The organism is Streptomyces smyrnaeus (assembly GCF_017676345.1).
Taxonomy (GTDB): Bacteria; Actinomycetota; Actinomycetes; order Streptomycetales; family Streptomycetaceae; genus Streptomyces; species Streptomyces smyrnaeus.
Map to the genome: position 1 here is coordinate 285,823 of NZ_JAFFZM010000008.1, position 56,837 is coordinate 342,659.

At 72.3% G+C, this 56,837-nt stretch carries 51 protein-coding genes (2 of these 51 only partly in view); 26 read left to right on the plus strand and 25 right to left on the minus strand.

The annotated features are described in order from the left end of the window. Positions 1-471 carry the 5' portion of an SDR family NAD(P)-dependent oxidoreductase gene (locus tag JW613_RS15775; RefSeq protein WP_209211440.1) on the minus strand. 381 nt of this gene lie to the left of the window's left edge, so 471 of the gene's 852 nt are visible here — the first part of the coding sequence; the start codon lies at positions 469-471; its stop codon lies beyond the left edge, outside the window. Positions 472-486: 15 nt separating this feature from the next. After that, positions 487-1,449, minus strand: a complete 963-nt coding sequence (locus JW613_RS15780; RefSeq protein ID WP_209211441.1) for a TIGR03619 family F420-dependent LLM class oxidoreductase — start codon at positions 1,447-1,449, stop codon at positions 487-489. Between the two features lie 365 nt (positions 1,450-1,814). On the opposite strand from JW613_RS15780, the gene JW613_RS15785 reads away from it, so the two are divergent. Genes JW613_RS15785 through JW613_RS15810 form a run of 6 tightly spaced genes read left to right on the plus strand, consistent with a single transcriptional unit; the run spans position 1,815 to position 7,367 of the window. Continuing rightward, entirely contained in the window at positions 1,815-3,413 is a 1,599-nt protein-coding gene (locus tag JW613_RS15785; RefSeq protein ID WP_209211442.1) for an ATP-binding protein, read from the plus strand. Then, positions 3,410-3,835, plus strand: coding sequence for a roadblock/LC7 domain-containing protein (locus JW613_RS15790; RefSeq protein ID WP_099881995.1), 426 nt, complete (start codon positions 3,410-3,412; stop codon positions 3,833-3,835). Before JW613_RS15785 ends, JW613_RS15790 begins: the two co-directional genes overlap by 4 nt. Beyond that, positions 3,832-4,200, plus strand: a complete 369-nt coding sequence (locus JW613_RS15795; protein WP_099881997.1) for a DUF742 domain-containing protein — start codon at positions 3,832-3,834, stop codon at positions 4,198-4,200. Before JW613_RS15790 ends, JW613_RS15795 begins: the two co-directional genes overlap by 4 nt. 40 nt (positions 4,201-4,240) lie before the next feature. Further along, positions 4,241-4,849, plus strand: a complete 609-nt coding sequence (locus JW613_RS15800; RefSeq protein WP_209211443.1) for a GTP-binding protein — start codon at positions 4,241-4,243, stop codon at positions 4,847-4,849. Next, entirely contained in the window at positions 4,846-6,153 is a 1,308-nt protein-coding gene (locus JW613_RS15805; RefSeq protein ID WP_245225713.1) for a cytochrome P450 family protein, read from the plus strand. The genes JW613_RS15800 and JW613_RS15805 overlap by 4 nt, the downstream gene beginning before the upstream one ends. Continuing rightward, entirely contained in the window at positions 6,126-7,367 is a 1,242-nt protein-coding gene (locus JW613_RS15810; RefSeq protein WP_307865913.1) for a cytochrome P450 family protein, read from the plus strand. The genes JW613_RS15805 and JW613_RS15810 overlap by 28 nt, the downstream gene beginning before the upstream one ends. A 117-nt stretch (positions 7,368-7,484) precedes the next feature. Here JW613_RS15810 and JW613_RS15815 read toward each other — a convergent pair whose 3' ends face one another. After that, positions 7,485-8,705: an amidohydrolase family protein gene (locus JW613_RS15815; RefSeq protein WP_209211445.1), complete on the minus strand. Its 1,221-nt coding sequence runs from the start codon at positions 8,703-8,705 to the stop codon at positions 7,485-7,487. 211 nt (positions 8,706-8,916) lie between these two features. Between JW613_RS15815 and afsR the strand changes: the two genes are divergently transcribed. The 3 genes from afsR (at position 8,917) to JW613_RS15830 (ending at position 12,791) form a co-directional block, all read left to right on the plus strand. After that, on the plus strand, positions 8,917-11,862 hold the full coding sequence (gene afsR / locus JW613_RS15820; protein WP_209211446.1) for an SARP-family global regulator AfsR: 2,946 nt from the start codon (positions 8,917-8,919) through the stop codon (positions 11,860-11,862). 256 nt (positions 11,863-12,118) lie between these two features. Then, positions 12,119-12,364 (plus strand): hypothetical protein, encoded by a 246-nt coding sequence (locus JW613_RS15825; protein ID WP_209211447.1) that lies wholly within the window; start codon positions 12,119-12,121, stop codon positions 12,362-12,364. 271 nt (positions 12,365-12,635) lie between these two features. Further along, positions 12,636-12,791, plus strand: coding sequence for a hypothetical protein (locus tag JW613_RS15830; protein WP_180289670.1), 156 nt, complete (start codon positions 12,636-12,638; stop codon positions 12,789-12,791). A 106-nt stretch (positions 12,792-12,897) separates the two neighbouring features. Here JW613_RS15830 and JW613_RS15835 read toward each other — a convergent pair whose 3' ends face one another. After that, positions 12,898-14,565: a FadD3 family acyl-CoA ligase gene (locus JW613_RS15835; RefSeq protein ID WP_209211448.1), complete on the minus strand. Its 1,668-nt coding sequence runs from the start codon at positions 14,563-14,565 to the stop codon at positions 12,898-12,900. A gap of 118 nt (positions 14,566-14,683) precedes the next feature. Between JW613_RS15835 and JW613_RS15840 the strand changes: the two genes are divergently transcribed. The 3 genes from JW613_RS15840 to JW613_RS15850 are packed head-to-tail and all read left to right on the plus strand — an operon-like array spanning position 14,684 to position 17,099. Next, the gene (locus tag JW613_RS15840) at positions 14,684-15,823 is read left to right on the plus strand and encodes a lipid-transfer protein (protein WP_209211449.1); all 1,140 of its coding nucleotides are present in this window, start codon (positions 14,684-14,686) and stop codon (positions 15,821-15,823) included. Between the two features lie 5 nt (positions 15,824-15,828). Beyond that, positions 15,829-16,302, plus strand: coding sequence for a Zn-ribbon domain-containing OB-fold protein (locus JW613_RS15845; RefSeq protein WP_209211450.1), 474 nt, complete (start codon positions 15,829-15,831; stop codon positions 16,300-16,302). Beyond that, a complete protein-coding gene (locus JW613_RS15850; protein ID WP_209211451.1) occupies positions 16,299-17,099 on the plus strand; it encodes an enoyl-CoA hydratase/isomerase family protein in 801 nt (266 codons plus the stop codon). The genes JW613_RS15845 and JW613_RS15850 overlap by 4 nt, the downstream gene beginning before the upstream one ends. A gap of 43 nt (positions 17,100-17,142) precedes the next feature. On the opposite strand, the gene JW613_RS15855 is transcribed toward JW613_RS15850, so the two are convergent. Continuing rightward, entirely contained in the window at positions 17,143-17,727 is a 585-nt protein-coding gene (locus JW613_RS15855; RefSeq protein WP_209211452.1) for an RICIN domain-containing protein, read from the minus strand. A gap of 176 nt (positions 17,728-17,903) precedes the next feature. Further along, on the minus strand, positions 17,904-18,461 hold the full coding sequence (locus JW613_RS15860; protein WP_209211453.1) for a hypothetical protein: 558 nt from the start codon (positions 18,459-18,461) through the stop codon (positions 17,904-17,906). 190 nt (positions 18,462-18,651) lie between these two features. Here JW613_RS15860 and JW613_RS15865 point away from each other — a divergent pair, with 190 nt between their 5' ends. Continuing rightward, complete coding sequence (locus JW613_RS15865) at positions 18,652-19,623, plus strand: hypothetical protein (RefSeq protein ID WP_209211454.1); 972 nt, start codon at positions 18,652-18,654, stop codon at positions 19,621-19,623. A 90-nt stretch (positions 19,624-19,713) separates the two neighbouring features. On the opposite strand, the gene JW613_RS15870 is transcribed toward JW613_RS15865, so the two are convergent. After that, positions 19,714-22,725 (minus strand): serine/threonine-protein kinase, encoded by a 3,012-nt coding sequence (locus tag JW613_RS15870; protein WP_209211455.1) that lies wholly within the window; start codon positions 22,723-22,725, stop codon positions 19,714-19,716. Between the two features lie 306 nt (positions 22,726-23,031). Here JW613_RS15870 and JW613_RS15875 point away from each other — a divergent pair, with 306 nt between their 5' ends. Beyond that, positions 23,032-23,679, plus strand: coding sequence for a TetR family transcriptional regulator (locus JW613_RS15875; RefSeq protein WP_099882025.1), 648 nt, complete (start codon positions 23,032-23,034; stop codon positions 23,677-23,679). 49 nt (positions 23,680-23,728) lie between these two features. Here the strand turns inward: JW613_RS15875 and JW613_RS15880 are convergent, their stop codons facing one another. Together JW613_RS15880 and JW613_RS15885 are read right to left on the minus strand one after the other, a co-directional pair. Further along, positions 23,729-24,244 (minus strand): nitroreductase/quinone reductase family protein, encoded by a 516-nt coding sequence (locus JW613_RS15880; protein ID WP_209211456.1) that lies wholly within the window; start codon positions 24,242-24,244, stop codon positions 23,729-23,731. Then, complete coding sequence (locus JW613_RS15885; RefSeq protein WP_209211457.1) at positions 24,223-25,605, minus strand: acyl-CoA dehydrogenase family protein; 1,383 nt, start codon at positions 25,603-25,605, stop codon at positions 24,223-24,225. The genes JW613_RS15880 and JW613_RS15885 overlap by 22 nt, the downstream gene beginning before the upstream one ends. Positions 25,606-25,740: 135 nt before the next feature. Here JW613_RS15885 and JW613_RS15890 point away from each other — a divergent pair, with 135 nt between their 5' ends. Next, positions 25,741-26,985: a thiolase C-terminal domain-containing protein gene (locus JW613_RS15890; protein ID WP_209211458.1), complete on the plus strand. Its 1,245-nt coding sequence runs from the start codon at positions 25,741-25,743 to the stop codon at positions 26,983-26,985. Between the two features lie 38 nt (positions 26,986-27,023). On the opposite strand, the gene JW613_RS15895 is transcribed toward JW613_RS15890, so the two are convergent. Together JW613_RS15895 and JW613_RS15900 are read right to left on the minus strand one after the other, a co-directional pair. Next, on the minus strand, positions 27,024-27,512 hold the full coding sequence (locus tag JW613_RS15895) for a GNAT family N-acetyltransferase (protein ID WP_209211459.1): 489 nt from the start codon (positions 27,510-27,512) through the stop codon (positions 27,024-27,026). A 40-nt stretch (positions 27,513-27,552) separates the two neighbouring features. After that, entirely contained in the window at positions 27,553-27,996 is a 444-nt protein-coding gene (locus JW613_RS15900; RefSeq protein ID WP_209211460.1) for a Zn-ribbon domain-containing OB-fold protein, read from the minus strand. Positions 27,997-28,112: 116 nt separating this feature from the next. Between JW613_RS15900 and JW613_RS15905 the strand changes: the two genes are divergently transcribed. The 4 genes from JW613_RS15905 (at position 28,113) to JW613_RS15920 (ending at position 33,469) form a co-directional block, all read left to right on the plus strand. Then, a complete protein-coding gene (locus JW613_RS15905) occupies positions 28,113-29,342 on the plus strand; it encodes a flavin-containing monooxygenase (RefSeq protein ID WP_209211509.1) in 1,230 nt (409 codons plus the stop codon). Between the two features lie 162 nt (positions 29,343-29,504). Beyond that, a complete protein-coding gene (locus tag JW613_RS15910) occupies positions 29,505-31,757 on the plus strand; it encodes an acetate--CoA ligase family protein (RefSeq protein WP_209211461.1) in 2,253 nt (750 codons plus the stop codon). Between the two features lie 142 nt (positions 31,758-31,899). After that, positions 31,900-32,685 carry an enoyl-CoA hydratase/isomerase family protein gene (locus JW613_RS15915; RefSeq protein WP_245225783.1) on the plus strand — a complete coding sequence of 262 codons (786 nt, stop codon included), beginning with the start codon at positions 31,900-31,902 and terminating at the stop codon, positions 32,683-32,685. Positions 32,686-32,803: 118 nt separating this feature from the next. Next, entirely contained in the window at positions 32,804-33,469 is a 666-nt protein-coding gene (locus JW613_RS15920; protein ID WP_209211463.1) for a flavin reductase family protein, read from the plus strand. Positions 33,470-33,502: 33 nt separating this feature from the next. Here the strand turns inward: JW613_RS15920 and JW613_RS15925 are convergent, their stop codons facing one another. Both JW613_RS15925 and JW613_RS15930 read right to left on the minus strand, forming a co-directional pair. After that, complete coding sequence (locus JW613_RS15925) at positions 33,503-34,273, minus strand: NAD(P)H-dependent oxidoreductase (protein ID WP_209211464.1); 771 nt, start codon at positions 34,271-34,273, stop codon at positions 33,503-33,505. 73 nt (positions 34,274-34,346) lie between these two features. Then, complete coding sequence (locus JW613_RS15930) at positions 34,347-35,705, minus strand: MFS transporter (protein WP_209211465.1); 1,359 nt, start codon at positions 35,703-35,705, stop codon at positions 34,347-34,349. Between the two features lie 65 nt (positions 35,706-35,770). Here JW613_RS15930 and JW613_RS15935 point away from each other — a divergent pair, with 65 nt between their 5' ends. From JW613_RS15935 to JW613_RS15945, 3 genes are all read left to right on the plus strand, one after another. Beyond that, the gene (locus JW613_RS15935; RefSeq protein WP_209211466.1) at positions 35,771-36,796 is read left to right on the plus strand and encodes a GlxA family transcriptional regulator; all 1,026 of its coding nucleotides are present in this window, start codon (positions 35,771-35,773) and stop codon (positions 36,794-36,796) included. A gap of 44 nt (positions 36,797-36,840) precedes the next feature. Next, positions 36,841-37,854, plus strand: a complete 1,014-nt coding sequence (locus JW613_RS15940; protein ID WP_209211510.1) for a GlxA family transcriptional regulator — start codon at positions 36,841-36,843, stop codon at positions 37,852-37,854. 131 nt (positions 37,855-37,985) lie between these two features. Next, a complete protein-coding gene (locus JW613_RS15945) occupies positions 37,986-38,462 on the plus strand; it encodes a nuclear transport factor 2 family protein (protein ID WP_372447948.1) in 477 nt (158 codons plus the stop codon). 14 nt (positions 38,463-38,476) lie between these two features. Here the strand turns inward: JW613_RS15945 and JW613_RS15950 are convergent, their stop codons facing one another. The 4 genes from JW613_RS15950 to JW613_RS15965 all read right to left on the minus strand — a co-directional run bounded on the left by JW613_RS15950 (position 38,477) and on the right by JW613_RS15965 (position 43,347). Further along, positions 38,477-39,553: an alcohol dehydrogenase catalytic domain-containing protein gene (locus tag JW613_RS15950; protein ID WP_209211467.1), complete on the minus strand. Its 1,077-nt coding sequence runs from the start codon at positions 39,551-39,553 to the stop codon at positions 38,477-38,479. A gap of 28 nt (positions 39,554-39,581) precedes the next feature. Further along, a complete protein-coding gene (locus JW613_RS15955) occupies positions 39,582-41,027 on the minus strand; it encodes an aldehyde dehydrogenase family protein (protein WP_307865919.1) in 1,446 nt (481 codons plus the stop codon). An 83-nt stretch (positions 41,028-41,110) separates the two neighbouring features. Continuing rightward, a complete protein-coding gene (locus JW613_RS15960) occupies positions 41,111-42,376 on the minus strand; it encodes an acyl-CoA dehydrogenase family protein (RefSeq protein ID WP_209211469.1) in 1,266 nt (421 codons plus the stop codon). A 59-nt stretch (positions 42,377-42,435) separates the two neighbouring features. Continuing rightward, complete coding sequence (locus tag JW613_RS15965; RefSeq protein WP_209211470.1) at positions 42,436-43,347, minus strand: SDR family NAD(P)-dependent oxidoreductase; 912 nt, start codon at positions 43,345-43,347, stop codon at positions 42,436-42,438. Positions 43,348-43,470: 123 nt separating this feature from the next. Between JW613_RS15965 and JW613_RS15970 the strand changes: the two genes are divergently transcribed. Then, entirely contained in the window at positions 43,471-44,406 is a 936-nt protein-coding gene (locus JW613_RS15970; RefSeq protein WP_209211471.1) for a cyclase family protein, read from the plus strand. 267 nt (positions 44,407-44,673) lie between these two features. On the opposite strand, the gene JW613_RS15975 is transcribed toward JW613_RS15970, so the two are convergent. The 4 genes from JW613_RS15975 to JW613_RS15990 all read right to left on the minus strand — a co-directional run bounded on the left by JW613_RS15975 (position 44,674) and on the right by JW613_RS15990 (position 49,175). Further along, a complete protein-coding gene (locus tag JW613_RS15975; protein WP_209211472.1) occupies positions 44,674-45,240 on the minus strand; it encodes an ATP-binding protein in 567 nt (188 codons plus the stop codon). 421 nt (positions 45,241-45,661) lie between these two features. Beyond that, complete coding sequence (locus tag JW613_RS15980) at positions 45,662-46,717, minus strand: acyl-CoA dehydrogenase family protein (RefSeq protein ID WP_209211473.1); 1,056 nt, start codon at positions 46,715-46,717, stop codon at positions 45,662-45,664. 7 nt (positions 46,718-46,724) lie between these two features. Further along, complete coding sequence (locus tag JW613_RS15985; protein WP_209211474.1) at positions 46,725-47,894, minus strand: acyl-CoA dehydrogenase family protein; 1,170 nt, start codon at positions 47,892-47,894, stop codon at positions 46,725-46,727. A 90-nt stretch (positions 47,895-47,984) separates the two neighbouring features. After that, on the minus strand, positions 47,985-49,175 hold the full coding sequence (locus tag JW613_RS15990) for an amidohydrolase family protein (RefSeq protein ID WP_209211475.1): 1,191 nt from the start codon (positions 49,173-49,175) through the stop codon (positions 47,985-47,987). Positions 49,176-49,348: 173 nt separating this feature from the next. Here JW613_RS15990 and JW613_RS15995 point away from each other — a divergent pair, with 173 nt between their 5' ends. After that, a complete protein-coding gene (locus JW613_RS15995) occupies positions 49,349-50,968 on the plus strand; it encodes a class I adenylate-forming enzyme family protein (RefSeq protein ID WP_209211476.1) in 1,620 nt (539 codons plus the stop codon). A 95-nt stretch (positions 50,969-51,063) separates the two neighbouring features. Here the strand turns inward: JW613_RS15995 and JW613_RS16000 are convergent, their stop codons facing one another. Next, positions 51,064-51,444: an STAS domain-containing protein gene (locus tag JW613_RS16000; RefSeq protein WP_180289671.1), complete on the minus strand. Its 381-nt coding sequence runs from the start codon at positions 51,442-51,444 to the stop codon at positions 51,064-51,066. 390 nt (positions 51,445-51,834) lie between these two features. Between JW613_RS16000 and JW613_RS16005 the strand changes: the two genes are divergently transcribed. Beyond that, complete coding sequence (locus JW613_RS16005) at positions 51,835-52,407, plus strand: sigma-70 family RNA polymerase sigma factor (protein WP_209211477.1); 573 nt, start codon at positions 51,835-51,837, stop codon at positions 52,405-52,407. Continuing rightward, positions 52,404-53,735: a zf-HC2 domain-containing protein gene (locus JW613_RS16010; RefSeq protein WP_209211478.1), complete on the plus strand. Its 1,332-nt coding sequence runs from the start codon at positions 52,404-52,406 to the stop codon at positions 53,733-53,735. The genes JW613_RS16005 and JW613_RS16010 overlap by 4 nt, the downstream gene beginning before the upstream one ends. 67 nt (positions 53,736-53,802) lie before the next feature. On the opposite strand, the gene purU is transcribed toward JW613_RS16010, so the two are convergent. The 3 genes from purU to JW613_RS16025 all read right to left on the minus strand — a co-directional run. Then, positions 53,803-54,702 carry a formyltetrahydrofolate deformylase gene (gene purU, locus JW613_RS16015; protein ID WP_209211479.1) on the minus strand — a complete coding sequence of 300 codons (900 nt, stop codon included), beginning with the start codon at positions 54,700-54,702 and terminating at the stop codon, positions 53,803-53,805. A 111-nt stretch (positions 54,703-54,813) separates the two neighbouring features. Then, the gene (locus JW613_RS16020; protein WP_209211480.1) at positions 54,814-55,314 is read right to left on the minus strand and encodes an SCO4402 family protein; all 501 of its coding nucleotides are present in this window, start codon (positions 55,312-55,314) and stop codon (positions 54,814-54,816) included. Positions 55,315-55,381: 67 nt separating this feature from the next. Beyond that, a protein-coding gene (locus tag JW613_RS16025; RefSeq protein WP_307865914.1) for a hypothetical protein crosses the window boundary here: on the minus strand, positions 55,382-56,837 show its 3' portion. Its footprint extends 473 nt past the window's final position; the window shows 1,456 of its 1,929 coding nt (coding positions 474-1,929); its start codon lies off the right edge, out of view — the gene reads right to left on this strand; the stop codon is at positions 55,382-55,384.

A 56,837-nucleotide genomic window follows, 5' to 3' on the forward strand; every position in this document is an offset into this window, starting at 1 on the left:
CTTGGTCGCCGCGTACGCGGTCAGACAGGCCATCCCCGCCATCGCCGCGTACGAGGCCGTGTTGACGACGGTGCCGCCGCCTGCCGCCTCGATGCGCGGGGCGAGGGTCTTCATACCCAGGAAGCAGCCGGTCTGGTTGACGTCGACCACCTCGCGGAACTCGGCGACCGGCGTGGTGGTCAGCGCGTTGAAGCGAAGGATGCCGGCGTTGTTGATCAGGCCGTCCACCGCGCCGAAAGCCTCTTCGGCGAGGTCGGCGGCGGACTGCCAGTCGGCCTCTTCACGTACGTCGAGATGGACGTAGCGGGCGCGGTGGGCGCCGAGTTCGGCCGCGACCTGTTCGCCCTCGTCGTCGAGCACGTCGCCGAGCACCACCTTGCCGCCCTCGGCGGCGAACAGCCGTGCCTCTTCCGCGCCCTGACCGCGTGCGGCGCCGCTGATCACGACGACCCTGCCGTCGAGCTTCCCCATGTCTGCCTCCTCGGGCTACGGCGCTCCCAGCCGGGGTGCGGCCTCCGCCGCGAACAGCGCCATCTGGTCCAGCAGTTCGTCCAGCGACCGGGAGCGGAAGCGCAGCTGGAGCTGGGTGACGCCCATGTCCCGGTAGGGGCGCAGCGCGGCGGCCACCGACTCGGCGGAACCGCGCAGGGTGCGGCGGCCCACGTCCCAGGTGGGCCGCCCCAGATAGAGGGGCTCGGCGATGGCGCCGACGGTGAAGGGGGTCTCGGCGAGTCCCGCCTCCTCCCGGAGGCGGCGGATGCGGTCGATCTTGGACGGCAGCGCCTCGCGGGGGTCGCCCTGCGGCAGCCAGCCGTCGCCGCGCAGGGCGGCGCGGCGCACCGCGCGGGGCGAGGAGCCGCCGACCCACAGGGGTGGTCGTGGGCGCTGCGCGGGGCGCGGCCGCTGCCCCAGGTCGGCGAAGGTGTAGCGGTCCCCCGAGAAGGCGGGGAACTCCTCTTCGCCGAGCGCGGCCTTCAGCGCGTCGACGGTCTCGTCCAGTACGGCGCCCCGGGCGGGGAAGTCGGCGCCGAGCGCTTCGAACTCCTCGCGTACATGTCCGGCGCCCACGCCCAGGACGAGTCGGCCGCCGGAGAGGTGGTCGAGTGTGGCGTACTGCTTGGCGGTGGCCAGGGGGTGCCGCAGGCCGACGACGGCGACATGGCTGAGCAGGGCGACGCGCTCGGTGGCGGCTGCCAGGAAGGACAGGGTGGCCACGGGGTCGTACCACACGGTGCTCATGGCACCGGCCAGTCTCCGCGGCACGGCCACGTGCTCGCAGCAGCCGATGTAGGCGAATCCGTGCCGGTCGGCGGCGCGGGCCACGGCGAGGAGCGCGGCGGGCCCGGCTGCCGCCTCCCAGGGCTCGGCGTAGAGGGTGCTCTGCGACTGGACCGGCAGCTGGATCCCGTAGGCCTGCTGTCCGGTAGGGAAGGTCAGCACGCGACCCATACTCATATCTGACGGGCCGTCAGGCAAGAGGGCGGCAGCGGTCGACTCCCCGCCGGGCCCGGCCGCCGCTCCCCTGTGTGGCATCACACACTCCGGTACGGCAGCAGGCGGTCCTGCCAGGGCCTTCCGCCCGTTCGGCGGGCCACCCCGCCCCGGTAGGGGTGGCCTGACCCTTACTCAGAGGTGTTAGCCTCAGCGCCGCGCGCGGCGCGTTTGCTCTCGGCAACCAGGAGCACGGATTCCACATCCGGCTGCGCGCGCAGCGCCACTGAGGGAACATGGCGGCACTGCTGTTTCCTGATCAGTTCGTGATCCTTCGCGGACTGGGCCAGACCGCACGACAATCCAATCGCTCAAGGACGCCGATGACCGAGATACCGGTGGCGCTGACCGTCATCCTGTCCGTGGGGACGGCGGCCGCCGTGGCACTCGCCCTCCTGCTGGCGCGTTCGACGCGGGAGACGAGGCGGTTGCGACAGCGCTCCGCCGCGGCCGACAAGGACCTGCAGGAAGCGCTGCGCCAGCAGGCGGCCCTCGCCGGGCGCGCGCAGGCGACGGAGGCAGAGGTGCGGCACCTGGCGGGCGCCCGCATCCCGGACCTGACCGCGGCGCTCGCCCACCCGAACGTCCCCGTGCGCGGCCTGCTCGACCCCTCCTTCCGGGGCACGGAGGTCGACCGCGCGCTCACCACGGTGCTGGAGCAGGTCAGCGACGCCGTCACCAAGGAGCGGCTGCGCGTGGACGGCGCCGCACAGGCCGCCATGCGCGGTGCGACGACCACCATCCAGGCGCTGCTCTACCAGCTGCAGACGCGGTTGCAGACGATGCAGGAACGCTACGACGACCCGTTCGTGGCCGAGGACCTGCTGGCCGCCGACTTCCTCAACGAGCAGGCGCTGCGCCGTATCCAGTCCACCGCGATCGTCTGCGGCGCCTGGCCCGGACTGACCCGGCAGAACTCGCACCTGGGTGACATCGTCGTCGGCGCGATGTCGCGGCTGAGCGGCTACGAGCGCGTCCAGGTCACCAACCAGCTGCGCGACCCGGTGGGCGTGGTGGCGCGGGCCGTGGAGCCGGCGGCCGTGGTGCTCACCGAGCTGCTCGCCAACGCGCTCCACTACTCCCACCCCGAACTCCCCGTTGCCGTAACGATCCAGCAGGGCAACCGCGGCGCCTCGGTGATCATCGACGACGCCGGTGTCGGTATGCATGCCGAGGAGATGGACCGCGCCCAGCGGATGATGGCGGGCCAGGACAGCGTGCTGCTGACCGAACTCGGCGACCCGCCCAAGACGGGCTTCGCCACCGTGGGCCAGCTCGCCAAGCAGTACGGCTTCACCGCGTCCGTCGAGCCGTCCCCCTACGGCGGTGTCCGGGCCATCGTCCACATCCCCGGCGAACCGCTGTTGACGCTGCTCGACGAGGAGGAGCAGCCGATGTCCCCCATGGCCCCGGTGCCGCGGGCCAGCGCGAGCTCCGCCGCGCCGGTCGCCTCGGCGCTGCCCGGTCACACCGCCACACAGCGCCCGGCCCAGCCCGAGCCCGCGCAGGCCGACACCACCCAGCTGGGCGTCGGCGCCGGCCGTACGAGCGAGCCCACGCGGCCCGGGCCGGCCGACGACCCGCACGACCAGCTGTCCGAGGACGGGCTGCCGCGCCGCCGACGCCGGCGCCCGGTGCCGTACGTGGCGCTGGGCACCCCGGACGAGGCGTCGGCTCCCGCGTCGGGCGGCGACAGCGCGGCGCCCGCCCGGCCCGCCGAGGCCCCGCAGGCGTCGCCGGAGGAGAGCGCACAGCGCTGGGCGGCCTTCCAGCGCGGCACCAACTCGGGCCGCGAGGCCGCAGAGACGGGTACGCATCCCCAGGTGCCGCCGGCACCGAGCCCGGCCCCCGATCACGGCAGCGCGGTCCACCACGACCACTACGCCGATCCCCGTTCCGCTGAAGGGAATCCGCAGGAATGACAATCCCCGCACGCAGGTCACTCCGGGACGACACCTCATGGGTGCTGGGTCCGCTCCTGGAGTTGCCGCACGTCATCCACGCGGCCGTCATCTCCGGCGACGGCCTCATCGAGGGACGCTCGCCCAACCTGGAGCGGGACGCGGCCGAGGGTGTGGCCGCGATGCTCTCCGCGCTCCAGGGGGCCGCGCGTACGACCACGGCGGCGTTCGCCGGTTCGTTCGAGGCGCGGCTGCGGCAGACGGTGGTGGAGTCCGACCACGGCTGGGTCTTCGCGATCCCCGCGGGTGAGAACACCACGCTGGCCGTCTTCGCGGGGCCCGAGGTGAACATGGGTGTGGTCACGCACCAGATGCAGGTACAGGTCGCGTCGCTGGGGGCGAAGACCATGAGCACCCCGGCGAGGAACGACACGACCACATGACCCCGCCGCCCCGTGACGGCAGGCGCCTGGTGCCTGCGTATCTGGCGACGACCGGACGAGCCCGGCCCAGCCGCAACACCCTCGACCGCCTCACCGTGCTGCACGGCGCGGCGGACCCCTCGACGGTCTCCGGGCTCCGCCCGGAGGAGATCCGGCTGTTGGAGCTGCTGCGCGGTGGCGCGCTGTCGCTCGCCGAGGCCGCCGCGCATCTGCGGCTTCCGGTCAGTGTGGTCAAGGTCCTGGTGGCCGACCTGGTGGACACGGGCCGACTGATGGCCCGCGCCCCGATCCCCGACGCCGAACTGCCGGAGCGGCAGATTCTGGAGAAAGTTCTCAATGGACTCCGCACTCTCAAGTCCTCCTAGTCCGGAAACCCCGTCCGGCTCCGGGGAGCCGGCAGGTTCCATGTATCTGGACGACAAGCCGCAGACGCTGGTCAAGCTGCTGGTCGCGGGGCCGTTCGGGGTGGGCAAGACCACCTTCATCCGCTCCCTGTCGGAGACCCAGCCGCTGCACACCGAGGAGGTGATGACGCGTACCGGCGCGCTGGTGGACGATCTGGCCGGGGTCCGCGACAAGACCACCACCACGGTCGCCATCGACTTCGGCCGGCTGACCCTGCCGGGGGACCTGGTGCTGTACATGTTCGGCACACCGGGGCAGCGCCGGTTCCGCCCGCTGTGGCAGGACATCGCGCGGGGTGCGCTGGGCGCCCTGGTACTGGCCGACACCCGTCGCCTCGCCGACTCCTTCGAGGTGATGGACATGATCGAGGAGGCGGGACTGCGGTACGCGGTGGCCGTCAACTCCTTCCCCGACTCGCCTCAGCACCACCCCGACACCCTGCGCGACCACCTCGATCTCGCGCCGGAGACGCCGCTGGTGGTGTGTGACGCGCGCAGTCGCGACCAGTCGGCGGACGCCTTGATCGCACTCGTCGGCCATGTCCTAGAGGCCCTCGACAAGCAGCAACAGCAGAGCCAGTCGCAGCAGCAGCCCCAGGAGTCCCTTTGAGCACCACCCCAGGCCCGGGTCAGCACACCGGTCAGATGCCGCCGCCGCTGTCCCGGCCGAACCACGAGGTCACCCCGCTGTACGGGGAGGAGTTCGCCGCGGACCCGTACGCCGTCTACGAGCGGCTGCGCAAGTACGGTGCCGTCGCCCCCGTGGAGATCGCCCCCGGGGTGGGCGCGATGCTGGTGATCGACTACCGCGCGGCGCTGGACCTGCTGCACGATCCGGCCACCTGGTCGAAGGACTCCAGCGTGTGGCTGGACAGCGTGCCGGAGGACTCGGCGGTGATGCCGATGCTGCGCGGGCGGCCCAACGCACTGTTCACCGACGGTGAGGTACACGCCCGCTACCGCCGGGTCATCCACGACAGCTTCGAGCGGCTGGAGCCGCACCACCTCCGCCAGCTGGTGCGGGAGGTCGCCGACTCGCTGATATCGAGCTTCGCCCAGGACGGCCAGGCCGACCTGGTCGGCCAGTTCGCCCGGGTGCTGCCGCTGCTCGTCTTCAACCGGGTCTTCGGCCTGCCCGACGAGAGCAGTGAGCTGCTGATCGAGGGCATCGCCGGCATGTTCGACAGCGAGACGCCCGAGCAGGCGGCCGCCGCCGACGCGGCCTACACCCGCTACATCACCGAGCTGACCCAGCTCAAGCAGCGGGAGCGGGGCCAGGACCTGACCTCCTGGTTCATCGACCACCCGGCGGAGCTGAGCGCCGAGGAGGTCGTCCACCAGATCGTGGTGACGCTGGGCGCCAGCTACGAGCCGCTGTCCAACCTCATCGGCAACGCGCTCAGCCGGATGCTCGTCGACGACCGCTACTACGGCAACCTCTCCGGAGGTGCGCTGACGGCCCGCGACGCGCTGTACGACGTGCTCAGCAACGAGCCGCCGATGGCCAACTACTCGGCGCACTACCCGCGCCGGGACGTCTACTTCCACGGTGTCTGGATGCGCGCCGGACAGCTGGTGCTGGTCTCCTACGCGGCGGCCACCACGCAGAACGGCCGCTCGGCGCCCGGCGAGAGCGTCGGGGCCGCCGGCTCCGGCGGCGGCTCGCACCTGGCCTGGGCGGCGGGACCGCACGCCTGCCCCGCGCAGCAGCCCGCCCTGCTCATCGCCACCACCGCGATCGAACGTCTCACAGCCTGGCTCTCGGACATCGAACTGACGGTGTCCTACGACCAGCTGAAATGGCGGCCCGGCCCGTTCCAGCGCGGACTGGTCTCGCTGCCCGCACGGTTCAGCCCCGTCAGCCCCGACTCCGCAGGAGGCACCCCGTGGAAGCGCAGCAGACAGTCCGCTTAGATCCGCTCGGCCGTGACATCCACGGCGAGGCGGAGCTCATCCGTGGCACGGGCTCCGCCGCCACCCTGGTCGAGCTGCCCGCCGGCGTCCATGCCTGGTACGTCAACGAGTTCGACGTGCTCAAACAGCTGCTGCGCGACCCGCGGGTCTCCAAGGACCCGCGCAAGCACTGGCCCGCCTGGCAGCGCGGCGAGTTCCACGACACCTGGCTGCTCACCTGGCTCGACCGGGAGAACATGCTGTGCTCCTACGGCGAGGACCACAAACGGCTGCGCAAACTGGTGGCTCCGGCGTTCACCGCGCGGCGGACGGCCGCCATGCTGCCGCAGGTCGAGAAGATCACCACGGAGCTGCTGGACGCCGTCGAACAGCAGGCGCTCCAGGCCGGACCCGACGGCGAGCCGGTGGATCTGCGCTCCTGTTTCGCCCATCCGCTGCCGATGAACGTCATCTGCGAGCTGTTCGGTGTGCCCGAGGATCAGCGGCCCGAGATGAAGCGGCTGATGGACCTGATCATGGACACCACGCTGACGGCCGAGCAGGCCGGGCAGACCGCGGTGGACATGCATGCGGCCTTCACCGCGCTGGCCGGGGCCAAGCGCACGCAGCCGGGCGAGGATCTGACCAGCGTGCTGGTCTCTGCGCGGGACGAGGAGGGCGACGCGCTCTCCGAGAAGGAGCTGCTGGACACCCTGCTGCTGATGATCGGCGCGGGGCACGAGACGACCGTCAACCTCATCGGCAACGCGGTGCACGCCCTGCTCAGCCATCCCGACCAACTGCAACTGGTGCGGGACGGAGAGGCCTCCTGGGACGATGTGATCGAGGAGACCCTGCGCTGGGCGCCCAGCATCGCCAACCTGCCCCTGCGGTTCGCCGTCGAGCGGATCGAACTGCCGGACGGCACCACGATCCAGCAGGGTGACGCGATCCTGTCCACCATCGCCTCCGCCAACCGCGACCCGGGCAAGTACGGCGACCGGGCCGCCGAGTTCGACATCCGGCGGCCGGGCGGCGAGCACCTGGCCTTCGGCCACGGGGTGCACTTCTGCATGGGTGCGCCGCTGGCGCGGATGGAGGCGCGCACCGCGCTGCCCGCGCTCTTCGACCGCTTCCCGAAGCTGTCCTTGGCGGTGCCCGCAGCCGAGCTGGCGCAGGTTCCCTCCGCCATCGCCTTCGGCTACGCGAAGCTGCCGGTACGGCTGCTGGGCTGAGGGGCCCGGCACCTCGATCCGGAGGTGGCGGGGGGCGGGCGGCCCGGAGGACAGGGCCGGGCAGCCGCTCCCCGCCGCTTCCCCGCTGGAACGGTGCACCGCTGCGCCGCACGGTGGTCAGGGGCCGGCCCACAGCCCCTCGGGGGTCAGCCCCAGCAGGTCGATGGCGTTGCCGCGGACGATCCGCTCCACCAGTTCGGCGGGCAGATGACCCATCTGGGCCTCGCCGACCTCCTTGGACCTGGGCCAGGTGGAGTCCGAGTGCGGGTAGTCGGTCTCGTACAGGACATTGGGCACACCGACGGACTCCACGTTCCTGAGCCCGAAGGCGTCGTCGAAGAAGCAGCCGTAGATGTGCTCGGCGAACAGCTCGGAGGGCGGGCGCAGCACCTTGTCCGCCACTCCTCCCCAGCCCCGGTTCTCCTCCCACACCACATCGGCTCGCTCCAGGATGTACGGAATCCAGCCGATCTGGCCCTCCGCGTACATGATCTTGAGGTGGGGGAAGCGGTCGAAGACCCCGCTCATCAGCCAGTCGACCATCGAGAAGCAGCAGTTGGCGAAGGTGATGGTAGAGCCGACGGCGGGTGGCGCGTCCGCCGAGGTGGAGGGCATCTTGCTGGAGGAGCCGATGTGCATGGCGATCACGGTGCCGGTCTCGTCGCAGGCCCGCAGGAAGGGGTCCCAGGCGTCGGTGTGGATGGACGGCAGCCCCAGGCGCGGCGGGATCTCCGAGAAGCAGACGGCGCGTACGCCGCGCGCCGCGTTGCGGCGTACCTCCTCGGCGGCCAGTTCCGCGTCCCACAGCGGTACGAGGGTGAGCGGTATGAGGCGGCCTCGCGCCTGGGGGCCGCACCACTCCTCCACCATCCAGTCGTTGTAGGCCCGCACTCCGAGCAGGCCCAGTTCGCGGTCCCGGGCCTCGGTGAAGGTCTGCCCGCAGAAGCGGGGGAAGGTGGGGAAGCACAGCGCCGACTGGACGTGGTTGACGTCCATGTCCGCCAGCCGCTCGGCCACGTCGTAGGAGCCCGGGCGCATCTGCTCGTAGGTGATCGCCTCCAGCCTCACCTCGTCCCTGTCGTAGCCGACCGCGGTGTCCAGCCTGGTCAGCGGGCGGCGCAGGTCCTCGTACACCCACCAGTCGGCGATCGGGCCGTCGTCGCCGGGCTCGCCCATCTTCGGCGCGAACTTCCCGCCGACGAAGGTCATCTCCTTCAGCGGCGCTCTCACGATGCGGGGGCCGACCTCGCGGTAGCGGGACGGGAGCCGGTCGCGCCACACATGCGGGGGTTCGACCGTGTGGTCGTCCACCGAGATGATCTTCGGGAAGGTCTCCATGCGGCCACCGTAGCGCCGACCTGACGACCCGTCAGCTCTCGTGCGGCGTCTTCTTCCGCACCGGTTCCGCATTCGCCCGTCCACCGCCCGCACCCGGATTCGCGAAGGCTTCGTAGAGAGGCCGGTACCTGAGCTGACGTAATTGCCATGAACAAGGCAGACTGACCCCTGCGGGGAACGGAGGAGTGCGGATCTGCAGGGGAGCACACCAATGGGCGCCGGGGACCATACGCGAGTGGGGACGGAGCACCAGGAGCACAAGTTTCGCTTCGCTGTGCTCGGTCCCGTCCGTGCCTGGCGCGGCGAGGAGCCGCTCGCCCTGGGCTCGCCCCAGCAGAAGGCCCTGCTCGCGGCGCTGCTGCTGCGCGGCGGCCGGACCGCGACCGCCGAGGAACTCATCGACGCCATCTGGGGCGAGGAGCCGCCCGAGCAGGCCAAGGCGGCGCTGCGCACCTACGCCTCCCGCATCCGCAAGGCCCTCGGCGCCGACGCCGAACTGCTGGTCAGTGAGTCCGGCGGCTACGCCATTCGCACCGGCCCGGAAGCGACACTCGACGTAGAGACAGCACACGAGCTCGCCGTCCGCGCCGACAAGGCCGCCTCGGGCGGGGACCGCGCCCAGGCACGCGAACTGTACGGCGCGGCTCTCGAACAATGGGAGGGCGAACCGCTCGCCCACATCCCCGGCCCGTACGCCGAACACCAGCGCGTCCGGCTGGAGGAGTGGCGGCTCGGCCTGTTGGAGCTGCGGCTCGATCTCGACCTCCAGGTGGGCTGCCACGCGGAGGCCGTCAGCGAACTGACCGCGCTCACCGCCGCGCATCCGCTGCGCGAGCGGCTGCGCGAACTGCTGATGCTCGCCCTCTACCGCAGCGGGCGGCAGGCCGAGGCACTCGCCGTCTACGCCGACACCCGGCGGCTGCTCGCCGACGAGCTCGGCGTCGACCCGCGCCCGGAGCTGTCCGAACTCCAGCAGCGCATCCTGGAGGCCGACGACGAGCTGGCCTACCAGTCCGACACCCGTTCGCCCTCGGCGTCCGCCACCGTCACCCGTCCCGCGCAGCTGCCCGCCACCGTGGCCGACTTCACCGGCCGGGCATCCTTCGTCGCCGAACTCGGCGACCAGCTCGCCCAGGCCGAGGGCACGGTGATGGCCGTCTCCGCCGTCGCGGGCATCGGCGGCGTCGGCAAGACGACGCTGGCCATCCACGTGGCCCACGCCGCCGCCGACCGCTTCCCCGACGGCCAGCTCTACGTCGACCTGCAGGGCGCCGGGGCCTCACCCGCCGACCCCGAGGCCGTCCTCGGCTCGTTCCTGCGCGCCCTGGGCGTCGCCGACTCCGACATACCCAGCGGCCTCCAGGACCGCGCCGCGCTCTTCCGCTCGCTGCTGGCCGGCCGCCGGGTGCTCGCCCTGCTGGACAACGCCCGGGACGCCGCGCAGGTGCGGCCCCTGCTGCCCGGCACGGCCGGGTGCGCTGCGCTGGTCACCAGCCGGGTGCGCATGGTCGACCTGGCCGGGGCGCACCTGGTGGACCTCGATGTGATGAGCCCCGAAGAGGCCATCGCCCTGTTCACCCGCATTGTGGGCGAGGAGCGGGTGCTCTCCGAGCGCGAGGCCGCCATGGACGTGGTGGCCGCCTGCGGGTTCCTGCCGCTGGCCATCCGCATCGCCGCGGCCCGGCTGTCGGCCCGCCGCACCTGGACGGTCTCCGTACTCGCCGCCAAGCTCGGTGACGAGCGGCGCCGCCTGGACGAACTCCAGGCAGGCGACCAGGCGGTGGCTGCCACCTTCGAACTGGGCTACGGCCAGCTCGACGCCGAACAGGCCCGCGCCTTCCGACTGCTGGGCCTCACCGAGGGCCCCGACATCTCGCTGGACGCCGCCGCGGCCCTGCTGGACCGGGCCCCGGAGGACACCGAGGACCTGCTGGAGTCCCTGGTCGACACCTCCCTCCTGGAGTCCGCCGCACCCCGCCGCTACCGCTTCCACGACCTGGTCCGCCTGTTCGCCCGCGCCTGCGCGGAGCGGGAGGAGCAGCCGCCTCAGGTGCGGGAGGACGCGCTGGCCCGGCTGCTGGACTTCTACCTGGCGACGGCACGCCACGTCTTCGCGGCCGACCACCCGGGCGACCGGACGGTCGACCACCTCGGCCCGCCCGCGCACAGCGGCCTGAAGTTCGCCGACCAGGATGCCGCGCTGGAGTGGCTCTTCAGCGAGGGCGAATGCCTCATGGCATCGATCGAGCAGGCGGCCGGGGGCCGGCTCCTCGGTCCCGCGGCGGATCTGCTGGTGGCCACCAAGGACCTCGCGGACTCCGGAATCCACTCCCTCCGCTACGAGAAGGCCGCGGCAGCGTTGCGGGACGCCGCCGGACGGGCGGGCGACGCCCGCTCAGGCGCCAGGGCACGCATCATGCTGACGCATGTCCACGCCCTGGGAGGCAACTTCCGCCGGGCCGAGGAAGAGGCGGTACGGGCCGAGGAGCTGGGCAGGAAGGCCGACGATCCGGTGGCCAACTCCTACGCCCCCAACGATCTGGGCATCATCAAGACCTACCTCGGTCAGTACAGCGCCGCCGAGGGCCACCTCGAACAGGCCATCGCGGCATTTCGCGCCGACCGCAACCGGCCGTCCGAAGCCAGCGCACTGTGCAACCTCTCCCGGGTGCACATCGCCTTGGGCCTGCACGAGAGCGCCGTCGACCTCGCCGTGCAGGGGATGCGGATCTACCAGGAGATGGACAGCACCCTGCGGATGGCGAACGCCCGCTACACGCTCGGCTGCGCGCTCTCCCATGCCGGCCGCACCTCCGAGGGCCTGCAACACCTCATGGAGGCACGGCGGATCTTCCACGACAGCCGCCAGTCGCTGTGGGAGGGCGTCACCCACTACCGCATCGCCGAGGCGTACTTGCTCTCCGGTGACGCCGCGCAGGCCGCCGGCCACGCGGAGCAGGCCATCGCACTCCGGGTCATCGGAGGCGAGTGGCGCAGAGCCACCGTGCTGGTCGTCCTCGGCAAGGCGCTGTTCGAACTGGGGCAGTCCCGCCGCGCCCGAGCCTGCCTGGAGGAAGCCTCCGCGGTCTTCGAAGCACTCGACTCGCCGGAAGGCGCGGAGGTGCGCGAGTTGCTGGAGCTGGTCCCTGACAGGTGATTTCGAGGCGGGCGCGTCCCTGTGAGTGGGCCGCCGCGCTGCCGGATCCTGGTCGACCAGCAGGCGTTCATCAATCGTTTATCGCGTTCAGCGATGCTCATAGCCATGGATCCGCCGCGTCGGGGGGCAGGCGGGTCTGGGGGAAGAGCCGCCGCCCCAGTACGGTGAGCGGCCGTAACACCCGCCCGGCGGTCATCGGGGGAGCTGCTGGGCGGGTGCCGTCATCGACCAACGCCCCTAATAGGAGCTCGCCACCATGGCCACTCACGAGCAGACCGAAGAGAAGAAGCAGCCGAAGAAGAGCACCACCGGCACCGAGAACAACCACGGAACCAGCGTTCCGAGCACCGAGAACAACCACGGCACCAGCGTTCCCGAGCTGGACAACAACCACGGCACGTCCACGCCGATGGTCGTGGAGAACAACCACGGAACCATCCTGCCCGAGGTGTCCGAAGAAGAGCAGGACACCGCTGCCAAGGAGCAGGCCACCGCCCGCTGACAAGGGCGTCCCGAGGGGGGACCGCGGGTCGCCATCGACGGCGTAGAGGGGGAGCCGTCGATGGTGACCCGCGTGCGTGCTGCTGCTTCACCTGGCCGCCTCATCGCAGCGCTGCGGTGCTCGCGGTGCTCGCGGTGCGGCAGACGCGCGGTGCAACACATGCACAGGCTTTTCCCAAGCTTCCGGTCGCTCTCCGGAAGCAGATGGGTAATGACCAGTCAGAGGAACAACACAGCTGATCCCGTCCGAAACCGACCCCTGGGGAGCCATAGTGAGTCTGCTGAAGAGAATCCTCGCCACCTCTGCTGTCGCCGCCGCGTTGCTGGGCTGGCTGGGAACTCCTGCCGTGGCTGACAGCCCGGCGGCTTCAGCTGCCGGCGACACTGCCGTCAGCACGGCCAGTACGGACAACAACCACTCCAGCTGAGAGTGCCTGTCCGGCGGAGCAGCCGGACGCGGTGGTTGCGCCAGTGCGCAGCAGCGCCCTTCGACTGATCTGCCGGACACGGTCCGACAGCCGCGCGGGAGAGCCGTCACCGATGGCTGTGCCCTGTTCGGGACAACGGCCACCGATGTCCTCGCGCGGTCTCCCGCAGCCGCGTCTTGACGACCTTCCCGCTCGCGTTGCGGGGCAGCTCCGCGACGAACTCGACCTCCTGCGGCACCTTGTAGTTGGCCATCTCGCGGCGGGACCAGGCGATCAGGTCGTCGGCGGTGACCGTCGCGCCCGGGTGGCGTACGGCGAAGGCCTTGGCGACTTCGCCGAGGCGGGGGTCGGGGATGCCCACGACGGCCACCTCGGCGATGCCGGGGTGCCGGGCGAGCAGCTGCTCGATCTCGGCCGGGTAGGCGTTGAACCCGCCGACGATGAACATGTCCTTGATCCGGTCGGTGATGCGCAGATTGCCGTCGGCGTCCATGACGCCCACGTCGCCGGTGTGCAGCCAGCCGTCCGGGGTGAGGACCTCGGCCGTCTCCCCGGGCTCCTCGTAGTAGCCGGACATCACGTGGTAGCCGCGCACCAGCACCTCGCCGGGGGTGCCGGGCGGCTGCTCGGCGCCCGAGGAGGCGACGACCTTCACCTCCGTGCCCGGTATGGCCCGGCCCGAGGTGCCGGCGACGACCTGGGCCGGGTCGCCGCGGCGGCACATCGTCACGGTGCCCGATGCCTCGGTCAGCCCGTAGGCGGTCAGTACGGTGCCGACCTTGAGCTCGGCGCGCAGCCGCTCGACCAGTTCCAGGGGGACGACGGCCGCGCCGGTCACCACCAGCCGCAGCGCCGACAGATCGTGCTGGTGGCGGGCCGGGTGGTCGAGCAGCGACTGGTGGAGGGTGGGCGGCCCCGGCAGCACACTGACCCGCTCGGTGGCGATATGGGCCAGCGCCGCCTCCACGTTGAAGACCGGCTGCGGGATCATCGTCGCACCGCGCAGCAGACAGGCGATGATGCCCGCCTTGTAGCCGAACGTGTGGAAGAACGGATTGACGATGAGATAGCGGTCGCCCTCCGTCAGCCCGGCGAGCTCGCTCCAGCAGGCGTAGACCCGCAGCGTCTGCTCGTGGGTGATGACGACGCCCTTGGGATGCCCGGTGGTGCCCGAGGTGAAGGTGATGTCGGAGGGCGTGGAGGGGGCGATCTGCTCCGCACGCTCCCGTACCGCCCGGCGGGGGACGGCGGCGCCCGACGCGAGGAACTCCCCCCAGGTGCGGAAGGTCTCCGGTGCGTCCTGGGCGAGCACCACCACCTCGCGCAGCTGCGGCAGCCCGGGCAGCGGCCCCGGGCCCGGCCCCTCGGCGGTGGCGCGGCGCAGCGAGGCGACGTACGAGGTGCCCAGGAAGGTGCCGGTGACGAACAGCAGCCGGGTACGGGTGCGTTCCAGCACGTAGGCGGCCTCGGCGCCCTTGAAGCGGGTGTTGAGCGGGACCAGGATGCCGCCCGCGGTGACGGCGCCGAGTGCGGCGACGATCCAGTCCAGGGTGTTGGGCGCCCATACCGCCACCCGGTCGCCGGGCTCCAGCCCGGAGGCCAGGCAGGCGGCGGCGGCCTGTTCGATCCGCTCCCCCAGCTGAGCGTACGAGACGCGGGTGCGCCCCTCGACGACGGCCTCGCGCGCCCCGTGGCGCCCGGCGGCGGCCCGCACCAGCTGGGGGATGGTCCGCGGGTCGGTTCCGTACGCGGGCGAGAAGTCCGTGCCGCTCACCGTGCGCCTCCCTTGGCCGGGCCGACAGGCACTACTACCTGACACTCCGTCAGGTTAGCGGTAGCCTCCCGCACTGTCAGCACCGCCAGCACGCCCTGAGCACGTCCGGGAGGACGCCATGAAGGACGCCACGGCGATCGTCGGCATCGGCCAGACGCCGTTCGCCAAACGGCTCCCCGAATCCGAGAAGGCCCTCGCCTGCCGCGCCATCCTGCGGGCGCTGGACGACGCGGGGATCGACCCGAGCGAGGTGGACGGCTTCGCCTCGTACACGATGGAGGAGACCGACGAGGTCGAGGTGGCCAAGTCGATCGGCGCGGGCGACGTGACGTTCTTCTCCAAGGTCGGCTACGGCGGCGGCGGTTCCTGTGCGACCGTCGCCCACCTGGCCACCGCCGTCGCCACCGGCCAGGCCACCGTCGGCGTCGCCTGGCGCTCCCGCAAACGCGGCTCCGGTGGCAGGCCGTGGCGCAACACCACCGTGCAGCTGCCCACCCCGGCGCAGTGGACCCGCCCCTTCGGACTGCTGCGCCCGGCCGACGAGATCGGCATGCTCACCCGCCGCTACATGCACGAGTACGGCGCCACCCGCGACCACCTGTTCAACGTCGCACTGGCGTGCCGCAACCGCGCCAACCAGAACCCCGCCGCGATGATGTACGAGCGGCCGCTCACCCGCGAGATGTACATGACCTCCCGCTGGATCAGCGAACCGCTGTGCCTGTTCGACAACTGCCTGGAGACCGACGGCGCGCTGGCGTGCGTCGTGGTCTCCGCCGACCGGGCACGCGACTGCCGCAGCAGACCGGTGTATGTGCACTCCGCGGCGCAGGGACTGCCCGCACAGCACCACGGAATGGTCAACTACTGGACCGAGGACCCCCTGCGCGGCCCCGCCTGGACGGCCGCGCAGCAGCTTTGGAAGCACGCCGACCTGTGTCCACAGGATGTGGATGTCGCCCAGATCTACGACGCCTTCACCGCACTCGTCCCGCTCTCCCTGGAGGGCTACGGCTTCTGCGGACGCGGTGAGGGGGCCGCCTTCACCGAGGGCGGCGCACTGGAGATCGGCGGACGGCTGCCGCTGAACACCTCCGGAGGCGGACTGTCCGAAGCCTATGTGCACGGCTTCAACCTGATCACCGAGGGCGTCCGCCAGCTGCGCGGCACCTCCACCGCCCAGGTGCCGAACGCCGCGACCTGCCTGGTCACCGCAGGCGAGGGCGTACCCACCTCCGCACTGCTGCTGAGGAGTTGACAGCCATGACCACCGCCCCCACCGGCCCACCGGAGACCGGCCTGTTGCTGCCCGAACCCGACGACGACGGAGCGCCTTTCTGGTCGTACGCGTCCGCCGGCGAGCTGCGCGTCCAGACGTGCTCCGACTGCGGAAGGCGGCGCTTCCCGCCACGGCCGTGCTGTCCGCGCTGCCGGTCGTTCGAGGCCGAGTGGCAGCGGATGAGCGGACGCGGCCGCATCTGGTCGTACGTGGTCGCCCATCCGCCGCTGCTGCCCGGTTACGCCGAAGCGGCCCTCTACAACGTGCTCGTGGTGGAGCTGGCCGACGATCCGGCGATCCGGCTGGTGGGCAACCTGGTCGCCGCACCGGACGCGCCGCTGGGCTCGGCCGCGGCCGGCAAGCTGCGCATCGGCGCACCGGTGCGGGCCGTCTTCCGACAAGTGGGTGACGGCGAGCGGCTGATGGCCGTGCCCCGCTGGGTCCTGGAGCGGCCATGAGCATCCGTGTCGAGCGGCAGGACGCTGTGGCGACGGTGACGCTCGACCGGCCCCGGAAGCACAACGCGCTCGACCTGGCCGACGCGCGCGCCCTCACCGCCGTCTGGCGCGGACTGCGCACCGACCGCTCGGTGCGCGCCGCAGTGGTCACCGGAGCGGGCGGTCGGGCCTTCTGCACGGGCATCGACCGCGCCGCCGTCGCCGAGGAGGGCGCCGTCCCCCAACCGCACGCGCCGTTCGCGGTGGAGGACCCCCTGCTGTCGATCGGCCCGAAGAGCAACGACCTGTGGATCCCGGTCGTCGCCGCCGTCGAGGGCATGGCCTGCGGCGGCGCCTTCTATCTGCTGAGCGAGGCGGAGTTCCTGATCGCGACGGAGGAGTCCACCTTCTTCGACCCGCACACCAGCTACGGAATGGTCAGTGCTTACGAGTCCATGGCGATGGCACAGCGGATGCCGTTCGGGGAGGTCGCGCGGATGGCGCTGATGGGGGCGGCCGAGCGCATCTCCGGACGCCGCGCCTACGAGACGGGCCTCGTCTCCGAACTCGCCCCGGAAGGCGGTGCGCTCGGGGCGGCACTGCGCTGCGCCCGTACGCTGGCCTCCTACCCGCCCGGGGCCGTGCAGGGCACGGTGCGCGCGGTGTGGGCCGCCAAGGAGGCCGCCCGCAACCAGGCGATGGCCCAGGCCCCGCCCCTGATCGCACTCGGCAACCTGCCGCCGGAGCAGCAGGCGGAGCTGTTCCGCGAGCGGGGGCGGGGCCGGGGTGGGTACGGGGTCACTTTCCGTACCCGGTAGACGGCCAGGTCAAGCGGTCACGACCGGCGTCCGGAGAGTGGAATCAGAGGTTCCAGGGCTGGTCGTCGGGGGCGATGCGCCACAGCCGGTCGTCGCTCGGATAGGCGGTGTCGAGGTGGAGGGTGTTCCACGAGCCGTCGCCGTAGCGGTTGAGCGTCATGGCCAGTTTGTTGTCGACCTTCGGTGTCCACATCCACCAACCGGAGTTCTGCCCTCCGGACTTGGCCGGGTGCAGGACCCACTTCTGCAGGTCGGACCCGTTGCACGTCTTGAGGACGAGACGAGTGCCGCGCTGGGGATTCGCCGTGGCCGGCTGGAGGCACTTGTCGGCAGCCACGTTGCGCAGCACTCGGGTGGAGGTCCCGGTTCCGGAGTCCCAGCCGGGCCCTTCCGCCCGCCAGGATTCGGAGCTGTACTTCCATGCCGGGTCGCGCAGGCTGATCACGGTGGCGCCGTCGGCCTTGCTGTCGCTGTAGGTGGCCAGTCGGCTGCCGTCCGTCTTGTTGATCACATCCCGGTCGCCGGGAGCCGCCGAAGCGTGCGTGCTTCCCAGAACACCGGTCAGGCAGACAGCGGCGACGGAGACGGAGACGGACAGCAGGCGGCGGCTTCCTCGGGAAATCGGCATACGTGTTCCCTCCTGGGTGTACTACGCGGAACGCGAAGCATGACGCCAAGAATGATGATCGCCCGAACGCACCAACTGCCTGCCGCATCATCACCATTCATCCGCACGACGGACCCTTTGATACTCGCGTCCGACGTGGTGTTCCCTTGTCATCGCCCGGCCGGGCCCGCTGCCTTCTACGAGACGGAGGTGACCTCGCACTCCTCGACCTTCCGCACCTCCTCGGGGTGATCCATCGGCACCTCCACCGACTTGCTGCGGCCCGCCCGCACGGTGGCGAGGGCCGAGCCCGTGTCGACGACGGCCCCGTCCACATCGCGGAAGGTGACGTCGACGGTGAAGGTCCCGGTGCGGCTGCCCGCGTTGCGGACCCGGACGGTCGCACCGGGCTCCTTGCCGTTCGCGGGCTTCCGGCCCTCGGCCGCCGCGCACTCGGTGACCTTCCCGGAACCCTCGGCCCGCTCGCGGCCCGACCCGCCGGAGGTGCTGCCGGTGGTGCTGCCCGAGGTGGTGTTGGTGTCGTAACGGTCGTCGCTGTCGTATCGGTCGTCGCTGTCGTAACCGCTGCTGGAACTGTGGCTGCTTGAGCTCTTGCTGCTGCAACCGCCGCCGCCGTGACCGCCGCTGCTGGAACTCTTGCTGCCGCCGCGACCGCCCGAGGAGCGGGCCGGGCTGAATCCGCTCAGCGCCACCAGCACAACAGTGACGGCAGCGAGCAGCTTGAGGTGACGCATCCGCTTCACAGAACTCCCCCGATGAGTGCTCGTCTCCGCGACGACCGGTTCCGGTGCTTGTCGCGTGCAGTACAACTATCTCCGGCTCAGGACGCCCGCAGTGGCGCGGGGGTTCCCAGCGGCGTAGCGTCGAATGCGGATCGCGCACCCGTGCGGCGCCTGGAGCGGCGCCGGAAAGCGAGGCGAGACCATGATCCGGAACCTGATCGGGTCGCTACTCGCCCTCATCGGAGCGGCGGCCGCCGTATACAGCCCCTTCCGACCGTGGTACGACGGCCGCCTCGGGCGTGATTTCCGCCTCGACGAGCTCTTCCAGGGCCAAGGCATCACCGGCGCCGACGCGGCCCTGTTCACCGGGCTGTTCGTGCTGATGCTGGTCGTGGCGGTCGTGGCCGTGCTCGGGGTGCTGCTGCGTTCACGGGCGACCGTGGCACTCGCGGGCGTGCTGGGGCTGGGATTCACCATCCTGTGGATGGTGCGGCAGGGGCAGGCCGCCGGCAGCCTCTCCGCGGGCAACACCGGAGGGCTCGCCTCCGGCGCCTGGCTCGCCCTCGGCGGAGGTTTTCTGCTGCTGCTCGCCGGTGCGCTGATGGCGGGCCGCCGCGCCACGGCCCGTCGCCGGCACGCCGCGGAGCCCGCGACGGCGGGTGCGGCAGCGGGTGGGGGCGCCGTGACCGGAGGCGCCTTCCGCGGGGAGCCGGGGAGGGAGGAGGACACCCTGGAACAGCCGCTCGCGGGGCCACCGCCGCCGCAGCAGCCGCCCCCGCCGCAGCAGCCGTATCAGGGGCAGCAGCCGTACCCCGAGCAACAGCCGTATCCGGGGCAGCCCGGGATGCGGGGAGCTCCCACCCAGGAGCCGTACCCTCCGGGGCCGCCGCCTCCCGAGCCCGGGGCCGCGCCGCCACCGGAGCAGTCCTTCAAGGGCCCGGAGCAGCAGTACGCCGGGCCTCCGGCCCCCGAGGAGTCCGAGCCGTACGAGCCGCAGCCCGGCACCCAGGGGGCGCCCCTGGACGAGCCGTACGAACCACGGCCCGAGGACCGGGGCACCGGTGCGAACCCTCCCGACAACACCCGCCGGTTGCCCACGGCGCCGCCTCCGTCGCAGGAACAGCACCCCGACGACGAGGACACCTGGCCGCACCGCGGACGCGACGCGGCCTGAACGCCCCCGCGACCCGCGGCGACGGCAGACGGCAGGCGGCAGGCGGCAGGCGGCAGGCGGCTGCGGGCCGGGAGGCCCGGGGACTCGTACTCAGGCGGAGTGCCGGGCCTGGCCGGTGCCCTTCGTCGCATCCAGCGCGTAGACGCAACGGTCCTTGCTGCACGCGTACACCACGCCCCCGACCACGACCGGCGAGCCGGTGATCTCCCCGCCGGTGGCCAGCTTCCACCGGAGCTGACCACCCACCGCGTCGACGGTGTACAGGCAGTGGTCGGCCGATCCGAAGTGGACGCGTCCGTCGGCCACGACGGGCGCGCCCACCACATCGGCACCCGTCGCGAAACGCCACCGGGGCGTCCCGCTCACGGCGTCGAGGGTGTACAGCGCGCTCCCGCTGCCGAGGTGCACCAGCCCGTCCGCGGTGACGACCGGCTCCGTGGAGTGCCGCGCCTCGGTGGCGATGCGCCAGCGGTCGTGGCCGTTGCCGGAGTCGAGCGCGTAGACGGTGCCCAGATAGTCGGCGAGATAGACGCCGCCGCCCGTCACCCCGGGGCCCGGGACGAAGGCGGGCGGGCACAGGAAGGCGGCCGGGGCGTCGAACCGCCACCGCTCACGACCCGTCGCGGCGTCCAGCGCGAACACCCGGGAGCCCGCGCACACGTACACGGTCCCGTCCTCGGCGGCCGTCACCCGCACGGGAACGCCGCCCGTGGCGGAGGCGTCACCGACCGGGTACGACCAGCGCTCCGCGCCCGTACGCGCCTCCAGCACGTACAACCGCCCGTCGGCCCACGTGTGGACGGCGCCGTCGGCGATGACCGGTCCCGCCTCGGGGGTCTCGAAGTCGGTCTGCGCGCCGGTCAGTTCCCACAGCTTCTCGCCGCTGGCGGCCTCCCACGCCTGGACTCCGCCGCCACGGGTGCCGGTGACCACGGTGCCGCGGTCGACCTGGAGCGAGTAGACCCAGCCGTCGGTTGCCAGCCGCCAGCGCTCGGAGCCGTCGGTGGCGTCGAGCGCGTACAGACTGGGACCGTCCGAGGCGTGCACCCGCCCGCCGGAGACCGCCATCGACCAGGCGACCTCCCGCGTCTTGAACTGCCTGCGCCCGCTCGCCACATCCAGGGCGTGCACCTCGAACGACGTCACGTACACCAGGTCGTCGGCGACGACGGGCGAGCCCCACACGTCGTTCGACATCCGGAACCGCCAGGGCCGCCAGCGCTGCGGTCCGCCGGACTGCGACCCGCCGCCGCTCGCCTGCCCAGGCCCCGCGGACGGCGGGGGCTGCACGGTGTACGGGGAAGGCGGCGACGGCTGGGACGACGGCTGCGACGGTGGCCCGGCGGGCGGCTGCTGGAGCGGCGGGGCGGCGGGCGAGGCGGAGGCCGACGGCTGTCCGCCCCGCCCGCCGCCATGGTCGGAGCCGCCTGCGTGCCGCGGTCCCGGAGCGCCGTAGGGGCGGGCCAGCGGATGGGCGGACGGTGCCGCCGCGGGCGCCCCGGCCGACGCCGCGGGGGCCGATGCCGCGGGGGCCGCCGCCGAGGCAGCCGCCGCGGGGGACGCGGAAGGCGGCGCCGTGGGCCCGGACTGCGGCGGGAACTGCGCGTACGGCTGCGCGGCGGAGGACTGCGGGGTGCCTTCCTGCCCGCCGCCGGGCGGGCGCACCCAGTCGGAGGTCGGGGCGGCCTCCGCTTCCCGGCCGGTCTCGTCCGGGCGCCGGGGGCCTGGCCCGATGGGTACCTGGGCCCCGGGCAGCTGCACGGACCCGCCATCGGCGTTCCCGGGCTGGGAGGCGGGGCGCGAGACGACCGGCCCCGAGCCGGAGCCCGGGCCCGCCTCCGCGCTCGCGGAGCCGCCCGAGCCGCCGGAGGGCCCCGAGCCGCCGGAAGCGCCCTGGGCACCGTGGGAGCCGCCGACGGCGCGCGGGCCCGGAGGGATGCCCTGATCCCACTCGGGCACCGCGGCACCCGGGCCGGAGGCCGCCGCGTCCTGACCCGCTGCCGCGCGCCCTGCTGCCGGGGGGCCGCCGGGCCCCACGGAGTCCAGCGCCGAACCACCGGCGCCCGGGCCGCCACCGGCTCCCCCCGGATCGGCGGAACCGCCCGCCACACCGTTGCTGCGCCCGGGGCCACCGGCTCCGGCTGCGGCATCCGCGCCCCTGCCCGCGCCCGCTGCGGCGGCTGCCGCGTTCTGCCGCCGCATGGCGCGACCGCCCCTGCGCCGCTCGATCAGCGAGACGGCCGTGGAGGGCAGCCAGGCCGAAACCGTTCCGCTGTCGTCGCTGCCGGCGCCGAACAGGTGCGGTGCGAGCTGGGCCTGCAGATCGGCGGGTGTGGGCCGCTCCTCGGCGTTCATCCGCATACAGGACTCGATCAAAGGCCGCAGCTCGTCCGGCAGCCCCTCCAGATCGGGGCCCTCACGCAGCAGCATGAAGACCGTCTCCACGGGGTTGGCCCCGTGGAAGGGCGCATGGCCGGTGGCGGCGAAGACGAGCGTCGAGGCGAGCGAGAAGATGTCGCTGGCGCCGGTGACGCTGCGGGAGTCCCTCGCCTGCTCGGGCGACATGTAGGCGGGCGTACCGACGGCGACGTTCGTCATGGTCAGCCGGGTGTTGGAGACGCCGGAGGCGATACCGAAGTCGATGACACGGGGGCCGTCCTCCAACACGAGCACGTTGGACGGCTTGAGGTCGCGGTGCACCAGTCCGGCGCCGTGGATGGACTGCAGCGCCTCGGCGACCCCCGCCGCCAGCCAGCGCACGGCCTGCACCGGCACCGGTCCGCACTCGGTGACTATTTCCTCCAGGGAGGGCGCGGGCACATAGGCGGTGGCCAGCCACGGCACCGCGGCGCGCGGGTCGGCGTCGACGACGGCGGCGGTGTAGAAGCCGCTGACCGCCCGCGCCGCCTCGACCTCACGGGTGAAGCGCACCCGGAAGAGCTGGTCCTCGGCCAGTTCGGTGCGCACCGTCTTGATCGCGACCCGGCGGCCGGACGCGGAGCGTGCCAGGTAGACCAGCCCCATACCGCCGGAACCGAGACGGCCCAGCACCTCGAACGGGCCGATCCGCCGCGGATCGTGCTGTGTAAGCTGCTCCACCACTTGTCCTGCCACCTCCCCGTAGGGGCCGTAAAATCTGCCCGTTCCCGCCCCGTGCAGCCTCTCACTGCCGTGCCGGACCTGACGGTCCGGACGCCGATTCTTCCTGGCGAACGCGTCGGTTGCGAACCCGGGGGCGGCACGTAAGTGTCTTCGTGGTCCGACAAAGCCCGGAATGACCCGGAGAATCCGGCATTCGAGCTCGGCCCCGTATCACCCCGATTGCCCCCTCGCCGGTCGACAATCTCAGCGCACCCCGTTTGCCCGCTGACGAATCGCGGGCCGATCACCCCTCGGTAAGCTGACGGCATGACAGGACAAGTGCGAACCGTCGACGGCCGGGTGGCCGGACGCCGCGGTCAGGCGACGCGGCAGAAGCTGCTCGACTGCCTCAGCGAGATGCTCAGCTCGTCGCCCTACCGCGACGTCAAGGTCATCGACGTGGCACGGAGAGCGGGCACCTCTCCGGCGACCTTCTACCAGTACTTCCCCGATGTCGAGGGCGCCGTCCTGGAGATCGCGGAAGCCATGGCCAAGGAGGGCGCGGGCCTCACCGAGCTGGTGGCCGGCCGCTCCTGGGTGGGCAAGGCCGGCCGGCAGACGGCCGAGGACCTGGTGGAGGGGTTCTTGACCTTCTGGCGCAAGAACGACGCGATCCTGCGCGTGGTCGATCTGGGCGCCGCGGAGGGCGACAAGCGGTTCTACAAGATCCGCATGAAGATCCTCAACTCCGTCAACAACTCACTCGCCGACGCGATCAAGGACCTCCAGTCCCGGGGCAAGGTGGACAAGGAGATCAACGCGGCAGCCGTCGCCGGCTCCCTGGTCGCCATGCTGGCCTCCGTGGCCGGCCACCAGAAGGGCTTCCAGAGCTGGGGCGTCAAGCAGGCGGAGCTGAAGCCGAGCCTCGCCCTGCTGGTCCACCTCGGCGTGACGGGCAAGAAGCCCGCCAAGTAGCCGATCCGGCTCCCCTCCCCACACCCGAACTCAGCTCTTCTCCGTCAGCTCATTCGTGTCCGCTCTCGCCGTCGGCCTTCATCGGTTCCCGGCGTTCGAGACGGAAAATGCGGATCCGCCGTTCGATGCGCTCCTGGTAGACGGCGTACGGCGGCCAGAACCGCAGCAGTTCCCGCCAGGCCTCCTCCCGCTCGTCCCCGGCCAACTGCCGCGCCCTCACGGGAATGTCCCGCCCTCGGTAACTGATCCACGCCTCCGGGTGCCTGCGCAGATTGACGGTCCACGCGGGGTGACCCGGCTTCCCGAAGTTGCTGCCCACCAGCAGCCAGCTCCCGCGCTCCTCCTCGGGCATGCACGCCAGCGGCGTACGCCGCCGCTGCCCGCTCCTGGCGCCCGTCGAGGTCAGTACGACTCCGGGCAGCAGTTGGGTGCTGAGCATCGTCCGCCCGCCCGACAGCCGGTGCACGGCCCGGTCCAGCACCGGCACCACGTGCGGGGCGATTCGGGCGAAAGCCCTGGTGGACGACGTCTTCTGGACCAGCTTCAAGCCGCTCTTCCCGGCCATCGGACAGCGCCCACCTCTCCCTCTCGTTCGTCCCGCCGTTCGTCCCTGCGTTCGTGCCCGCGTCCGTGTTCGGCTTCGCGCTCTTCCCCGCGTGCCCCCTCGCCCGGCCCGAACAGCGCCGCACGATCCGCCGCACACGCCCGCAGCCGGTGCACGGGGCCGAACAGCAGCTCGTCACCGGCCGCGCGCTTGAAGTACAGGTGCGCCTCGTGCTCCCAGGTGAAACCCACACCGCCGTGCAGCTGCACCGCCTCGGCTGCGGCCGAACCCAGCGCCTCCAGCGCCTGGCCCAGCGCCGTCCCACCCGCCGTGGCGGCCTCGCCGTCCTGATCGAGCGGCTTCGGCCCGTCGGCGGCCCAGGCCGCGTAGTACGCCGCCGAGCGTGCCGCCTGCACCTGCACGTAGACGTCCGCCAGCCGGTGCCGTACCGCCTGGAACGAGCCGATGGGTCGCCCGAACTGCTCACGCACCTTGACGTACTCGACGGTACGGGCCAGGGCGCCGTCCGCGGCTCCCACGGCCTCGGCCGCCAGGAGGGCGGCCACCCGTGGCCCGGCCGACGCGAGTTCGTGAGCCATGTCGCCACCGGGTTCACCGGCGCGCTCCCCGTCGCGTGTGTCGGCGCGCTCCCCGTCGTTGCCACCCAGCCGGATCGCCTTCACGTCCCGCAGTTGCGCGCGTGCGACGGGGCGCGTCTCGTCCAGTGCTGTCCGCCGGGTACGCACAAGGCCGTCCGCGGCGCCGTCGACCAGGAAGAGCAGCGTGCGGCTGCGTGTGAAACCGCCCGTGTGCGCGGCGACCAGCAGCAGCCCTGCACTGTGGCCGCCGAGCACCTGGTCCACCTCCCCGTACAGCCGCCAGCCCGCTCCCCCGCCGGCTGTGCGGTACGCCGCCTGGACGCCGCCCGCGCGCCCACCGCCCGCCCACCCGGGGCCGGGGCCGGGCGCGGTGAGACCGAGCGCCGAGGAGAGAGCGCTGCCCGGTACGGCGAGGGCCGCGGTCAGCTCGCCGGAGGCGAGGCGGGGCAGCAGTCGGGCACGCTGGTCCGCGCTGCCGAGCCGGACGAGGAGCGGGGCCGCGAGCGCGACCGTGGGCAGCAGTGGCGAGGGCAGCAGGGTGCGGCCCGCCTCCTCGAAGGCGAGGGCGAGTTCGACGGTGCCGCAGCCGGTCCCGCCGTATCTCTCGGGCAGCGCCAGGCCGGGCAGCCCGAGCTGCCGGGCGAGGGCGTTCCACAGGGCCGTGTCGTATCCCTCCGGGGTCCGCACGGCCGCCTTGACCTCGTCGGGCCTGCAGCGTCGTGCCAGCAGGTCTCGTACGGTGCGCCGTATCTCGTTCTGCTCCTCGGTGAACGCGGTGTCCATCCGCGGTGCCTCCTCACGGCCATGACGCGGCACGGCACAGCAAGCTGACGGAGCGTCATATTAGGGACCGCGGCGCGGGAAGCCCAGACCCGTGCACTCTGCCTCACCGACCAGAACTGATGTACCGTCAGTTCCATGCCGGTCGCCGCGTCCGCCCGTAGTCCGCACCACACCGGCCGCCGCGTCGCGGTCGCCGGGGTGGCACTCTGCGACGCCGGGACGACGGGCCCGGCGAGCACGGAGACGGCCGACGCGGAGACGGCCCGCGCGGAGGCGGCGACGCCGTACGCGCTGCACGCGCAGGCAGCGCGCCGCGCCCTGGCCGACGCCGGGTGCGACCGCTCCCAGGTGGACGGGCTCGCCTCCGCCGGACTGGGCACCCTGGCGCCGGTGGAGGTCGCCGAATATCTGGGGCTGCGCCCCACCTGGGTCGACTCGACCTCCGTCGGCGGGGCCACCTGGGAAGTGATGGCCGCACACGCGGCCGACGCCATCGCACAGGGCCGGGCCGACACCGTGCTGCTCGTCTACGGCGCGACCCCACGCGCCGACCTCAAGGCCCGCCGCCGTACCGCCGACCTCTCCTTCGGAGCGCGCGGCCCCCTCCAGTTCGAGGTGCCGTACGGGCACACGCTCATCGCCAAGTACGCGATGGCGGCCCGCCGGCACATGCACCAGTACGGCACCACTCCCGAACAGCTCGCCCAGGTCGCCGTACAGGCCCGCGCCAACGCCGCGGCGAACCCGGAAGCCTTCCGCCGGGAGCCGATCACCGTGGACGACGTGCTGTCCGGGCCGATGATCGCCGACCCCTTCACCAAGTTGCACTGCTGCATCCGCTCGGACGGCGGCTGTGCCGTACTGCTGGTGGCCGAGGACCGGGTGGCGGACCTGGCCACCGAACCGGTGTGGATCCTCGGCTCGGGCACGGCGGTCTCCCATACGACGATGTCCGAGTGGGAGGACTTCACCGTCTCGCCCGCGGCCGTCTCCGGGCGTGCGGCCTTCGCACACGCCGGTGTCACCCCGCACGACATCGACCTGGCGCAGATCTACGACGCCTTCACCTACATGACCTTGGTGACGCTGGAGGATCTCGGCTTCTGCGCCAAGGGCGAGGGCGGCGCGTTCGTCCAGGACGGGCGGCTGCTGCGGGACGGCGCACTTCCGGTGAACACCGACGGCGGCGGCCTGTCCGCCTGCCACCCGGGGATGCGGGGTCTGTTCCTGCTCGTCGAGGCGGTACGCCAGCTGCGCGGCGAGGCCGGCGAGGGGCGGCAGGTCCGCCGACGGGACGGCACACTGCCCGAACTGGCCGTCGCCTCGGGAACGGGCGGCTGGTTCTGCTCGTCGGGCACGGTGGTGCTGGGACGCGGGTGAGGGGGTGAAGGGGTGAAGGTGCGTGACGCCCCGGGCGGTCAGAACCGCTGGTACATGATGTGCAGCCCCACGTATCCGTGCTTCGGGTGCTGGAAGCCCTCCTCCAGCGTGGCGACGATCTCGAAGCCGAGCGATTTCCACAGCGCGACGGCGCCCGTGTTGGTCTCCACGACAGCGTTGAACTGCATCGCCCGATAGCCCTCCCCCTTCGCCCACTCCAGCACGTGCGCGCCCAGGGCCCGGCCGACGCCCTTGCCGCTGCGGTCCGGGTCGACCATGAAGCTCGCCCCGGCGATGTGCGAGGCGCCACCCATGTGGTTCGGGTTCATCTTCGCCGAGCCCAGCACGGTGCCGTCGTCGTCCACGGCCACGACGGTGCGGCCAGGCGGTGGGAGCATCCAGGTCCGGCGGGCGGCGGGCTCGGCCATGTCGCGGGGGTAGGTGTAGGTCTCCCCCGCTTCGACGATGCGCCGGAAGAAGGGCCAGATGGCGGGCCAGTCGGCCTCGGTGGCTGTTCGGATCTGCACGGGCCCAGCATGCGCGACACCGGCCCCGTCCCGCCAGCGACTATCGCATGGCGGGCCGGAAGACCGGGACGACCGGCTCCTGGGCGCTCCGGCCGCCCTCCGCCCGGAACGCGACCCGCAGCTCCATCCCCACCCGTAGCTCCTCGGAGGGACAGTCGATGATCTCCGTCATCATGCGCGGCCCTTCCGCGAGCTCCACCACGGCGGCGACATACGGGACGCGCGCCCCGAACGGCGGCAGATCGTTGCGGTGGACGACGGACCAGGTGTAGAGCGTGGCGCGCCCGTCGGCCTCCTCCCAGCCGACGTCCTCGCTCCAGCAGTACGGGCAGAACTCGCGCGGGTAGTGGTGCGCGGCGCCGCAGCCTGCCGCGTGACAGCGGCGCACCAGCAGCCGCCCCTCGGCCGCCGCCTGCCAGTACGGGGCGGTGAACGCGTCGATGTCGGGCAGATCGAACCGCTGCTGTGCCGACGCTCCGCCCATGGGGCCCCCTCACCGGGCCGGACCGGACCGACCACACCTGACGCCTTGTCAGTTCTAGGCGCTTCCGCGTACGCCCGCAAGAGCCGGCGCACCGACCTAGGATTGTCGTCATGCCCATGTCCGACAGCGGCACACCTGTCCACATCGTCGGGGCCGGTCCGGGAGGACTGGCCACGGCCGCGGCCCTGCGGGAGCGCGGTATCAGCGCCGTCGTACTGGAGCGGACCGACGCGGTCGGCTCCTCCTGGCGCAGCCACTACGACCGGCTACGGCTGCACACCGCCCGGGTCCACTCCTCGCTGCCCGGCCTGCCCATCCCCCGCGCGTACGGACGCTGGGTCCGCCGGGCCGATCTGGTGCGCTACCTGGAGCAGTACGCGGCACACCACCGCATCGAGGTGGCCACCGGCGTCGAGGTGCACCGGCTGGAGCGGGCCGACGACGAGGAGGGCGCCCCGGGCCCGGAGGGAGCACAGGGCGCGCCGGATGCGCACGAGGCGCAGGGCGCGCCGGGAACGCGCGAGGCGCAGGGCGCGCGATGGGTGCTGCACGCCAACGGGGGGCGGCGGCTGCTCGCACCCGCCGTGGTCATGGCCACCGGCTACAACCACACCCCGTACCTGCCCGACTGGCCCGGTCGCGACGGTTTCACCGGCGAACTGCTGCACGCCTCCCGCTACCGCTCCCCCGCCCCCTACGCGGGCCGCGACGTACTCGTGGTGGGCGCGGGGAACACCGGCGCGGAGATCGCCGCGGATCTGGCGGAGGGCGGCGCCGGGCGCGTCCGCCTCGCCGTCCGGACACCTCCGCACATCCTGCGCCGCTCCACCCTGGGCTGGCCCTCGCAGCGCAGCGCGATTCTGTGCCGGAGGCTGCCGGTGCGGCTGGTGGACCGGATGGCGGCGCAACTGACCAAGCTGTCGGTCCCAGACCTGGCCCCCTACGGACTGCCGCGCCCCGACGCCGGCCTGTACACGCGGGCACGCGAGGGCGCCATCCCGGTACTGGACGCGGGGCTGGTGGAAGCGGTCCGGCAGGGAAAGGTCGAACCGGTGGCCGCCGTCGCCTCGTTCGAGGACGGCAAGGTGTTGCTGACGGACGGGGAAACGGTGACCCCTGAGGTCGTCATCGCCGCGACCGGGTACCGACGCGGCCTGGAGGACCTGGTCGGCCACCTTGGCGTGCTCGACCCCCGGGGCGTGCCCCGCGTGCACGGTCGCCGCACCCATCCCGCCGCACCCGGCCTCTTCTTCACCGGATTCTCCAACCCCCTCAGCGGCGGTCTCCGCGAACTCGCCCTCGAAGCCCGGCGGATAGCCAAGGCGGTGGCCCGCTCGGCGGGCTGAAGCCGAACGCGCGACAGCACGGCCCCGCCACCTCCGCCGGGCGGCGGTCCGGGCTCGCCGCAGGGTTCCTGACGCCCCGTCAATTCAGTAACCTGACAGGGCGTCAGTTCCTGCGAGGCGCCAGCCCCAGGTAGGCCACCACACGGGAGTGGGCGAGAGAAGATGCTCGGATCGACTCACGGGACCCTCACCATGACTTCCCGCTCCGCCCGGGTGCTGGCCTGCGGCGAGCGGGCCGGCGGCGGCACCGTGCACGGCAGGGCCGACGACACCGCCGTCGAACTCGACGTCAGCGGGCGTCCGCTGCACGCACCGGTGCCCGACCTGGACCGGTTCTTCCGCCCGGAGGCCGTGGCCGTCGTCGGCGCCTCGGACACCGAGGGGCGGGCCAACACGGGCATCACACGCCAATTGCTGGCCTGGGCCGACCGGGTCGGCGCGCGGGTGCACCCCGTGCACCCCAGCCGCCGCGAGGTCTTCGGACTGCCCTGTGCCCCCACCGTCGCCGCACTGCCCGAGCCGGTGGACGTGGCCGTACTGCTCGTCGCGGACCCGCTGCCGGTCGTCGAGCAGCTCGCCGACACCAAGACCAGGTTCGCCGTCGCCTTCGCCTCCGGATTCGCCGAGACGGGCGAGGAGGGCGCGGCGGCGCAGACCAGGCTCGCCGAGGCCGCCGCACGCTCCGGGGTCCGGCTGCTGGGGCCGAACACCAACCTCAACGCCTTCGAGCGGTTCCGCGACGATCTCGACGGACCCGCCATCGCTCTGATCACACAGTCGGGCCACCAGGGGCGCCCCCTGTTCGCGTTGCAGGAGCTGGGCATCCGGCTCTCGCACTGGGCGCCGACCGGCAACGAGGCGGATCTGGAGACGGCCGACTTCCTCTCCTACTTCGCCACCCTGCCCGAGGTCGGGGTCGTCGCCGCGTATCTGGAAGGGCTCAAGGACGGCCGGGGCTTTCTGCTGGCGGCCGACCGTGCGGCGCGCAACGGCGTCCCCGTCGTCGCCGTGAAGGTGGGCCGCACCCGGGCCGGTGCGCGTACCGCCGCCTCGCACACCGGGAAGCTGACCGGAGCGGACGCCACGGTCGACGCGGCGATGCGGCAGTTCGGCGTCATCCGCGTCACCGGGCTGGACGAGCTGCAGGACACCGCCACACTGCTGGCCCGTGCCCGCCCGCCGCAGGCCGAGGGAGTGGCCGTCTACGCCATATCCGGCGGCACCGGCGCCCACTTCGCCGACCTGGCCACCGCCGAGGGGCTGAGCCTGCCGACTCTCCCGGCGCGGAAGCAGGACGAACTGCACCAGTGGATCCCGGAATACCTCTCCGTCGCCAACCCCGTCGACAACGGCGGCCACCCGGTGGGCGACTGGCGCGGCCGCAAGATCATCGACGCGATACTGGCCGACCCGGACATCGGCGTTCTCATCTGCCCCATCACCGGGCCCTTCCCCCCGATGAGCGACAAACTGGCCCACGACCTGGTGGCCGCGGCCGAGGAGACGGACAAGCTGGTCTGTGTCGTATGGGGCTCTCCCGTCGGCACCGAGGACGCCTACCGGCACACCTTGCTGGGCTCCTCCCGGGTGGTGACCTTCCGTACGTTCGGCAACTGCGTGCGGGCCGTCCGCGCCTACCTCGACCACCACCGCTTCAGCCGCGCCTACCGCTCTCCCTTCGACGAGGCGCCCCGCACCCCCTCCCCCTCGCTGCGCAAGGCGCGGGCGCTGCTGCACCCGGGCCGGCAGCTGAGCGAGCACGCGGGCAAGCAACTGCTGCGCGCCTACGGGATCCGCGTGCCGCGCGAGCAACTGTGCACCAGCGCGGCAGGCGCGGTGCGCGCGGCGGCGCAGGTCGGCTACCCGGTCGTCATGAAGGCATCGGCGCCACAGCTGGCGCACAAGAGCGAATACGGTCTCGTCCGCCTCGGGCTGACCTCCGCCAGCCAGGTACGGGACACCTACCGCGAGCTGACGGAGATCGCCCGCGCCGAGGGCATCGAGCTGGAGGGCGTGCTGGTGTGCCAGCTGGTCGACCCGGGCGTGGAGATGGCCGTCGGTATCACCCAGGACGAGCTGTTCGGGCCGACGGTGACGGTGGGGCTGGGCGGCGTTCTGATCGAGGTGCTGCGGGACGTCGCCGTGCGGGTCCCGCCGTTCGGTGAGGACCAGGCGCGCGCGATGCTCGGCGAACTGCGGGGCGCCGCGCTGCTGCACGGCGTACGCGGCAGGCCGCCGGCCGACACCGACGCGCTCGTGGAGGTCGTGCTGCGGGTGCAGCGGATGGCGCTGGAGCTGGCCGCGAACGGCTCGGGGAACGGTGGTGGGCTGGCGGAGCTGGACATCAATCCGCTGGTCGTCCTGGAGCGCGGGCAGGGCGCGGTGGCACTCGACGCGCTGGCGGTCTGCCCCTGACCCCGCCGCGCACCGGCGCCGCCACCGCGCTGAACGAAGCCGCGCCCCTGAACGAAGCCGCGTCGCTGATCGGAGCTGCATCGTGCCGTCCTTCCCCCGTGACACGTCCGCCGAGAAACCGCTCGCGGCCCCGGACGAGTCCCTGGAAAAAGTTGTAGCGCAGGCCACTGACAACGCCGTCTCGTGGATCGTCCTGGACCGCCCCCACGCGAGGAACGCGCTCACCTGGGAGCAGCGCGAGCGGCTCATCGCCCTGCTGGCCGACGCCTCGGCGGATCCGGGGGTGCGGGCCGTGGTGCTCACCGGGCGGGGCCGCGGGTTCTGCGCGGGCGCGGACCTCAAGGGCGCCCCCGGTGGCGAGCGCGTCGCGGGTGATGTGGCCCGCACTCTCGAACGCGGGGCGCAGCGGCTGGTCGCGGCCGTGCTGGACTGCGAGAAGCCGGTGCTCGCGGCGGTCAACGGCACGGCGGCGGGGCTCGGCTGCCACCTCGCGCTCGCCTGCGATCTCGTACTGGCCGCAGAAGAGGCGTCGTTCACGGAGGTCTTCGTACGCCGCGGACTGGTGCCGGACGGCGGCGGGGCCTATCTGCTGCCCAGGCTGATCGGCCCGCAGCGGGCGAAGGAACTGATGTTCTTCGGGGACGCGCTGTCCGCCGCGGATGCCGAGCGGCTCGGTCTGGTCAACCGGGTCGTGCCCGCCGAGGCGCTGGAAAGGACGGCGGGGGCCTGGGCCGAGCGGCTGGCGGCCGGGCCGACCCGCGCCCTGGCGCTGACCAAGCGGCTGGTCAACTCCTCCCTGGACGAGGACCGGGCGGCTGCCTTCTGCGCCGAGGCGTGGGCACAGGAGATCAACATGACGACTCGGGACGCACGGGAGGGCGTGGCCTCGTTCGTCGAGCGGCGCCCACCGGATTTCGAGGGGCGGTAGCCGCGCCGTGGTTACGCTGGAGTTGCCGACGCGCGGGCGGACGGCGGTACAGGGGCGAACGGAACTTCCGAACTGACGAGGCATCAGGTGGAATGAATCCATGATGGGACACGCTGGAATGGCAGCCACCGCGGTGCGCTATCTGCGCGCCGCCGGCGCACAGTCCGCCCACGCCACGGGTGGCACCGGGCGGGACGCACGGCACGGCACCGGGCCGGTGGCGGAGCCCGGCGCACTTCCGCGGCCCGACCTGCGCGCCGTACGCGAGGACGAGCGCGCCCCCGTCGACCCGGCCCACTTCCGGCGCGTGCTGGGCGGCTTCGCCTCCGGTGTGACGGTGGTGACCGCGCCGGCGACCGAGGCGGAGGCGAGCCCCGCCGGGTTCGCCTGTCAGTCCTTCGCCTCCCTCTCGCTGGAGCCGCCCCTCGTCTCGTTCATGGTGGGCCGCACCTCCACCAGCTGGCCCCGCATCGCCCGCGCGGGCGTCTTCTGCGTGAACGTACTCGCGGCCGGCCAGGGCGAGCTGTGCCGTGCCTTCGCGGTGAGCGGCGCCGACAAGTTCGCCGGGGTCTCCCACCGCCCGACGCCGGTCACGGGCTCTCCGCTGCTGGAAGGCGTGGCGGCGTGGATCGACTGCGAGATCCACGCGGTGCACACCGGAGGCGACCACCTCATCGTCGTCGGCCGGGTGCGCGCGCTGGGAGCGGCCGAGGACGACCGCGACCCGTTGGTCTTCCACCGGGGGCGCCTCGGCACCTTCACTCCCACGGATGCCGAAAGCTGAGATCCGGCCCCGGCCGTCCGCCCAGGGGCGCGCTCACGCCGAGTGCACCTGCAGCCCCGTACGGCCGGGGGCGAGCTCGGGGCGCAGCACCAGGTCGGCGTCGTAGTCACCGCCCGCCTCGTACCGGAAGGGCAGCGGCGCGAGTGCGTCCAGATTCCGCAGCCGCTCACGCAGTTCCTCCTGGCGCTCCTTGACGTCCGCCTCCGTCGACCGATCGGCGCCGTAGACGACGAACGGCGGCAGCGCCGCCATGCCCGTGTACCAGAACGTGCCGTGGTGCACCGGGAAGAGCACGTCCTCCACGTACCCGTGGATGCCTCGTGGGCCGAAGCTGGAGGGCCGGGCCCCGACCGAGGTGACGACCATGGCGCGCTTGCCCGCCAGCCCGCCGTCCCCGTAGCGGCGGGTGCGGCCCTCCGCGTCCTGCACGCCGAACGCGAAGCCCTGCACCAGCACCCGGTCGAACCAGCCCTTGAGGATGGCGGGCGGGCCGAACCACCACAGCGGGAAGTGGAAGACCAGGGTGTCGGCCCACTCGATCTTCTCCTGCTCGGCCCGGATGTCCCGGGAGAGCTCCCCGGTGCGGTACGCGTGCTCCTGCGCGTCCCCGACCAGCAGCCGGTCCTCGGGCCGCTCCCGGGCGGGGAAGTCCGCACCGTCGACGACCGGCTTCCAGCCCATGGCGTACAGGTCGGACTCGCGCACCTGGTGGCCGGCTTCCCGCAGTGCGGCGACCCCGGTGTCGCGCAGTGCGGCGTTGAGGGAACGGGCTTCCGGGTGGGCGAAAATCCACAGTGTCTTCATGCCACTGATCGTGTGCCCACACGGACCGTGAAACGAGTGGCCGGAAGGTCCACTAGTGCAAGATTCTGGCCAGCTACTCCGGCCGGGTCGGGTCCGGTGCCCGGCGCCGCACCACCAGCGCCATCAGCGCCGCCGTCGCACACAGCACCCCCGTACCGGTCCACGCCAGGTCGTACGTCCCCGTAGCGTCCCGTACGAGCCCCGCCAGGAAGGCGATCAGCGAGGCACCGGCCTGGTGCGAGGCGAGCACCCAGCCGAAGACGACCGCACCGTCCGTCCCGAAGTGCTCCCTGCACAGCGCCATCGTGGGCGGCACGGTGGCCACCCAGTCGAGCCCGTAGAAGACGATGAAGAAGAGCATCGGCGGCTGCACACTCGCGGCGAACAGCATCGGCAGCACCAGCAGCGACAGCCCGCGCAGTCCGTAGTAGACGGCCAGCAGCCGCCGCGCGTCGAACCGGTCGGTCAGCCAGCCGGAACAGACCGTGCCCACCAGGTCGAGCACCCCGATGGCGGCCAGCAGGGAGGCGGCGACGGGAACGGCCATCCCGTGGTCGTGCGCGGCGGGCACGAAGTGCGTGCTCATCAGTCCGTTGGAGGAGGCGCCGCAGATCGCGAAAGTTCCGGCCAGCAGCCAGAAGACCCGGGTACGGGCGGCGTCCCGCAGCACCGACAGAGTGCGCCGCAGCGCGCCTGTCACATCCGCCTCGGGCCTCGTGTAGTCCGCCCCGGCACCGTACGGGCGCAGCCCCACGTCCTCGGGGTGGTCCCGCAGCAGCCACACCACCAGCGGCACCACGGCGAGCGCGGCGCAGCACACCACCAGCGAGGCGGTACGCCAGCCGGGCCCCTCCACCAGCAGCGCCACCAGGGGGAGGAAGACCAGCTGCCCGGTGGCGCTGCCGGCCGTCAGGATGCCGCTGACCAGACCGCGCCGGGCGACGAACCAACGGTTGGCCACCGTGGCGGCGAAAGCGAGCGCCATGGAGCCCGAACCGATGCCCACCAGCAGCCCCCAGCAGAGCACCAGTTGCCACTCGCTGGTCATGAAGACGGTCAGTCCGCTGCCCGCCGAGATCAACAGCAGCGCCACCGTGACGACCTGGCGTATCCCGTAGCGCTCCATCAGTGCCGAGGCGAACGGAGCGGTGAGTCCGTACAGCAGCACGTTCAGCCCGACGGCGAACGAGATGGTGCCGTGCGACCAGCCGAACTCCTGGTGCAGCGGCTCGATGAAAACGCTGGGTGTCGCCCGGAAGCCGGCCGCCCCCACCAGCGCGACGAAGCACACCAGGGCGACCCACCAGGCGCGGTGCACCCGCGGTGCGGCCGGGCGCGCCGTCGCGGAGGGCGCTTCGGCGGACTGCGGCTCTTGGCAGCTCGCGCCGTCCTTCCCGGACGGCTGCGGGGAAAGGGTCTCTGTCACGCGCATCAGCCTGCGGTGCGGTGCAGGGCGGAGCGAGTGGCTTGAAGGCCACCATGTGCGAGGATCGGGCCATGGCCGTTTTCACCCGCCCCGGGCTGCACAGGGTCGCCGTCCTGGTGCGGCACGGTCTGCTGCCGATCGAGCTGGGCATCCCGCACGCCCTGATGGGCAGGGCCCGGTCGACCACCGGTGAGCCGCTGTACGAGGTCATCACCTGCGCCGTCACACCTGGTGCGATCCGCACGGAGGGCGACTTCACGGTCAATGTGGAGCACGGGACCGAGGCGCTGGCCGAGGCGGACACCGTGATCGTCCCGGCCGCGCACGACCGCGACGAACCCTACGACCGCGGCGCGATGAGCCCCGGGCTCGGCGCCGCCTTCGCGCGCATCCGTCCTGACGCACGGGTCGCGTCCATCTGCACGGGCGCCTTCGTACTGGCCGCCGCCGGGCTGCTGGACGGCAAACGGGCCACCACCCACTGGCGGGCCACTGAGCGCTTCCAGCGCCTCTTCCCGAGTGTCCGGCTCGACTCGGACGTGCTCTACGTCGACGAGGGCTCCGTCCTCACCTCGGCGGGCATCGCCTCCGGCGTCGACCTGTGTCTGCACATGATCCGCCGCGACCACGGCGCGGCCGTCGCCAACGCGGTCGCCCGGACCACTGTCGTACCGCCGCACCGCGACGGCGGGCAGGCCCAGTTCATCCGCCGCCCCGTCCCCGAGCCCAGCCGCTCCTCCACCGGAGCCGCCCGCGCCTGGGCCCTGCGCCACCTCGACCGCCCCCTGACCCTGCGCGAACTGGCCGAACGCGAGTCCATGAGCGTCCGCACCTTCACCCGCCGCTTCCGCGAAGAGGTCGGGGTGAGCCCTCAGCAGTGGCTCACCCGGCAGCGCATCGAACGCGTCCGCCAGTTGCTGGAGGAGAGCGATCTGTCCGTCGAGCAGATCGCCGCCCGCGCCGGATTCGGCTCCGCGTCGACCTTGCGGATGCACTTCCAGGCGGTCCTGGGTGTCTCACCGAGCGCCTACCGTCGTACGTTCCGCACGGACAGCACGGCGGGTGCTGACGGCGGTCCGCCACGGACGCCGGCATGAGCGCGGAAAGAGGGTCGGTGACGGCGCGGACGAAGGAGTCGGAGATGGCCGGCAGGGCGAGGGTTTTCGTGCATCCAGGGCGGCACCGGGTCGCGGTACTGGTCAGGCACGGAGTGATTCCGATGGAGCTCGGCCTGGTGCACCAGGTGTTCGGCCGCGCGGCGACCCCGGAGGGAGAGCCGCTGTACGACGTGGTCACCTGTGCCGTCGATCCGGGAGCTGTCCGCACGGACGCCGATTTCCCCATCCATGTCGCGCACGGCACCGAGGCGCTGGCGGAGGCCGACACGGTGGTCGTTCCGGCCACCCACGAGCCGGACGAGACGGAGACCGAGGGCACCCTGCCCGAACCGCTCCGGCAGGCGCTGGCCCGGATCCGTCCCGGTGCACGGGTCGCGTCCATCTGCACGGGCGCCTTCGTACTGGCCGCCGCCGGACTGCTGGACGGCAAACGGGCGACGACGCACTGGATGTCCACCGACAGCTTCCGCGCGCTGTATCCGGCCGTGCGGCTGGACCCCGACGTGCTCTACGTGGACGAGGGCGCCGTCCTCACCTCCGCGGGCGAGGCAGCCGGGATCGACCTGTGTCTGCACATCGTGCGGGAGGACCACGGCGCGGCCGTCGCCAACGCGGTGGCACGGCGCACTGTCGTACCGCCCCATCGGGACGGCGGGCAGGCCCAGTTCATCCGCCGCCCCGTCCCCGAGCCCAGGCTCTCCTCCACCGGAGCCGCCCGCGCCTGGGCCCTGCGCCACCTCGACCGCCCCCTGACCCTGCGCGAACTGGCCGATCGCGAGTCCATGAGCGTCCGCACCTTCACCCGCCGCTTCCGCGAAGAGGTCGGCGTCACCCCGCTGCGCTGGCTCAACCAGCAGCGCATCGAACGGGCCCGCCACCTGCTGGAGGAGACGGACCTGGCCGTCGAACGCATCGCCGCCCAGGCCGGCTTCGGTACGGCGGCCTCCCTGCGCCAGCACTTCCAGGCGGCCCTCGGTGTCTCCCCCCGCGCCTACCGCCGCACGTTCCGCGCGGAGGCCCAGGGCGCGGCAGCATAGGGAGACCGACGGCAGACAGGCCGACCGCGCCCCATGGAGGCAACGGACGGCAGGCAGACCGACCCGCGCCGCCGAGCGCGGCGTCCGACAACCGCCAGCCCTTACGCCGCCTGGCGAGCGACGCTGTCGGCATGACACACCACGCTTCTTCCCCGCCGCCGGACCAGGCGGTCCCCTCCCCGATGGACCCTGAGGCGGTGCTCACCGGCATGTACGCGGCCGAGGTGGAGTATCTGGCCGCAGGCGGTCCGGGGACGGCGTCGTTCGCCCCGCTGGCCCCCTTCTTCGCTCCCGATGTCGTTCTCCACCAGGCCGACGGGCTGCCCTACGGCGGCACCTGGCACGGCCACGCGGGCATGGAGCGGTTCTTCCTGGAGATGAGCCGCGTGTGGGAGTCGTTCGACATCACGCAGCAGGAATTTCTTGCCACTGGCGCGACGCCGGTCGTACTCAGCCGGATCCACGCACGCGCACGTGCCACCGGTCGGGAGATCGTGTTCCCCATCCTGCAAACGATCACCGTCAGGGACGGGCGGATCGCCGAAGTCCGTCCGTTCTACTGGGACACTGCGGCGATTGCCGCAGCGTGCGCTCCATCGGCGGCCTGATTCGGGCTCGCCGCCTAGAAAGTGAGCACCGCGCGGGCCACACGTCCGTGGTGCGCGTCCTCTGCCGCTGCCTCGAACTCCTCGATCGGATAGGTGCGGGTGACCAGTTCATCCAGCAGCAGGCGCCCCTGCCGGTACAGGTCCGCGTACAGCGCGATGTCGTTGGGCGGGCGGGAGGAGCCGTATCGGCAGCCCAGGATGGACTTGTCCAGGAACAGCGCGGCGGGCAGGAAGACCGCCTCCGCGTCGGTCGGCGGCATCCCCAGCAGCACGGCTTGACCGCGCCGGTCGAGGAGGTCGACCGCCTGCCGTACCAGCGCTGTGCTGCCGACGCACTCGAAGGTGTGCGCTGCACCGTCCGGCAGGATCTCTTTGACGGCGGCGACTGTTCCTCCCTGGCAGTCGGCCCACGAGGCGTCCACGAAGTGCGTGGCGCCGAACTGCCGGGCCGCCGTCTCCTTGCCCGGGTCGGCATCGACGGCGACGATCGGGGCCGCACCCGCGATCCGGGCACCCTGCAGCACATTGAGCCCGACGCCGCCTACGCCGATCACCACCACGGACTCGCCCTGCCCGACCCCGGCCCGGTTGAGCACGGCGCCGACGCCGGTCAGCACGGCGCAGCCGATGAGGGCCGCGCAGCTGAGGGGGATGTCGTCGGGTACCGGGGTGGCCTGGACGGCCTTGACGAGCGTCCGTTCGGCGAAGGCCGAGTTGGCGGCGAAGTTGTACAGCGGCCTGCCGCCGCGGGTGAAGGGCTGCTCGGGCCTGCCGATGGTCTGTCGGCACATGGTGGGGCGCCCCCGCGCGCACTGGGGGCAGGCGCCGCAGTTCGCGATGGTGGACAGCGCCACATGGTCCCCGGGCGTCACATGCACCACGCCCTCTCCGACGGCTTCGACGACGCCGGCGCCCTCATGGCCGAGAACGACGGGCCGCGGGAACGGGATCGTCCCGTCGATGACGGACAGATCGCTGTGGCACAGCCCGGCCGCCCGGATGCCGACGAGCACTTCGCCGGGGCCGGGCGGCCGGATCTCCAGGTCGTCGACGACCTCGGCCCGCGCGCCCTGCAGAATCACACCTCTCATACCGCTCCCGCTCCCCTCGCCTCACTCGTCACGACGGCCAGACGATCGACTGCAACTCGCTGTAGGCGTGCAGCCCGAACGAGCCGCCGTCGCGGCCGACTCCGGACTCCTTGAAGCCGCCGAACGGCGTCTCGGGGTGCCGTTGCACGGTGTTGATGCCGACGTTGCCGCTGCGCAGCCGGGCCGCCAGTCGCCAGGCGCGCCCCGTATCACCGCTGAACACGTAGTCGTAGAGGCCGTAGGGGGTGCTGTTGGCGAGGCGTACGGCCTCGTCCTCGTCCGCGAACCGCAGCACCACGACCACGGGCCCGAACAGCTCCTCGCGCGCCACGGTCATCTCCGGCGTCACGTCCGTGATCAGTGTCGGCGCGACATAGAAGCCGGTGGCGGGCCGCGTGGGCCGTACGCCCCCCACCACTACCGTCGCGCCCTGCTCGCGAGCGCCGTCGATGTACGCCTCGACGCGGTCGCGCTGGGCGGCGGAGATCACCGGGCCGACCACGGTGCGCTCGTTGGTGGGATCGCCGAGTGTCAGTGCGGACGCGTACTGTGAAAGGGCAGTCACGAACTCGTCGTGGAGCGAGTCGTGTACGAGCACACGCGTCGGTGCCGTGCAGATCTGGCCGCTGTGGAAGGTCCAGGTCGAGGCGACCGAGCCCAGTGCTGCTTCGCGGACCCCGCCGACCGCGTCGTCCAGCACCAAAGCCGCACCCTTTCCACCCAGTTCCATGAGGGTGCGCTTCATTCCCCGTCCCGCGTTCCCGGCGATCTCCTTTCCCACGGAGGTGGAGCCAGTGAAACTGATCATGTCGACGTCCGGGTGTGCCACCAGGGCCTCACCCGGCGCGGAGCCCGAGCCGGTGACCACGTTGTAGAGCCCGTCCGGCAGCCCCGCCTCCTTCAGCAGCGGGCCCAGCTCCAGGCAGCTGAGCGGATCCTGCGGCGCGGGCTTGCAGACCACGGCGTTGCCCATGGCCAGCGCGGGCGCGACCTTGCCCGCGAGGTTGACCACGGGGAAGTTGTAGGACGTGATGCAGCCGACCACACCGACGGGGCGTCGAACGGCGGCGGCGCCGATCAGCCCGCCCGGGGCCAGGGCGCTGGGCCCCACGGGCTGCGGTGCCAGGGGCACGGTGTCCGGCTCCAGCGCGCCGCGCGCGTAGCGGCGGAAGCGGTCAGCAGCAGTGGGCAGTTGCATTCCGCGTGCGACCTTGAGGGTGGCACCGGTCTCGGCCTGCAGGAGCGGTACGAGTGCGGGACCGCGCTCGGTCAGGAGCTCGGCGATCCGCTCCAGCACCCGGGAGCGCTCGCGCGGGTCCGTGGCGGCCCAGGCCTCCTGCGCGGCCTGTGCCGCGGCGACGGCGGCGGCCACGTCCGCGGCATCCGCTTCGGGGGCCTCACCGACCAGCAGCTCGGTGGCCGGATCGATGACCGGGTAGTGGCCGTGCGCCGGGCGGCGCCAGTCGCCGCCGATCCAGTTCCGGTAGGCCCTGGGCGGCTGAACGGGGTCGTGCGCCGCGTTCCTGTGCGGTGTGCGCGTCGTGCTGGGTTCCGGCGTCACCTGCGTGCCTCTCTCGGCAGGCCCAGCACCTGCTGGGCGAGGATGTCGCGCTGGATCTCGTCCGAGCCGCCGTAGATGGTGTCGGCGCGGGTGAACAGGAAAAGCCGCTGCAGGGCGTCGAGTTCGTAGGGCCGGTGCGGCGTCCAGTCGTACGGGCCGAGCGCGGCGTCGGCCCCGCGCACCTGCATCGCCAGCTCGCCGAGTCGTTGGTGCCAGCGCCCCCACAGCAGTTTGGCGACGCTGGGCGCCCCCGGCACGGCCCCTTCGCCCGTGCCCCTGCCGTTGCCGTTGCCGTTGCCGTTGCCGTTGCCGCCGAGGGTGCGCAGGGCGTGCCAGCGCATCGTCCGCAGCTCGGCCCATGCCCGCACGAGCCGGTCGCGGAGCACCGGGTCGCGCTCGACGGCACCGCCACGCACCGCGAGGCGCAGCACACGGTCGAGTTCGGCGGCGAAGCCGATCTGCTGGGCGAGGGTGGACACGCCGCGCTCCAGCGCCAGCAGACAAGTGGCGACCCGCCAGCCGTCGCCCTCGGCACCCACCCGGTGATCGGCGTCGGCACGTGCGCCGTCGAACAGGACCTCGTTGAACTCCCGCGTGCCCGACATCTGCCGGATGGGCCGGACCTCGACGCGGCCCGGCTGGTCCATCGGCACCAACAGGAAGGAGAGCCCCCGGTGGCCGCCCGTGCCCTGCTCGGTGCGCGCGAGGACGAAGCACCAGTCGGCTTCGTGGGCCAGAGACGTCCAGATCTTCCGGCCGGTGACGCGGTACCCCCCGGCGCCGTTGCCTGCCCCGGGGTCCCGGACGGCGGCGGTGCGTACGGCCGCCAGGTCGGACCCGGCGTCCGGCTCGCTGTAGCCCTGGCACCACAGTTCCTCGCCGCGGGCGATGGCGGGCAGGAAGCGGTTGCGCTGCTCATCGGTGCCGTGGGAGAGGAGGGTGGGTGCGAGCAGGTTCTCGCCGATGTGGCCGACCCGGGCGGGGGCGCCCGCGCGGGCGTACTCCTCCGCCCAGACGACCTGTTGGGTGAGGGTGGCGGCGCGGTTGCCGTAGCTGCCGCGGCTGCGCTCCCAGCCGATGCCGACCCAGCCCCCTTGGCCCAGCTCGCGCTCCCAGCGGCGGCGGACGTCGGTGGCCTGGTGCTCGCTGCCGGGCCCGCCCTGACCGGCGACGGAGGCGAAGTCGCCGACGAGGTGGTCGTGCAGCCACTGGCGGGCCCGCGCCCTGAACTCCTCGTCCTCGCGGGTGAAGCCGAAGTCCACACGTCCCCCTCTCCGCTCCTCGGTCGGGCCGGGCCCGTCCCGAGGTCCTGGGTGTCGGCTCATGCGTTGGGGCGGTCCTTGCGGGCGGCGGCCGCGGCCATCTCCTTGAGCCGCTCCAGCAGGGGCATCGGGTCCTGGCCGACGGTGCCGGGCAGGTGGTCGGCGAGTTGCTGCGGTGTCCAGGAGCCGTCGGCGTAGGCGGCCCGCAGTTCCCGGGGCTGCGCCCACACGGCGACCTTGGGCCCTGCGACGGTGTAGACCTGCCCGGTGATCTCCTGCTGTCCGGCGTGGTCGCTCAGCAGATAGACGACGAGGGGGGCGACGTCCTCCGGTTCGCCGATCTCCGTCAGCTCCGTGGGCACGTTGGCGGACATCCGGGTGCGGGCCACGGGCGCGACGGCGTTGGCGGTCACGCCGTACTTGTGCAGACCGAGCGCCGCGCTGCGGACGAGGGAGATGATGCCGCCCTTGGCCGCCGCGTAGTTCGCCTGGGAGACGGAGCCCTGGTGGTTGCCGCTGGTGAAGCCGATGAGGGCACCGCGGCGTTGGCTGCGCATGACGGTGCTCGCGGCGCGGAAGACGGTGAAGGTTCCCTTGAGGTGGGTGGCCAGTACGGGGTCCCACTCCTCCTCGGTCATGTTGAACAGCATGCGTTCGCGCAGGATCCCGGCCGCGCAGACCGCTCCGTCGAGGCGGCCGTACCGGGCGAGGGCGGTGTCCACGACGCGCTGCCCGCCGGCCATGGTGGAGATGTCGTCGGCGACCGCCACGGCCCGGCCGCCCGCCGCCGTGATCTCCTTCACCACGGCCTCGGCTATCTCGCTGCGCGGCTCGCCGCCGTCGACACTGACGCCGTAGTCGTTGACGACGACCGCGGCTCCCTCGTCCGCGCAGGCCAGCGCCACCGCACGGCCGATACCGCGACCGGCCCCGGTGACGGCGACGACCTTCCCGGCCAGGAAATTCCCCACGTCCGGCCCCCTCCCAACGAATCTGACGACCCGTTAGATTCTTGAGCAGGCACCGCCCGAACACAAGGCCCCGTGCGGCCTCCGCAGGCGGCGCCACTCCTACCGACCGTCCCGGGAGGACCGATGACCGTTCCCGCGCAGCACCCCGAGTTCGCACAGATCGCCGCGCGGGTGAACAACTGGGGCCGCTGGGGCGCGGAGGACGAGATCGGCACCCTCAACCTCGTGACGGACGCGGTGGTGCGGGAGGCGGCAGCCACCGTGACCACCGGGCGCCGCGTCCCGCTCGCCCTCCCGCTCCAGCAGGACGGGGTGCAGACCGGGATGATCCCCGGACGGGTGAACCCGCTGCACACGATGGTCGCGCTCAACTTGGAGATGTTCGGTCCCGGGACGGTCGCCACCAACGACGACGCCGTCACCATGGGCCTGCAGGCGGCCACCCACTGGGACGGCCTCGCCCATGTCTCACACGGGGGCCGGCTCTACAACGGCCGCCCCGCCGCCACGGTCACCGCGCACGGCGGCGCGGCGTTCAGCGGCATCGACAAGAGCCGCACAGTGGTCTCCCGCGGCGTCCTGCTGGATGTGGCGCGCGCCCGCGGCGAGGAGCGGCTGGCGGGCGACCACGCGGTGAGCCCCGAAGATCTCGACGCGGCGGAGGAGTTCGCGGGCACGCGGGTACGGGCCGGAGACATCGTGCTCGTCCGCACCGGGCAGCTGCGCCGCTACCTCGCCGGCGACAAGAGCGGCTACGCCTACCCCTCCCCCGGCCTGTCCCTGCGCACACCCGCCTGGTTCCATGCCCGCGACGTGGCCGCCGTGGCCAACGACACCCTCACCTTCGAGATCGTCCCGCCGGAGGTGGAGAACCTCTGGCTGCCCGTGCACGCCCTGCACCTGGTGGAGATGGGGATGCTCCAGGGCCAGAACTGGAACCTGGAGGAGCTTTCGACAGCCTGCGCGCACGAGGGCCGCTACGCCTTCCTGCTGACGGCACAGCCCGAGCCCTTCACGGGCGGCACGGGCGCCCCGGTGGCGCCTGTGGCCGTGCTGTGAGCGCCGTGAACCGGGCAGGACGGGTGGCGGTGCGCCCTTGCGCGCCCCGAGCACGGCACGGCGTACCGCCACCCCACTCCGGCGCTCGGGGGGCCTGCCCTCGGACGGAGGTCGGCGCCGGACCGCGACCCGCACTCGTCGAGGAACCTCAGGCACCTCGTCGTCCCCTCACGACGAATCGCTCCACCCAAGGGTGATCAAACCGACACGAGACGTCAACACCTGGTCTGGACTTTGGGGGCTTTGCCCCTATTGCCCGGCGCGCGGTCAACCGAACGCGCCAGCACCGGCCCCCGCCACGTTGACGCGCGCACGCGCGTTCGCACCGGCGCGCACGTCTCCGTTCGCGCGGACCTCGCCACGGTCACCCGCCTCCCGGTCGGCGGCCGGGACGGCCCCCGGGGTGGCCGGCAGTGGTGCGGTGTCCAGCTCGCACCACACCCGCTTGCCGCCGGGTTCGTGCTCCCAACCCCAGCGGTCGGCCAGGCCCGAGACGAGTTCGAGGCCGCGCCCACCGGTGTCCTCGCCCTCCGCCTGACGGCGGCGCGGCGCACGGCTGCTCGCGTCGGCGACCTCGACCCGTACCGACCCGACCGCCTCGTGCGCGGTCCCGCCGCCGCATCGCCGCGGCAGCAGCATGCACAGCACGGCCGGACAGCCGGTGTGCACCACCGCATTGGTGACGAGTTCCGAGATCAGCAGAATCAGCGTCTCGGAAAGGGACTCGTCGGCGTCCACTCCTGCTCCCGCCAGCCGGGCCCTGGCCCACCTCCGGGCGCGCCCCACCTCCGTCGGATCGGATCCGATCTCCAACTGCTCCAGAAGCACCTGCACCGCTCACACCATCCGAACTGGCGGACACATCGCCTCGCGTCTCCATGTAGTCACGGATTGTGACTCCAGCGAGAACAGCATGGTTGACTCATAGTGATGCCAACAAGCGCTTCAGGCATATTCCGGCGCAAAGGAGTAGACGCACGGCATACTGTGCGACGCCGAGCGCGGGGACTCGAACGACCGACCCTGAATCTCGTGGACACCCTCTTGTTCCTTGGTCATCGGGGCCGTCGCCGTCTGACGACACGACCCGCGCCTTCTGCCGGCGGCCCGCCGCCACCGGGGCCGCCGCACTCGCGCCCAGGGAGCGTACCGGAGTGGAATGCGATCTTCCGCTCGTGGTGGTCACTGGACGCAGCCAAGACGCCCATAACGCTGCGTAATCAGCCTCAATGGCTTTCCCGGATCAATACCGCATTCACCGACAAATGGGCTGCAGGAGTGCTGAGGCCAATCGCTCCTCACCGGCCACAGCAGTCCGCCACTGCTCCGCCCGCAACCACGCACGTTTCAGATGCAGATGGACATCGGCCTCCCAGGTGAAGCCCATCCCGCCGTGCACCTGCAGACAGTCGCGCGCGTTGCCCACGGCCGCGGTGTCGGCGAGGAGCTTCGCCGCGCTGATCTCCTCGTCGTCCGCGGTGACGGCCGCCGCGTAAACCACACTTCTGGCCGTTTCCGAACGGACCAGCATCTCCGCGCACAGATGCTGCACGGCCTGGAAGGCACCGATCGGCCGACCGAACTGCTCGCGCTCGCGCGCGTACCCGACCGCCAGCTCCAGCGTGCGGCATGCGCTGCCGAGCTGCAGCGCAGCGGTCAGCAGTGCCGCCTCCCCGCGCAGCACCTCCGCGCTCACGCCGCCCAGCCGTCCGCCACCCCCACCTGTCGTACCGCCCCCGTCGTCCGGGGGCTGCCCGGGCAGCAGTCCGCGCACCCGGTGCAGCGGTGAGAGCGGGTCCACCGACCGCATCGGCTCGGCGACCAGCTGCCCGGGCACCAGCACCCGCACCGGACAGCCCTCTCCCGCCCCCGTCCCGTACCCCTCCCCCAGCGCCAATACCGCGCCTGCCGCGGCCAGGTGCTCGACCAGCGGTGCCGCCCCACCGTCCGGGCGCGGCTCCTCCTCCAGCGCTGTCACCACCACCGAACCGTCCGCCGCCCCCGCCACCAGCCCCGCGCCGCCCGCCAGGTGGCTCGCGACCAGAGGGCCGGGCAGCAGCGCCCGTCCCGCCTCCTCGAACAGCAGCACCGCCTCGGGCAGGCCCAGGCCGACACCGCCCGCGCTCTGCGGCGCCCGGAGCGCGAACAGCCCCGCCTCCCCCAGCTCGCGCCACAGACGGCCGTCGACGACCTGCTGTTGCTCGGCGCCGTCCACCGCGGCCCGCAGTGCTTGGCGCCCGAACCGCGCCGCCAGCAGTTCGCGCATACCGCGCCGCAGCGCCTCCTGGTCCGCTGTCAGCCTGAAGTCCATCCGGCCCTCACCGCCCCTTCGGCAGGCCGAGGATGCGCTCGGCGACGATGTTGCGCTGGATCTGCGAGGTACCGGCGGCGATGGTGTACGAGAGGGAGGACAGCCGCTCCAGTGCCCACTCCTGCGACAGCTCCAGCGACGCGGGGCCCAGTACCGCCGCCGCGGTCTCGTACAGCTCCTGCCGCGCGTGCGAGTAGCGCAGTTTGAACACCGAACCGCCCACTCCTGGGACGCCCGTGCCGCCCTGGCGCAGTCCGTGCGCGGCCTCGCTGACGTTCCACTGGATGAGTCGCCACAGTGCGCTGAACTCCGCGTGCAACCGGCCGAGCCGACGGCGCACTGTCGCGTCGTCCCAACAGCCGTTCTGCTGCGCACGCCGCGCGAGCAGCCGCAGGGTGCGACGGCAGGCGACGACCTCCCCGACGAACGCGGTGCCACGCTCGAACGAGAGGGTCACCATGGTGACGCGCCAGCCGTCGTTCTCGGCACCGACCCGGTTGCCGACCGGCACCCGCACCTCGTCCAGGAAGAGCTCGGCGAACTCCCGCGAGCCGGCCAGCGTACGCAGCGGCCGTACGGTGACGCCGGGGGCGTCCATGGGCAGGGCGAGCCAGCTGATGCCCCGGTGCCGGGGCGCTTCCGGGTCCGTACGGACGAGCAGTTCGCACCAGTCGGCAACCTCTGCGTGCGAGGTCCAGATCTTGCTGCCGGTCACCACATAGGTGTCGCCGTCGCGCACCGCACGGGTGCGCAGTGCGGCCAGGTCCGAGCCGGCGTCCGGTTCGGAGAACCCCTGGCACCACACCTCCTCGCCGCGCAGGATCGGCGGCAGCCAGCGGGCGCGCTGCCGCGAAGTGCCCTCGGCGGCGATCGTCGGCCCGGCGTGCAGCAGCCCGACGAATCCGGCGCCGACGTAGGGGGCACCGGCCGCTTCGGTCTCCTCCAGGAAGATCAGGTGCTGGGTGGGTGTCGCGCCCTGGCCGCCGGCGTCCTTCGGCCAGTGCAGCCCCGCGTATCCGGCGTCGTGGAGCCTGCGCTGCCAGTCCATGTCGTAGGCGCGCCGGGCCGGCCAGTCCAGCGGGTCGGGACGGGACGGCAGGGTGGGCAGCACCTCGGCGAGCCAGGCGCGCAGCCGCGCCCGGAACTCCTCTTCCTCCTGCGTGTACGCCAGTTCCATGGCCGCTCCCTCGCGCCGGGCCGGTGCCCCTCACCGCAGGGGGCCTCACCGCAGGAGGCCTCGCTGTAGGGCCGCACACCAAGGGTTTCCTCACACCAGGTCGAGTTCCAGCATGCGGATGGCGTTGCCGCGCATCAGCTTGTGGACGGTGGTTTCGTCCAGGCCCCGCACATGGTCCAGTGCGACCTGTTTGGTGTGCGGGAAGGTCGAGTCGACGTGCGGGTAGTCGGTTTCGAAGGTGGCGTTGTCGCGGCCGACCGCATCCAGCGCCGCCACCCCGTGTTTGTCGCGGAAGAAGCAGCAGAAGATCTGCCGGTAGTAGTAGGTGGAGGGCGGCTCGGGGATCAGATCGCGGACGCCGCCCCAGGCGCGGTGCTCGGCCCATACGTCGTCGGCACGCTCCAGGGCGTAGGGGATCCAGCCCATCTGGCCCTCGCTGTAGGCGAGCTTGAGGCGCGGATGCTTGACCAGGACGCCGCTGAAGAGGAAGTCCATCATCGAGGCCATGGCGTTGTTGAAGGACAGCGACGCCTGTACGGCCGGGGGCGCGTCGGGGGAGGCGGCGGGCATCTGGGAGGAGGAGCCGATGTGCATGTTGACGACGGTGCCGGTCTCCTCGCAGACGGCGAAGAACGGGTCCCAGTAGCCGCTGTGGATGCTGGGCAGCCCCAGGTACGTCGGGATCTCGCTGAAGGTGACGGCCCGCACGCCGCGTGCCGCGTTGCGGCGTACCTCGGCGACGGCCAGGTCGATGTCCCACAGCGGGATGAGGCACAGCGGGACGAGCCGGCCGCCCGAGTCGCCGCACCACTCCTCGACCATCCAGTCGTTGTAGGCACGTACGCAGGCCAGCGCGACCTCCTTGTCGTGCGCCTCGGCGAACGTCTGCCCGCAGAAGCGGGGGAAGGTGGGGAAGCACAGCGACGCCTCCACATGGTTGAGGTCCATGTCCTTGAGGCGTTCGGCCGGATCCCAGCAGCCGGGGCGCATCTGGTCGCGGGTGATGCCCTCCAGCGTCATCTCGTCCCGGTCGAAGCCGACGGCGGCGATGTTGCGCTTGTACGGGAACTTCAGGTCCTCGTAGATCCACCAGTCGGTCGGTGGCCCGTCCGGGTCCATGGTGATCCGGTACTTGCCGCCGACGTACTCCAACTCGCCGATTCCGGCGGTGAGCGGCTTGGGCCCGCGGTCCCGGTATTTGGCCGGCAGCCAGGTCTCGAAGAGGTGTGCGGGCTCGATGACATGGTCGTCGACGCTGATGATGCGCGGAAGTTCGGTCACGGGCGTGGCCCCCTCGCCATACCAATTTTCTGATGCCCCGTCAGAAAGAGGCTAGCCCCGCGCCTCTGGACCGACAAGGCGTCGCCTTCTACGCTTCCCGCACCATCTGACGCCCCGTCAGCTCATGGCGGGCGTCCCGCGGGCGGGAGCCGAGCAGGACCGAGGGGGCCGGCATGTCCACCGAAGACCGAGGGGCCGGGCGCGACGGATCCGAGGGTGGCGCGACCGCGGTCGCACACCGGCTCGGCACCTCGCACACCCTGTGGGAGCTGGTCGTACGACGGGCCGAGCTCAGCCCGAAAGCGCCCGCGCTCATCCAGGCCGCCGACAACCCGGACGACGACTCCTGTCTCACCTTCGGCGAACTGCGCACCCGCGCCGAACGCACCGCCGCCGGACTGCGCCGACAGGGCGTGCGCCCCGGGGACACCGTCGCCTGGCAACTGCCCACCCGTATCGAAACCGTCGTGCTGTCCCTGGCCCTGGCCCGGCTCGGCGTACGGCAGACGCCGCTGATCCCCGGCCACCGGGAGCGCGAGGTCGCCCTCGCCCTGCGGGCGACCGACGCCGCCTGGTACGTACACCCCGGGCAGTGGCACGGCACCGACTACGCCGCGCTGGCCGACCGCGTCCGGGAGCCGCACGAGCCCGCCTTGCGCACACTCCTCGTCCGCGACCGGCTCCCCGACGCCGACCCCGGCTCCCCTGACCCGCTTCCGCCGCCGCCCGACGACGGGACGACAGTGCGGTGGATCTACTGGACCTCCGGCACCACCTCGGAGCCGAGCGGAGTACGCCACACCGACCGCAGCCTCATCGCCGGCGGCTCCTGTCTGGCGCACGCACTGCGGCTGCGCCCGGACGACGTCGGCTCGATCGCCTTTCCGTACGCACACATAGGCGGTCCCGACTACCTGGTGATGCTGCTGCTGTACGGGTTCCCCGCCGTGCTGTTCGAGAAGTTCGCGCTGCCGGACGCACTGGCGGGCTACCGGCGCCACGGGGTGACCACGGCGGGCGGCTCGACCGCCTTCTACTCGATGTTCCTGGCCGAACAGCGCAAGCAACCCGGGGAGAAGCTGCTTCCCACCCTGCGGCTGCTCGCCGGCGGCGGCGCGCCCAAACCCGCCGAGCTCTACCACGAGGTCGTCACCGAACTCGGCTGCCAACTCACCCACGGCTACGGCATGACCGAAGCACCGATGATCACGATGGGCGACCCCGACGACACACCGGAACAGCTCGCCACCACCGAGGGACGCCCGCCCGCGGGGATGGAGATCCGCATCACCGCGCCGAACGGCGCACCGCTGCCGCCCGGGAGCGAGGGCGAGGTCCGGCTGCGCGGCGAGGCGGTCTGCCAGGGCTACCTGGATCCGGACCGGACCGCCGCGGCCTTCGACACAGAGGGCTTTCTGGTCACCGGAGACGTGGGGCACCTACGGGAGAGCGGGCACCTGGTGCTCACCGGCCGCACCAAGGACATCATCATCCGTAAGGGCGAGAACATCTCGGCCAAGGAGATCGAGCAACTCCTCTACGAACTTCCCGGGGTCGCCGACGCAGCCGTGATCGGGCTGCCCGACCCGGAGCGGGGGGAGCGGGTCTGCGCCGTCGTCGAACAGCCGGAAGGTGCGCCACGGGTCACGCTCGCCGAACTGACCGCACATCTGCGTGGGGAGGGGTTGGCCACCTACAAGCTGCCCGAGCAGTTGGAGGTGCTGGAGGCGCTGCCGCGCAACGAGACGCTGCGCAAGGTGCTCAAGTACAAGCTGCGGGAGAGATTCGGCTGACCGGCGGTTTGCGGCCTTCGCGGCCGGTCCGGGGCGCTCCCTCGGCGGTCGGTCCGGCCGCCCCTGACACCAGGAGAGGCCCGGCCCGGGGCGGCTCAGGCGGTGAGAGGGCCCGTGGCGGTGTGCGCCTCGGTGGCCGTGGCCAGATCCGGGTAGCAGTCGAAGAGCCGCCGCACGCCCAGCGCCGCGAGCACCCGGTTCACATGCGAGCCGTCCTCGGCGCCGCGTGCGGGCAGGATCAGCCGCAGCCGCCCCGCACAGGACCGCATCAGCCGCCGCGAGGCGATCAGGACACCCACTCCGCTGGAATCGCAGAAGAGGACATCGGACAGATCGAGCACCAGGCTTCTGCGTCCCTCGGCCACGGCATCGTGCACATGCTGCCGCACGGCGGGTGACGTGACCAGGTCGAGCTCACCGGAGACGCGGAGCACGGCCCACCCGCCCCGCTCCTCCTCCAGCACCTTCAACGACACTCCCCGCAACCCCTTCGTCGATCGCCCACAACAGTCGGCTGCCCCGGCCTACCCCTCCAAAACTGGTCCCAGGGAAACGACCCTATGTGGTCGGGCGGTATTACCCAGGGGAACCTGCGAGAACTTGTGGTCACGCCCCCATAACGCTCGGCAGCTCACACCTCTTCCGCCCCTTCCACCCCGTCCGAATCAAGCTCTCCGTGACGGAATCTGCACCCTGGGCAACCATTCCGGGGCGCGCGTTGCCTCAAAAGGGGCGTGCGTTGTCAGCGGCTCGCACTACATTCGAGGGGTTGACGGGCATCACAAGAGGCGGAAGGGACCGCCGATAGCGGCACCGCCGACCGCGGACCGGAAGCGGACGGCGGAACCGAGGGGCTGGGGGCCACCATGGCGAACGACACACCACCGCGCTGGGACCGGAAGATGCAGCAGCGGCTCGCGCGCGGCGAGGCCGCGGCGCTCGGCGAGCTCTACGACCGCTTCGCCTCCCTCGTGCACGGCCTCGCCTACCGGGTGCTCGACGACGAGGAGGCCGCCGACAGGGCCACCCGGGACGTCTTCGCACACATCTGGGAGAACCCGCACACCTTCGACCCGCGCGAGGGCCCGATGCGGTCGTGGATAGCGGAGCTGACCCAGCGGACGGCGACCGGCAGGCTGCGGCAGCAGCAGCGCGGCGCCGGCCCCTGCTCGCCGGAGCAGGCCGAACGCTTCGAGGAGCAGGTCCGTACGGCCGCCACCGCAGCACGCGCCGACTACATCGTCACCTCCATGCCCTCCTCACTGCGCGCCGCGCTCGAACTGGCGTACTTCGAGCGCCACGACTACCGGCAGACGGCACGCAGCCTCGGCGTCACCGAGGACGAGGCCCGCCGCCGGCTGCGGCTCGGGCTCCAACTCCTCTCCTCCGCCATGACGCAGCCCGCCATGACACCGCCCGGCGCGGGGCACCGCCCATGAGTACGCCACCGACACCACCGACACCGCCCGGCCCGGGGCGACCCGCCGGGCCGGGACCGGGCAAGCCCTCCCCGACGACCGGCACCGCCGAAGCCGCACCGGAAGGCGACCTACACGACCACCGGATCCTCACCTCGCTCCTCGGCGCCTGGGCGCTGGCGGCCTGCTCCGCCGAGGAGACCGCCGCCGTCGAAGCGCATCTGACCGACTGCGCACCCTGCGCCGAGGAAGCACTGCGGCTGCGTGACGCGGTCGGACTGCTGCACGCCGAGGACAGCCTCGATCTCGACCCCATGCTGCGCTCCCGCGTCCTCGAAGGCTGCCTGGACCGCCGCCCGGCGCGTATCCCGATGCCCACCTGGGTGGCCCCCTACGACGCGGAGACGGCCCGGCTGGACGCACTGCTGCGCGACATGGCCGACGCGGAGTGGCGCGCGCCGGTACAGCTGCGCTGGTTCGACGGCGACCGGCAGACCACCCGGGAGACGACCGTGGCCGGCGTCATCGGCCATCTGCTCGCGGTCGACGGGCTGGTGGCCGCCGGTATCGGGCTGCCCGATCCGTTGCCCGCCGACGCCCTTCCCACCGGGTCCCGTTCTCCCCGGCCCACTTCCTCCGAAGCCCCATTCTCCGGAGCCCCTTTCTCCCAGGCCCGCCGCGGCGAGCCCGGCACGGACCCGCAGACCCGTACGGAGATCTACTGGGCGCTGGAGGACGGCCGGCACCACACCCCGGCCGTCCGCGATCCCTGGCGGGAGCAGAGCCACGCCATGATCCGCGACGTGTCGTTCCTCGCCGCGGACGACGACAGCGGCTCCGGTCCGAGCGCCGCACGCAACCGCCTCGTCTCCTACGGGAACTTCTCGTTGCCGCTGCGCGACGCGTTCCTGGACCGGGCGTTCGAGTGCTGGATGCACGCCGAGGACATCGCGGAAGCCGTCGACTACCCGTACGGGCCACCCGGCCCCGCCCATCTCAATCTGCTGGTCGACCTCGCCGCCCGGCAGTTGCCCGGCGCGCTCGCGGCCCGTCGCCGCACGGGGCTCGCACCGCCGCCCCACGGCCTGGCCGCGGCGGGAGCGCCCGGCCGGACCCTGCACCTGGAGGTCGAGGGCAGCGGAGGGGGCGACTGGTACATCCCGCTCGACTCCCCCGGCGCCCGCGCCTCCCCGGAGGGCAAGGTGGCGCACATCGCCCTGGACGGTCTGGAGTTCTGCCAACTCGCCGCAGGTCACGTCCCGCCTCTGGAAGCCGCCGCGGGGCAGGACGGAGACCTCCAGGCCGTCCGGGACGTCCTCTACGCCACCGCGTCCCTGTCCCGGCTCTGACCCGGCCCCGAGGAGTCGGCGGCACCAGCGGGCGGGAAGCGGCACCAGCAGGCGGGACCGCGACGGGTCAGGTGAAGACCACCGTGCGGTGGCCGTTCAGCAGGACGCGGTGCTCGCTGTGCCACTTCACCGCACGCGCCAGCGCCTGGCACTCCACGTCGCGCCCGACCGCGACCAGCTGCTCGGGGGTGACGTCGTGGCCGACCCGTTCGACCTCCTGCTCGATGATCGGCCCCTCGTCGAGGTCGGCGGTCACGTAGTGCGCCGTCGCGCCGATCAGCTTGACGCCGCGCGCGTGCGCCTGGTGATAGGGCTTGGCGCCCTTGAAGCTCGGCAGGAAGGAGTGGTGGATGTTGATGATCCGCCCGGACAGCCGCTTGCACAGGTTGTCGGAGAGGACCTGCATATAGCGGGCGAGAACGACCAGTTCGACCTGCTCCGCCTCGACCAGTTCCAGCAGCCGTTCCTCGGCCGCCGCCTTGGTGTCCTTCGTCACAGGGATGTGGTGGAAGGGGATGCCGTAGGAGGCGACCAGTTCCGCGAAGTCGGTGTGGTTGGAGACCACGGCGACGATCTCGATGGGCAGGGCTCCGATCCGGGAGCGGAAGAGCAGGTCGTTCAGGCAGTGCCCGAACTTGCTCACCATGAGGACGACCCGCATCTTCTCCTCGGCCCGGTGGATCTGCCAGTCCATCCGGAAGGAGTCCCCGACGGCGGAGAAGCTGGCCCGCAGCTTCTCCAGGGTGGTGTTGCCGGTGAAGTGGACGCGCATGAAGAAGAGCCCGGTGTCACGGTCCCCGAACTGCTGGCTGTCCTCGATGTTGCAGCCCGTCATGAACAGATAGCTGGAGACGGCGTGCACGATGCCCTGGTTGTCCGGGCACGAGAGAGTGAGGACGAACTGTCCCGCCTGTTCGTTTTCGACGGCTTCAGCGGGATTGTCGGGGGCGGGGTGCGACTGGCTCATGGCCTCAAGATTGGCACATCGCGACAGGTGCCCCGCACCAGCGCTCCCGGCCACCGGCTTCCGCCCCCGGCTCCCGGGCCCCGGCCGGTGAGTGGCCACGGGTGGCCCCTCTCACACCGTCCTGAGCATGATCGCCAGGACCTCCAGCGAGCGCGGGGGCTCGTCCGGGTCCTCACCGTCGTTGCCGGCGAGCAGCACATGCGCCTCCCGGGCGGCCCCTACGGCCTCCGGCCACGCCGGGTGCGCCAGGTAGGAGGCGACCGGGGCGTCGGCGCCGACCTGATGCATGATGCGCAGCACCCGCAGCACGGCAGCATCCACGAGCTGGGCTTCCTGCGCGTCCCGGAAGATCGTTCCGACGTATTTCTCCGCCGACCAGTTGTCCAGCCAGGTGTCCTCGACCAGGCGGTAGACGGCATCCGTGACATCGCCGTATCCGGGGAGACCGGCCAGCCAGCACTCGTGCTGGAAGGTCTGGTCGGAGAGCATGTGCAGCGCGGAACGCACGTTGCTGCGCCAGCGCCACCAGGGCACGTCGTTGACAGGCATGCCGCCTATGGTGGTGGAACGACGGCCACGTCGGGAAGACTTCACGGAACCTGCTTGCTGCATGGTGACCGACCCTACGTTCAGGGCGCCGGCCCCCGGGCGCGGGCCCCGGCTCCCCCGCCGGGCCTGCTCACAGCGAGCCGTACGGCCGCTCTTCGAGGCCGTACTTCTTCGCCGTCGGATTCCACAGCCGGGCCGCCTTCTTCTTGGCGAGGGTCGCCGAGCCGCTGGCGCGGTTGCCCGCCGCGAGCTGCTTGGTCGGCTTCGCCTTGCCCTTGTGGCAGCCCTTCTTGCGCGCCACCTGGTCCGCCCAGGCCGCGTAGTGGGTGTCCGCGGAGGCCGAGGACCGCCAGGCGCTCTTGAGCGCGGAGTTCAGCTCCGCGCTGTCGGGGATCCGGTCCGTCTTCAGCTCGCCGAGCCGCCGCACCAGGCCGGTGCGCTGCTTGGCCGCAGCCCGCAGATCGGCCGCCGCCTTGCCCAGCGACTTGCAGGCCCGGATGTTCTGCACGGAACGCACGACGGCGGAGCGGCTGTTGTTGCTGTCGGCCAGCAGCGCGTCCAGCTTCTTGGCCTGCGCCTCGGCGGGGTCCGGCGCCGGGGACTCCTCCCCCGCCGGCGCGCTCGACGGCTTCGGATCCTCCTCGGACGAACCGTCACCGCCGTTCGCGAGGAGAAGGCCGACGATCAGGCCGATGGCCGCGACCCCCGCCAGACCGCCGCCTATCAGCAGCCAGGGAGGCGTTCTGCGCCGGCCCCGGTCGGCATCGCGCCGCGCCGCCCGGCCGCCGACCTGCGGCTCGTACTGCGAGGAGCCCGGCTGAGGGTAGCCGTAACCGCCACCGCCGCCCTGGGGACCCGGCGGCTGCTGCGGATAGCCGTAGCCGCCGCGCTGGGCACCGGGCTGCGGGTAGCCGTAGCCGCCGCGCTGGGCGCCCGGCTGCGGGTAGCCGTAGCCGCCGCGCGGTGGCGCCGACTGCTGCTGCGCCGCCTGGTCGAAGACGGGGAGGCTCTGGGTGGAACCCGGTTCGTCGCTGCCCGCCTGCCCCGGGCCCCCGGACCGCGGGGCGTCGGATCTGAAGAGATTGTCGAACTCCGGCAGCGGCCGACGCTCACCCGGCTCCTCGGCCCCCTGCCCGCCCCCGGTGGGGGCGCCGCCCGCGGCGGACATCGGCGGGAGCATCTGGGTCGCCTCGGAGTCGCTGTCCAGGCCGCTGCCCACGCCGCTGCTCACGCCGCCCGCCATGGGAGGCAGATACTGCGTGGCCTCGCTGTCCGCGCCCCCGCCCACCGGCCCGGCCGGCTGCTGCGGCGGCAGCAACTGGGTGCCGTCATCGGGGCCGACGGAGCCCCCGGGCAGCGGCTGACCCGTCGGGAACGGCGGCAGCATCTGGGTGGCGTCGCTGTCGCCGACACCGGCCTGCGGGGCGGCGGAGGAAGGGGGCGGAGGGGGCGAGGTCGGCGGAGCGGTCGGCGGGGCCGGCATCGCGTGCCGCCCCGGCCCGGCGGGCGGTGCCGCCCCGTACGGCTCCGGCGCTCCGGCACCCGGACCCGGCTGCCCGTACGGGTCGCTGGACGGCATGGCGCCG

Bases quoted from the DNA above. Each gene is read 5' to 3' on its own strand.
- JW613_RS15945 (WP_372447948.1), top strand. From the start codon at position 37,986: ATGACACACCACGCTTCTTCCCCGCCGCCGGACCAGGCGGTCCCCTCC.
- JW613_RS15850 (WP_209211451.1), top strand. From the start codon at position 16,299: ATGAGCATCCGTGTCGAGCGGCAGGACGCTGTGGCGACGGTGACGCTC.
- JW613_RS15970 (WP_209211471.1), top strand. From the start codon at position 43,471: ATGACCGTTCCCGCGCAGCACCCCGAGTTCGCACAGATCGCCGCGCGG.
- JW613_RS15910 (WP_209211461.1), top strand. From the start codon at position 29,505: ATGCTCGGATCGACTCACGGGACCCTCACCATGACTTCCCGCTCCGCC.
- JW613_RS15905 (WP_209211509.1), top strand. From the start codon at position 28,113: ATGTCCGACAGCGGCACACCTGTCCACATCGTCGGGGCCGGTCCGGGA.
- JW613_RS15950 (WP_209211467.1), bottom strand. From the start codon at position 39,553: ATGAGAGGTGTGATTCTGCAGGGCGCGCGGGCCGAGGTCGTCGACGAC.
- JW613_RS15880 (WP_209211456.1), bottom strand. From the start codon at position 24,244: ATGGCCGGGAAGAGCGGCTTGAAGCTGGTCCAGAAGACGTCGTCCACC.
- JW613_RS15860 (WP_209211453.1), bottom strand. From the start codon at position 18,461: ATGCGTCACCTCAAGCTGCTCGCTGCCGTCACTGTTGTGCTGGTGGCG.
- JW613_RS15855 (WP_209211452.1), bottom strand. From the start codon at position 17,727: ATGCCGATTTCCCGAGGAAGCCGCCGCCTGCTGTCCGTCTCCGTCTCC.
- JW613_RS15925 (WP_209211464.1), bottom strand. From the start codon at position 34,273: ATGAAGACACTGTGGATTTTCGCCCACCCGGAAGCCCGTTCCCTCAAC.
- JW613_RS16010 (WP_209211478.1), top strand. From the start codon at position 52,404: ATGAGTACGCCACCGACACCACCGACACCGCCCGGCCCGGGGCGACCC.
- JW613_RS15900 (WP_209211460.1), bottom strand. From the start codon at position 27,996: ATGGGCGGAGCGTCGGCACAGCAGCGGTTCGATCTGCCCGACATCGAC.
- JW613_RS15795 (WP_099881997.1), top strand. From the start codon at position 3,832: ATGACCCCGCCGCCCCGTGACGGCAGGCGCCTGGTGCCTGCGTATCTG.
- JW613_RS15800 (WP_209211443.1), top strand. From the start codon at position 4,241: ATGTATCTGGACGACAAGCCGCAGACGCTGGTCAAGCTGCTGGTCGCG.
- JW613_RS16020 (WP_209211480.1), bottom strand. From the start codon at position 55,314: ATGCAGCAAGCAGGTTCCGTGAAGTCTTCCCGACGTGGCCGTCGTTCC.
- JW613_RS15825 (WP_209211447.1), top strand. From the start codon at position 12,119: ATGGCCACTCACGAGCAGACCGAAGAGAAGAAGCAGCCGAAGAAGAGC.
- JW613_RS15780 (WP_209211441.1), bottom strand. From the start codon at position 1,449: ATGGGTCGCGTGCTGACCTTCCCTACCGGACAGCAGGCCTACGGGATC.
- purU (WP_209211479.1), bottom strand. From the start codon at position 54,702: ATGAGCCAGTCGCACCCCGCCCCCGACAATCCCGCTGAAGCCGTCGAA.
- JW613_RS15935 (WP_209211466.1), top strand. From the start codon at position 35,771: ATGGCCGTTTTCACCCGCCCCGGGCTGCACAGGGTCGCCGTCCTGGTG.
- JW613_RS15865 (WP_209211454.1), top strand. From the start codon at position 18,652: ATGATCCGGAACCTGATCGGGTCGCTACTCGCCCTCATCGGAGCGGCG.
- JW613_RS15840 (WP_209211449.1), top strand. From the start codon at position 14,684: ATGAAGGACGCCACGGCGATCGTCGGCATCGGCCAGACGCCGTTCGCC.
- JW613_RS15790 (WP_099881995.1), top strand. From the start codon at position 3,410: ATGACAATCCCCGCACGCAGGTCACTCCGGGACGACACCTCATGGGTG.
- JW613_RS15940 (WP_209211510.1), top strand. From the start codon at position 36,841: ATGGCCGGCAGGGCGAGGGTTTTCGTGCATCCAGGGCGGCACCGGGTC.
- JW613_RS15920 (WP_209211463.1), top strand. From the start codon at position 32,804: ATGGCAGCCACCGCGGTGCGCTATCTGCGCGCCGCCGGCGCACAGTCC.
- JW613_RS16005 (WP_209211477.1), top strand. From the start codon at position 51,835: ATGGCGAACGACACACCACCGCGCTGGGACCGGAAGATGCAGCAGCGG.
- JW613_RS15845 (WP_209211450.1), top strand. From the start codon at position 15,829: ATGACCACCGCCCCCACCGGCCCACCGGAGACCGGCCTGTTGCTGCCC.
- JW613_RS15885 (WP_209211457.1), bottom strand. From the start codon at position 25,605: ATGGACACCGCGTTCACCGAGGAGCAGAACGAGATACGGCGCACCGTA.
- JW613_RS15890 (WP_209211458.1), top strand. From the start codon at position 25,741: ATGCCGGTCGCCGCGTCCGCCCGTAGTCCGCACCACACCGGCCGCCGC.
- JW613_RS15785 (WP_209211442.1), top strand. From the start codon at position 1,815: ATGACCGAGATACCGGTGGCGCTGACCGTCATCCTGTCCGTGGGGACG.
- JW613_RS15995 (WP_209211476.1), top strand. From the start codon at position 49,349: ATGTCCACCGAAGACCGAGGGGCCGGGCGCGACGGATCCGAGGGTGGC.
- JW613_RS15985 (WP_209211474.1), bottom strand. From the start codon at position 47,894: ATGGAACTGGCGTACACGCAGGAGGAAGAGGAGTTCCGGGCGCGGCTG.
- JW613_RS15815 (WP_209211445.1), bottom strand. From the start codon at position 8,705: ATGGAGACCTTCCCGAAGATCATCTCGGTGGACGACCACACGGTCGAA.
- JW613_RS15980 (WP_209211473.1), bottom strand. From the start codon at position 46,717: ATGGACTTCAGGCTGACAGCGGACCAGGAGGCGCTGCGGCGCGGTATG.
- JW613_RS15875 (WP_099882025.1), top strand. From the start codon at position 23,032: ATGACAGGACAAGTGCGAACCGTCGACGGCCGGGTGGCCGGACGCCGC.
- afsR (WP_209211446.1), top strand. From the start codon at position 8,917: ATGGGCGCCGGGGACCATACGCGAGTGGGGACGGAGCACCAGGAGCAC.
- JW613_RS15930 (WP_209211465.1), bottom strand. From the start codon at position 35,705: ATGCGCGTGACAGAGACCCTTTCCCCGCAGCCGTCCGGGAAGGACGGC.